Origin of the sequence: Amycolatopsis sp. NPDC005961 (assembly GCF_040629235.1) — a bacterium.
Taxonomy (GTDB): Bacteria; Actinomycetota; Actinomycetes; order Mycobacteriales; family Pseudonocardiaceae; genus Amycolatopsis; species Amycolatopsis camponoti.
This window is the reverse complement of record NZ_JBEXVF010000032.1, coordinates 1-56176: the sequence shown is the minus strand read 5'-3', so window position 1 is coordinate 56176 and position 56176 is coordinate 1. Positions and strand designations below refer to the sequence as shown.

Annotated in this window: 55 protein-coding genes and 1 rRNA gene (1 of these 56 cut by a window edge); 20 read left to right on the top strand and 36 right to left on the bottom strand. The window is 71.7% G+C overall.

Annotation, left to right across the window (positions count from 1 at the left end; all coding sequences use genetic code 11):
- The 9 genes from ABZ342_RS26585 to ABZ342_RS26545 form a co-directional block, all read right to left on the bottom strand.
- Positions 1–203: the 5' portion of a hypothetical protein gene (locus ABZ342_RS26585; RefSeq protein WP_360478192.1), read on the bottom strand. Its footprint begins 196 nt before the window's first position; the window shows 203 of its 399 coding nt (coding positions 1–203); it begins with the start codon at positions 201–203; its stop codon lies beyond the left edge, outside the window.
- Complete coding sequence (locus ABZ342_RS26580; protein WP_360478189.1) at positions 203–658, bottom strand: hypothetical protein; 456 nt, start codon at positions 656–658, stop codon at positions 203–205. Before ABZ342_RS26580 ends, ABZ342_RS26585 begins: the two co-directional genes overlap by 1 nt.
- Before the next feature lie 13 nt (positions 659–671).
- Positions 672–1130: an SRPBCC family protein gene (locus tag ABZ342_RS26575; RefSeq protein WP_360478186.1), complete on the bottom strand. Its 459-nt coding sequence runs from the start codon at positions 1128–1130 to the stop codon at positions 672–674.
- Between the two features lie 100 nt (positions 1131–1230).
- Positions 1231–2265 carry a 3-deoxy-7-phosphoheptulonate synthase gene (gene aroF / locus ABZ342_RS26570; protein WP_360478183.1) on the bottom strand — a complete coding sequence of 345 codons (1035 nt, stop codon included), beginning with the start codon at positions 2263–2265 and terminating at the stop codon, positions 1231–1233.
- A gap of 128 nt (positions 2266–2393) precedes the next feature.
- On the bottom strand, positions 2394–2945 hold the full coding sequence (locus tag ABZ342_RS26565; RefSeq protein WP_360478180.1) for a peroxidase-related enzyme: 552 nt from the start codon (positions 2943–2945) through the stop codon (positions 2394–2396).
- Positions 2917–3363 carry a DUF6187 family protein gene (locus tag ABZ342_RS26560; RefSeq protein WP_360478177.1) on the bottom strand — a complete coding sequence of 149 codons (447 nt, stop codon included), beginning with the start codon at positions 3361–3363 and terminating at the stop codon, positions 2917–2919. The genes ABZ342_RS26565 and ABZ342_RS26560 overlap by 29 nt, the downstream gene beginning before the upstream one ends.
- Positions 3356–4663, bottom strand: a complete 1308-nt coding sequence (locus ABZ342_RS26555; RefSeq protein WP_360478174.1) for an NAD(P)-binding protein — start codon at positions 4661–4663, stop codon at positions 3356–3358. Before ABZ342_RS26555 ends, ABZ342_RS26560 begins: the two co-directional genes overlap by 8 nt.
- A 15-nt stretch (positions 4664–4678) precedes the next feature.
- Complete coding sequence (locus ABZ342_RS26550; protein WP_360478171.1) at positions 4679–5164, bottom strand: DUF6423 family protein; 486 nt, start codon at positions 5162–5164, stop codon at positions 4679–4681.
- 220 nt (positions 5165–5384) lie between these two features.
- Entirely contained in the window at positions 5385–5807 is a 423-nt protein-coding gene (locus tag ABZ342_RS26545; RefSeq protein WP_360478168.1) for a DUF6235 family protein, read from the bottom strand.
- Between the two features lie 179 nt (positions 5808–5986).
- Between ABZ342_RS26545 and ABZ342_RS26540 the strand changes: the two genes are divergently transcribed.
- The 5 genes from ABZ342_RS26540 (at position 5987) to ABZ342_RS26520 (ending at position 10165) form a co-directional block, all read left to right on the top strand.
- Positions 5987–6238 carry a hypothetical protein gene (locus ABZ342_RS26540; RefSeq protein ID WP_360478165.1) on the top strand — a complete coding sequence of 84 codons (252 nt, stop codon included), beginning with the start codon at positions 5987–5989 and terminating at the stop codon, positions 6236–6238.
- Between the two features lie 150 nt (positions 6239–6388).
- Positions 6389–6529 (top strand): hypothetical protein, encoded by a 141-nt coding sequence (locus ABZ342_RS26535; protein ID WP_360478162.1) that lies wholly within the window; start codon positions 6389–6391, stop codon positions 6527–6529.
- Positions 6526–7905 (top strand): cytochrome P450, encoded by a 1380-nt coding sequence (locus ABZ342_RS26530; protein ID WP_360478159.1) that lies wholly within the window; start codon positions 6526–6528, stop codon positions 7903–7905. The genes ABZ342_RS26535 and ABZ342_RS26530 overlap by 4 nt, the downstream gene beginning before the upstream one ends.
- Before the next feature lie 35 nt (positions 7906–7940).
- Positions 7941–9134, top strand: coding sequence for a class I SAM-dependent methyltransferase (locus tag ABZ342_RS26525; RefSeq protein ID WP_360478156.1), 1194 nt, complete (start codon positions 7941–7943; stop codon positions 9132–9134).
- Positions 9135–9145: 11 nt separating this feature from the next.
- Positions 9146–10165, top strand: coding sequence for a carboxymuconolactone decarboxylase family protein (locus ABZ342_RS26520; RefSeq protein ID WP_360478153.1), 1020 nt, complete (start codon positions 9146–9148; stop codon positions 10163–10165).
- A 265-nt stretch (positions 10166–10430) separates the two neighbouring features.
- Here ABZ342_RS26520 and ABZ342_RS26515 read toward each other — a convergent pair whose 3' ends face one another.
- The 14 genes from ABZ342_RS26515 to ABZ342_RS26450 form a co-directional block, all read right to left on the bottom strand.
- On the bottom strand, positions 10431–10622 hold the full coding sequence (locus ABZ342_RS26515; RefSeq protein ID WP_360478150.1) for an acyl-CoA carboxylase subunit epsilon: 192 nt from the start codon (positions 10620–10622) through the stop codon (positions 10431–10433).
- Positions 10623–10634: 12 nt separating this feature from the next.
- Positions 10635–12344: an acyl-CoA carboxylase subunit beta gene (locus ABZ342_RS26510; RefSeq protein WP_360478146.1), complete on the bottom strand. Its 1710-nt coding sequence runs from the start codon at positions 12342–12344 to the stop codon at positions 10635–10637.
- Positions 12341–12529, bottom strand: a complete 189-nt coding sequence (locus ABZ342_RS26505; RefSeq protein ID WP_360478143.1) for a DUF6222 family protein — start codon at positions 12527–12529, stop codon at positions 12341–12343. Before ABZ342_RS26505 ends, ABZ342_RS26510 begins: the two co-directional genes overlap by 4 nt.
- A gap of 67 nt (positions 12530–12596) precedes the next feature.
- On the bottom strand, positions 12597–13172 hold the full coding sequence (locus ABZ342_RS26500) for a flavin reductase family protein (RefSeq protein ID WP_360478140.1): 576 nt from the start codon (positions 13170–13172) through the stop codon (positions 12597–12599).
- Between the two features lies 1 nt (position 13173).
- Positions 13174–13626: an acyl-CoA thioesterase gene (locus ABZ342_RS26495; RefSeq protein WP_360478137.1), complete on the bottom strand. Its 453-nt coding sequence runs from the start codon at positions 13624–13626 to the stop codon at positions 13174–13176.
- Position 13627: 1 nt separating this feature from the next.
- Positions 13628–19453 (bottom strand): type I polyketide synthase, encoded by a 5826-nt coding sequence (locus ABZ342_RS26490; protein WP_360478134.1) that lies wholly within the window; start codon positions 19451–19453, stop codon positions 13628–13630.
- Positions 19454–19603: 150 nt separating this feature from the next.
- Positions 19604–20398: a TIGR03084 family metal-binding protein gene (locus ABZ342_RS26485; protein WP_360478131.1), complete on the bottom strand. Its 795-nt coding sequence runs from the start codon at positions 20396–20398 to the stop codon at positions 19604–19606.
- Between the two features lie 225 nt (positions 20399–20623).
- Complete coding sequence (locus tag ABZ342_RS26480) at positions 20624–22276, bottom strand: GMC family oxidoreductase (RefSeq protein WP_360478128.1); 1653 nt, start codon at positions 22274–22276, stop codon at positions 20624–20626.
- Positions 22273–22830 carry a DUF5987 family protein gene (locus tag ABZ342_RS26475; protein ID WP_360478125.1) on the bottom strand — a complete coding sequence of 186 codons (558 nt, stop codon included), beginning with the start codon at positions 22828–22830 and terminating at the stop codon, positions 22273–22275. The genes ABZ342_RS26480 and ABZ342_RS26475 overlap by 4 nt, the downstream gene beginning before the upstream one ends.
- 38 nt (positions 22831–22868) lie before the next feature.
- On the bottom strand, positions 22869–23867 hold the full coding sequence (locus tag ABZ342_RS26470) for an enediyne biosynthesis protein (protein ID WP_360478122.1): 999 nt from the start codon (positions 23865–23867) through the stop codon (positions 22869–22871).
- Between the two features lie 4 nt (positions 23868–23871).
- The gene (locus ABZ342_RS26465; protein WP_360478120.1) at positions 23872–25845 is read right to left on the bottom strand and encodes a CRTAC1 family protein; all 1974 of its coding nucleotides are present in this window, start codon (positions 25843–25845) and stop codon (positions 23872–23874) included.
- Positions 25842–26825, bottom strand: coding sequence for a DUF1702 family protein (locus ABZ342_RS26460; protein ID WP_360478117.1), 984 nt, complete (start codon positions 26823–26825; stop codon positions 25842–25844). Before ABZ342_RS26460 ends, ABZ342_RS26465 begins: the two co-directional genes overlap by 4 nt.
- A 111-nt stretch (positions 26826–26936) precedes the next feature.
- A complete protein-coding gene (locus ABZ342_RS26455) occupies positions 26937–27932 on the bottom strand; it encodes a DUF1702 family protein (protein ID WP_360478114.1) in 996 nt (331 codons plus the stop codon).
- A 25-nt stretch (positions 27933–27957) separates the two neighbouring features.
- Positions 27958–28785, bottom strand: a complete 828-nt coding sequence (locus tag ABZ342_RS26450; RefSeq protein WP_360478111.1) for an AraC family transcriptional regulator — start codon at positions 28783–28785, stop codon at positions 27958–27960.
- 564 nt (positions 28786–29349) lie between these two features.
- Between ABZ342_RS26450 and ABZ342_RS26445 the strand changes: the two genes are divergently transcribed.
- Both ABZ342_RS26445 and ABZ342_RS26440 read left to right on the top strand, forming a co-directional pair.
- The gene (locus ABZ342_RS26445; protein WP_360478108.1) at positions 29350–30156 is read left to right on the top strand and encodes an AfsR/SARP family transcriptional regulator; all 807 of its coding nucleotides are present in this window, start codon (positions 29350–29352) and stop codon (positions 30154–30156) included.
- Positions 30157–30234: 78 nt separating this feature from the next.
- Positions 30235–30933, top strand: a complete 699-nt coding sequence (locus tag ABZ342_RS26440; RefSeq protein ID WP_360478105.1) for a helix-turn-helix domain-containing protein — start codon at positions 30235–30237, stop codon at positions 30931–30933.
- 226 nt (positions 30934–31159) lie between these two features.
- Here ABZ342_RS26440 and ABZ342_RS26435 read toward each other — a convergent pair whose 3' ends face one another.
- Positions 31160–32401: a DUF6596 domain-containing protein gene (locus ABZ342_RS26435; RefSeq protein WP_360478102.1), complete on the bottom strand. Its 1242-nt coding sequence runs from the start codon at positions 32399–32401 to the stop codon at positions 31160–31162.
- A complete protein-coding gene (locus tag ABZ342_RS26430; protein WP_360478099.1) occupies positions 32398–32781 on the bottom strand; it encodes a YciI family protein in 384 nt (127 codons plus the stop codon). The genes ABZ342_RS26435 and ABZ342_RS26430 overlap by 4 nt, the downstream gene beginning before the upstream one ends.
- A 140-nt stretch (positions 32782–32921) precedes the next feature.
- On the opposite strand from ABZ342_RS26430, the gene ABZ342_RS26425 reads away from it, so the two are divergent.
- Entirely contained in the window at positions 32922–33584 is a 663-nt protein-coding gene (locus ABZ342_RS26425; RefSeq protein WP_360478096.1) for a maleylpyruvate isomerase family mycothiol-dependent enzyme, read from the top strand.
- 4 nt (positions 33585–33588) lie between these two features.
- Here the strand turns inward: ABZ342_RS26425 and ABZ342_RS26420 are convergent, their stop codons facing one another.
- A complete protein-coding gene (locus ABZ342_RS26420) occupies positions 33589–34209 on the bottom strand; it encodes an L-threonylcarbamoyladenylate synthase (protein ID WP_360478093.1) in 621 nt (206 codons plus the stop codon).
- Positions 34210–34353: 144 nt separating this feature from the next.
- Between ABZ342_RS26420 and ABZ342_RS26415 the strand changes: the two genes are divergently transcribed.
- Together ABZ342_RS26415 and ABZ342_RS26410 are read left to right on the top strand one after the other, a co-directional pair.
- Entirely contained in the window at positions 34354–34866 is a 513-nt protein-coding gene (locus ABZ342_RS26415; RefSeq protein WP_360478090.1) for a DUF899 family protein, read from the top strand.
- A 171-nt stretch (positions 34867–35037) separates the two neighbouring features.
- Positions 35038–37404 carry a histidine kinase gene (locus ABZ342_RS26410; protein ID WP_360478087.1) on the top strand — a complete coding sequence of 789 codons (2367 nt, stop codon included), beginning with the start codon at positions 35038–35040 and terminating at the stop codon, positions 37402–37404.
- Between the two features lie 42 nt (positions 37405–37446).
- Here ABZ342_RS26410 and ABZ342_RS26405 read toward each other — a convergent pair whose 3' ends face one another.
- Positions 37447–38052: a response regulator transcription factor gene (locus ABZ342_RS26405; protein ID WP_360478084.1), complete on the bottom strand. Its 606-nt coding sequence runs from the start codon at positions 38050–38052 to the stop codon at positions 37447–37449.
- Positions 38053–38355: 303 nt separating this feature from the next.
- On the bottom strand, positions 38356–38547 hold the full coding sequence (locus tag ABZ342_RS26400) for a hypothetical protein (protein WP_360478081.1): 192 nt from the start codon (positions 38545–38547) through the stop codon (positions 38356–38358).
- A 418-nt stretch (positions 38548–38965) separates the two neighbouring features.
- On the opposite strand from ABZ342_RS26400, the gene ABZ342_RS26395 reads away from it, so the two are divergent.
- The gene (locus tag ABZ342_RS26395) at positions 38966–39712 is read left to right on the top strand and encodes an AraC family transcriptional regulator (RefSeq protein WP_360478077.1); all 747 of its coding nucleotides are present in this window, start codon (positions 38966–38968) and stop codon (positions 39710–39712) included.
- A 252-nt stretch (positions 39713–39964) separates the two neighbouring features.
- A complete protein-coding gene (locus tag ABZ342_RS26390; protein WP_360478074.1) occupies positions 39965–40570 on the top strand; it encodes a response regulator transcription factor in 606 nt (201 codons plus the stop codon).
- A gap of 64 nt (positions 40571–40634) precedes the next feature.
- Here the strand turns inward: ABZ342_RS26390 and ABZ342_RS26385 are convergent, their stop codons facing one another.
- From ABZ342_RS26385 to ABZ342_RS26375, 3 genes are all read right to left on the bottom strand, one after another.
- Positions 40635–41801, bottom strand: a complete 1167-nt coding sequence (locus ABZ342_RS26385; RefSeq protein ID WP_360478071.1) for a histidine kinase — start codon at positions 41799–41801, stop codon at positions 40635–40637.
- A 257-nt stretch (positions 41802–42058) separates the two neighbouring features.
- A complete protein-coding gene (locus tag ABZ342_RS26380; protein ID WP_360478068.1) occupies positions 42059–43504 on the bottom strand; it encodes a SagB/ThcOx family dehydrogenase in 1446 nt (481 codons plus the stop codon).
- 46 nt (positions 43505–43550) lie between these two features.
- The gene (locus ABZ342_RS26375; protein ID WP_360478065.1) at positions 43551–45863 is read right to left on the bottom strand and encodes a TOMM precursor leader peptide-binding protein; all 2313 of its coding nucleotides are present in this window, start codon (positions 45861–45863) and stop codon (positions 43551–43553) included.
- Between the two features lie 286 nt (positions 45864–46149).
- On the opposite strand from ABZ342_RS26375, the gene ABZ342_RS26370 reads away from it, so the two are divergent.
- From ABZ342_RS26370 to ABZ342_RS26355, 4 genes are all read left to right on the top strand, one after another.
- Positions 46150–46845, top strand: a complete 696-nt coding sequence (locus tag ABZ342_RS26370; protein WP_360478062.1) for a winged helix-turn-helix transcriptional regulator — start codon at positions 46150–46152, stop codon at positions 46843–46845.
- A 163-nt stretch (positions 46846–47008) separates the two neighbouring features.
- The gene (locus ABZ342_RS26365; protein WP_360478059.1) at positions 47009–47584 is read left to right on the top strand and encodes a hypothetical protein; all 576 of its coding nucleotides are present in this window, start codon (positions 47009–47011) and stop codon (positions 47582–47584) included.
- Positions 47581–48912, top strand: a complete 1332-nt coding sequence (locus ABZ342_RS26360) for a copper resistance protein CopC (RefSeq protein WP_360478056.1) — start codon at positions 47581–47583, stop codon at positions 48910–48912. The genes ABZ342_RS26365 and ABZ342_RS26360 overlap by 4 nt, the downstream gene beginning before the upstream one ends.
- A gap of 69 nt (positions 48913–48981) precedes the next feature.
- On the top strand, positions 48982–49290 hold the full coding sequence (locus tag ABZ342_RS26355; protein ID WP_360478053.1) for a hypothetical protein: 309 nt from the start codon (positions 48982–48984) through the stop codon (positions 49288–49290).
- Here the strand turns inward: ABZ342_RS26355 and ABZ342_RS26350 are convergent.
- Positions 49287–49607: a maleylpyruvate isomerase N-terminal domain-containing protein gene (locus ABZ342_RS26350; RefSeq protein WP_360478050.1), complete on the bottom strand. Its 321-nt coding sequence runs from the start codon at positions 49605–49607 to the stop codon at positions 49287–49289. The genes ABZ342_RS26355 and ABZ342_RS26350 overlap by 4 nt on opposite strands.
- 110 nt (positions 49608–49717) lie before the next feature.
- On the opposite strand from ABZ342_RS26350, the gene ABZ342_RS26345 reads away from it, so the two are divergent.
- The 3 genes from ABZ342_RS26345 to ABZ342_RS26335 all read left to right on the top strand — a co-directional run bounded on the left by ABZ342_RS26345 (position 49718) and on the right by ABZ342_RS26335 (position 52475).
- Complete coding sequence (locus tag ABZ342_RS26345) at positions 49718–50437, top strand: MgtC/SapB family protein (RefSeq protein WP_360478047.1); 720 nt, start codon at positions 49718–49720, stop codon at positions 50435–50437.
- Positions 50438–50557: 120 nt separating this feature from the next.
- Positions 50558–51655 (top strand): M protein, encoded by a 1098-nt coding sequence (locus ABZ342_RS26340; RefSeq protein ID WP_360478044.1) that lies wholly within the window; start codon positions 50558–50560, stop codon positions 51653–51655.
- Positions 51656–51791: 136 nt separating this feature from the next.
- Positions 51792–52475 carry a CPBP family intramembrane glutamic endopeptidase gene (locus ABZ342_RS26335; protein ID WP_360478041.1) on the top strand — a complete coding sequence of 228 codons (684 nt, stop codon included), beginning with the start codon at positions 51792–51794 and terminating at the stop codon, positions 52473–52475.
- Here the strand turns inward: ABZ342_RS26335 and ABZ342_RS26330 are convergent.
- The 3 genes from ABZ342_RS26330 to ABZ342_RS26320 are packed head-to-tail and all read right to left on the bottom strand — an operon-like array spanning position 52472 to position 55107.
- Complete coding sequence (locus ABZ342_RS26330; protein ID WP_086678475.1) at positions 52472–52753, bottom strand: metal-sensitive transcriptional regulator; 282 nt, start codon at positions 52751–52753, stop codon at positions 52472–52474. The genes ABZ342_RS26335 and ABZ342_RS26330 overlap by 4 nt on opposite strands.
- A 57-nt stretch (positions 52754–52810) precedes the next feature.
- Positions 52811–54895, bottom strand: coding sequence for a heavy metal translocating P-type ATPase (locus ABZ342_RS26325; RefSeq protein ID WP_360478037.1), 2085 nt, complete (start codon positions 54893–54895; stop codon positions 52811–52813).
- 5 nt (positions 54896–54900) lie between these two features.
- The gene (locus ABZ342_RS26320) at positions 54901–55107 is read right to left on the bottom strand and encodes a heavy-metal-associated domain-containing protein (RefSeq protein ID WP_360478034.1); all 207 of its coding nucleotides are present in this window, start codon (positions 55105–55107) and stop codon (positions 54901–54903) included.
- A 78-nt stretch (positions 55108–55185) separates the two neighbouring features.
- Here ABZ342_RS26320 and cobF point away from each other — a divergent pair, with 78 nt between their 5' ends.
- Positions 55186–55947 carry a precorrin-6A synthase (deacetylating) gene (gene cobF, locus ABZ342_RS26315; RefSeq protein ID WP_360478031.1) on the top strand — a complete coding sequence of 254 codons (762 nt, stop codon included), beginning with the start codon at positions 55186–55188 and terminating at the stop codon, positions 55945–55947.
- Between the two features lie 73 nt (positions 55948–56020).
- Here the strand turns inward: cobF and rrf are convergent.
- Positions 56021–56137: ribosomal RNA gene (gene rrf / locus ABZ342_RS26310) — 5S ribosomal RNA — on the bottom strand.
- Between the last annotated feature and the right edge of the window lie 39 nt (positions 56138–56176).

The following is a 56176-nucleotide window of genomic DNA, read 5'->3' as shown; positions in this document are numbered from 1 at the left end:
AGCGCGGACAGCAGATCGCCCTCCGGCGCGGTCCGGCGCCGGACCATCAGCGAGTCGATGTACCCGTTCAGCCCGACCAGCGCGGACTCGACGCGCGCCACGACGTCGCCGCCGTGCGCGAGGCTGAACACCAGGCCGATGTCCGAAGTCCAGGTGTGGAACACACCGTGGTCCTCCGGCGGTACACCGAGCATCTCGCTCATCACCCGAGCGGCAGCGGGTTGGCGAAGTCCTCGATGAACTCGCACTCCCCCCTCGAAGCCAGGCGCTCGGCGAGCTGCCGCGCACCGGTCCGGATGAACGGCCGCAGCCCGGCGATCACCTTCGGCGTGAACGCCTTGCTCACCCGGCCGCGCAGGCGGCGGTGGTGCGCCCCGTCGCGGTTCATGATCATCGGGACGAACCAGTCGTGGATCGGCCCGCCGGTGATGCCGTTCATCTCCATGAAACGCATGCCGTTGTGGTCGAGCCGCTGATCGCGCAGCAACGCGTGCGCCTCGGCGTAGCGCAGGACGAGCAGGCCGACCGGGCTCTCCGCGTACCAGTTCCTTGCCTGGGCCTCGGCCACCTCCGGTGCGCCGAAGCCGAACCCGGGTGCGGCGACGTCCAGGAAGGGAAAGCCGCCGGACGGCGAACCGCGGTCCACTGTGGTCGGCATGCTCGTGCCCCGCTCAGGCGAAGTAGTCCCGCACGACGCTGATCTGGTTCTCCATCATGGTCATCAGCGCCCCCACGATCTCCGGCGCGGCGTCGTCGGTGACCATGAACTCCCGGCGGTACTCCAGGAAGCTGCGGCCGGGGTCGTTGGTCACCGGGAAGACGCGGTAGGTGGCGACGTAGTCGTAGAGGCACAGCACCGGCGCCACCGTGCGGTAGGTGAGGGACCGGTCCACCTCGTTGCGGCCGACGACCTCCTGCTGCACGAGACCCTGGTTCTGCAGCATCGTGAACTCGTAGCGCGCCGGCACCCGGTCCGGTGTCCCGCCCTCGACCCACTGCAGGTTTCCCACTGTGTCCCCGAACAGGATCTTCACCACTTTCAGGACGTCGCGGACCTCGGTCCACACCGCGTCCGGCTCGGCGTCGAGCAGGGTGGTCTGGTACATCGTGTGCTTCGGCTTGATCGGCACGGCATCTCCGCGGGGATCGAGGGAAACTGTCATCACAAGTTGGCCGGTTTTCCTTCCGGCGCGGAACATTCGAGCGTGCGGACCTGAGGACGGCGGTTTCTCAACCGGCCAGCAGCCGCCGGTTCCACCACGTCGGCGGCTTCCGGCCGAGGACCGCGGCGAGGTCCTCCAGGGAGCGCTGCAGGACGCTCAGGTCGTCGGCGACCAGCGCTTGGGGGCCGTCGCACCGGGCCTCTTCGGGGTGCGGGTGGACGTCGACGAGCACGCCGTCGGCGCCCACCGCGACCGCCGCGCGCGAGAGCGGCAGCACGAGGTCGCGCCGCCCGCCGGAATGGGACGGGTCGATCATCACCGGCAGGTGAGAAAGCTGCTGAACCACGGGCACGGCGGAAATGTCGAGCGTGTTGCGGGTGGCGGTTTCGAACGTACGGATCCCCCGTTCGCACAGCACGATGTCGAGGTTGCCGCGCTGGGCGATGTACTCGGCCGCCATCAGCCACTCCTCGATGGTGGCGCTCATGCCCCGCTTGAGCAGTACCGGTTTGCCCGCCTCGCCCACGGCCTGCAGCAACCCGAAGTTCTGCATGTTCCGCGTGCCGATCTGGAGCATGTCCGCGTAGTGGGCGACCATTTCGACGTCGTGCGCCGCGACCACCTCGGTGACCACCGGCAGACCGGTCTCGGCCCGGACGTCGGCCAGGATCTTCAGGCCGAGTTCGCCGAGCCCCTGGAAGGCGTAGGGAGACGAGCGCGGCTTGAACGCGCCGCCGCGCAGCAGCGTCGCGCCCGCGGCCTGCGCCATCCGCGCCGCCTCCAGGGTCTGCTCCGGCGTCTCCACCGCGCACGGGCCGGCGATCAGGGTGACGGTGTCCGGGCCGATCGGGACGCCGCGGACGTGCACCGTGGACCGTTCGCGGTGGTGTTCCAGGCTGACCAGCTTGTACTTGGCGGAGATCCGGGTGACGCTGCGCACCCCCCGCATCCCGCCGAGGTTGAGGGCTTCGAACCGGTCGACCTCGCCGACCAGCCCGATGACCATCCGGCTCACCCCGCGGCTGACGAAGGCTTGGCCGCCCGCCGCCGCGACCCGGTCGACGACCGCTTCGACGTCTCCGGCCGTGGCATCGACAGCCATGACGATGACCATGATTTCTGCACCCTCCAGCGCTACGGCCGCCGCCGGCGGGCGCCGGCGGCGGGTCTGCTGCTGGATCGAGCATCCAACCGGGCGGGGGATGCCAGCGTCTCCACGGGTGCGGCGGTTCAGTGCTCCGTGGGGAGGAGCTTCGCCAAGCCCGCGTACCCGATCTCGCGCAGCCGCAGGCCGGACGTCATCGCGTAGGCGTCGTCGGCACGCAGGCCGATGCCCTCCACCACGCGGTTCATGAAGTTGAACAGCGCGCACACCTGGATCGCGTCGTGGAGGGCCCGGTCGTCCCAGCCCGCGGCGAACACGGCGTCGGCGTCCGCGTCGGTCATCCGGGACGGCGTCCGGGTCAGCTTGCCGACGTAGGCCAGCACCGGCCGGAACTTCTCGTCGACCGGCGCGGCCTCGAGGTCGCGCACCGCGGCGGCGAGCAGCCCTTCGGGAACGCCGAACGCCTCCGCGGTGATCGTGTGGATCCCGTGGCAGTAGCCGCAGCTGTTCACCCCCGACACGTACGCCGCGATCAGCTCGCGCTCGCCGGGGGTGAACGGCGACTCGGCCCGCATCACCTGCTCGTGCAGGTCCAGCAGCGGCCGCGCCGGGCCGGGGTAGGCCTCGAAGACGTGCAGCAGGCGCGTTTCAGCGGGCAGGGACTTCAGGTACGACATCGGGCTCCCCGTCTCCGCCCGCCAGCCGGTCGACTTCCCCGCGACGCAGCGAACAGGCGGTCAAGTAGGCGACCGAGGCCGGGCCGGCCTCGGGAACGGCAGTGGCGACGCGTCCGGCGGCCTCGACCCACGCTCCCCGCAGCGCGGCGGGGGACGACGTCCCCGGCAGGGGGCCGATGGCGTCCCGGACCGCGCGCCAGCGCGCGCACCCGGCCGCGACCAAGCCTGGCAACCCGAACCCGGCCACGCCGTGGCGGACCTGGTCGACCGCCTGCGTCACCAGGCCCGGGTCGTCGGCGAGCCGGGCGAACCCGACCCCGGCCAGCAGGCGCTCCGCGTCGAGGCCGAGCAGGATGACGCCCACCTCGGTCGACCCGGGGTCGTCGATCCCGGGGAGGGCGAACCGGGTGTCAGACACCGGCCACCACCGGGACGCGTTCGTGGCGCAGACCGTGCGCGACGGCCGCGGCCACCCGCGCGGTCGCCACGCGGTGACCGTCGATGTTGCGCGCGGCCGGGCCGAGCATCAGCGCGGCCGCCGCGCCGACCACCGAGACCCGGGGGGCGTGGGTGTAGCGGAGCGTCCGCTCGTCCAGGTCCGGCCAGCCGTCCTGCTCCCCCACCAGGTCCGGGGGCAGCAACCCGGCGCCGCTCGACGGGGTCGTCCCGAGGGCCAGCACGGCGGTGTCCGCCTCGACCAGGCGGCCGCTTTCCAGCCGGCAGACCACGCCCTCGCCGATCTCCTTCACAGACTCGCCGCGGTGCACGACCAGCCGCCCGTCGGCCTCGGCCCGCTCCAGCAGCGGCCGGAACTCGAACATGATGGACGCGCGTCGGTGGCGGCGCATCAGCTCCAGCCGGCCGGCCCGGTCGACGCCGTCGAAGCGGGCCCGGCCCTCCGGGCGGAAGAAGGACGCGTTGACGTCGGCGCACTGGTAGCGCTCGCCGGGCTCCCGGACCACCCAGTGCACCTGACGGCCCGCCTCGAGCGCGCCGGTGATCAGGTGTGCCGCGGTGAGCCCGGCTCCGACCACGATCTGGCGCCCGGCGCCGCCGGCCACCGGTTCGTCCCAATAGGACACTCCGGGGGGCGGAGTTCCGCCGCCCCACCAGGCTTCCGGCGCGCCGCGGCGCTCTTCGCCGAGGCAGAGCACGGCGTGCTGCGCGGTCACGGTGAACCGGTTCGCGCGCACCGTCACCGCGTCGGCGGTCGGCAGCACTTCGCGCACCGACGCCTGCCACGTGTTCTCCGCGACGTGGTGGCTGGTCACCAGGTGGTCGCAGTAGGCCTCGAAGACGTCGACCGGGACGACCGAGCGGTGCCCGGCCTGCGCCATCCGGATCTCGCGCCGCTCGGTGCGCGTCAGCCGCGACCAGTGCAGCCGGGCGAAGTCCAGCAGCTCGCAGTCGCGGTACCCCTCGACCCCGGGGTGGTGCTCGTACGGCGAGCGCAGCACCCGCTGCCCGAGGCGGTCGATCCGGTCGAAGAACCGCCCGCAGGGGCGGCCGGTCCGGTCGAGCACCACGACGTCGCGGACGCCGTGGTGCCACAGGGCGGAAGCCACCGCGAGCCCGGCCGGGCCGGCCCCGACGATGACGACGTCGGCGGAGTTCCCCGGGGCCGCGCCGGGGCCCGCGGAGGCCGGTGCGGCCAGGCGCGGCCAGTCACGGCCGCGGGGCGACTCGAGCAGGTGCGGCTCGGGCACGAACTTGATCACGACGCCCCGCCGGGCTCAGTCGACGACGGAGATCGGCACGATCAGCTCGATCACCGGCCGCTGCTGCATCCCGTCGCTGACCAGCTGCTCCAGCGTCGCCTGCGACTGCTCGGCGCTGTCGGTGGCGATCGGGCTGTAGCGCGAGTAGAAGTACCCCGGCTTGCGGCCGCTCGTCTCCATCGAATACATCTTGAGCACGGACTCGCCCGGGCGCACCTCACCGTCGTAGAAGGTGAGCCGCCGCTGGTCCGGCGTCATGAAGCTCTTGGCGAACTGCGGGGACATCACCGCGCTGCCGGGGTCGTCGACGAACGTCGAATCCTCGTCCAGCACCGCCTGCATGGCCACCCAGGTCCGGTCGGTGAGGTTCGTTTCGGCCTTGATGACCTGCCAGCGGCCGGCGTCCGGCAGGGTGACGTTGACCGCGACGTCGTGATCGGTCGTGTCGATCGCACCGGTGATCATCAACACGCGGCGGCCGAGATCGGCCACGCCGGTCATCTGAATGTCGCGGGCTCGTACGCGGCCGGATACGTCCAACCCCGGCAATTCCGGTGACGACATGGTGCAGCCTCCTATGTTGAAGACCCCAGTTATGCGGGCTGACCAGCGAATGCAAAAAGGCTTTCACATGCCGCGAGAGACGTCAAGGTGAGGAATACACGGTCGACGGTCCGTGCCCGGCACGACCTCGTCGGACGCCCGCGCTAACCCGTTCGGACTAAGCACCTTCGGAGCTGCTCGGCTCCTCGCGGCCCGGCGTGGTGGTCCCGGCCGAGTCGCCGCAGTCGTCGTCGGGTGCGCCGAGGTAGCGGATCTCGAACGACGAATCGGCGCGCCGCAGCAGTACTTTCAGAACCAGGTTCGGTTTTACCGCGACAATGAAATTGCTCCGGTCCCGCGGATCGCCGAAAATGTCGTAGATCAGGAAAGCGGAACCGTCTCCGACCGCGAACAATGCTTCGTACATGACGTTCCGCTCGGCCTGTGACGCCGAATCGGCCCACGCTTCGAGCAACTCGGATCCGTCGGTGAGCTGGAGGCGCATCGCCATCAGCCGGGCCTCCCCATCAGACTTGGCGTCGGGCACCCGGGACGGGTCGCGGGCCTGGTCCGCGCCGCGCTCGGTGACACCCCGGCCCACACAGCCTCCAGTCTGACCGGACGCGGCCGCGGCGGCATCTCCGACCGTGCGGCCCGCCGAACCGCAAAGGTTGCGCAGTGCACAAGACGTCCCACCGAAGCCGTGCGGTGTGCACTGACCGGACCGGAGTTCCGCACACCGCCCACTGCCGGCAGCAGCGTCCGCGCTGGAGGTGCCCCATGCCCGAGAAGCCCGCCCCGCACCCGCAGTCCGCGGCCGGCGCGGCCGCCCGCCAGCGCACCTGCGCGGCGTGCGGCGCCCGGTTCGCCCCCGACGAGCGGACCGGGCTCGAAGTGCTGATCGACGGCGAAATCCGCTACGTCGCCGTGCATTCCGGCCACACCACCCACGCCTCGGCCCGGGACCGGTTGGCCCTCTCGCGGCTGCCCGGCCCGGTCGCGGCGGCGCCGACGCGCGGAACGGCCGCCTGAACCGCGACGGCACTGCGCACTGCGGGAGACGTGGGTGGCGGGCGTCGGTGCGAACGTGGAAGGGCCGGCCGGGAGACGAGTGCCCGCCATTCGAGCCGGTTTTCCGTCCGCCGCCCGCGGTTTCCGTCGCTCGCGCCGAAAGGAAGCACCATGACCACGACCGAGGTGTCGGCTGCCGACCACACGGCCGTCACAGCGCTCACCCAGCGGCTCGTCGCGGCCCGGGTGCACCAGGTCGCCGGGACGCCGATCGGCCTGCCGGTCCCCGCCGCGATCACCTCCGCCGCATGACCGGCGCCATCCGCCGCGTCCCCCCGGGACCCCCGCGCCGGGCGGCACCGGGGATCCTGCGCAAGCTGCGGGCGGACCGGCTGGGCCTGATGAGCGAAGCGGTCCGCGAGTACGGCGACGCGGTCCGGGTGGCGATCGGCCCGAAGACGCTCTACATCTTCAACCACCCGGACCACGCCAAGCACGTGCTCGCGGACAACGCGGCCAACTACCACAAGGGCATCGGCTACACCGAGGCCAAACGCGCGCTGGGCGACGGGCTGCTGACGTCGGAGGGCGCGCTGTGGAAGGAACAGCGGCGCACCATCCAGCCGGTGTTCCAGCACAAGCGGATCGCCGCGCAGGCCGACGTCATCGTCGACGAGGCGCTCGAGCTCGTCGAGCGGCTCCGGGTGCACCGGGACACCGGCCGGCCGGTGGACGTGCTGACCGAGGTCACCGCCCTCACGCTGGGGGTGCTGGGCAGCACGCTGCTGGACACCGACCTCGGCGAGTTCGACGGTGTCGAGCACTCCTTCGAGGCCGTCCAGGACCAGGCCATGTTCGAGATGGAGACCCTGGGCCTGGTGCCGCGGTGGCTGCCGCTGAAGGGGCAGCGGGCGTTCCGCTCGGCACGCGACCACCTCCAGGAGGTCGTCGGCGTCCTCGTCGAGCAGCGCAAGGCCCAGCCGTCCGCGGCCGGCGACGACGTGCTGACCCGGCTCATCGCCTCCACCGCCCAGGAGAGCGACAAGCGGGTCGCCGACCGCCGCATGCGCGACGAGCTGGTGACGCTCCTGCTGGCCGGGCACGAGACCACGGCGAGCACCGTCGGCTGGACGCTGGACCACGTGAGCAGGCACCCGGAGGTCCGGGAGCGCCTGCACGCGGAGGCGGTGGCGGTCTACGGCGACCGCCGCCCGGAGTACGCGGACCTGACCCGGTTGCGGTACACGCACATGGTGCTGCAGGAGGCCATGCGGCTGAACCCGCCGGTGTGGATCCTGCCGCGCCGGGCGCTGGCCGACGACGAAGTCGGCGGCTACCACGTGCCGGCCGGCGCCGAGGTGCTGATCTGCCCGTACACCCTGCACCGGCACCCGCGGTACTGGCCGGAGCCGGAGCGGTTCGACCCGGACCGGTTCGACCCGGACAAGCCGGCGGACCGCCCGCGGTACGCCCACATCCCGTTCGGCGCCGGGCCCCGGTTCTGCGTCGGCAACCACCTGGGGCTGATGGAGGCCACCTTCATCATCTCGACGCTGCTGCGCGAGCTGCACTTCGACTCCGTGCCCGGCCGGGCGCCGGTACCGGAGCCGATGATGTCGCTGCGCCTCGGCGGCGGCCTCCCGCTGACCGTCCGCTCGTTCCCGGAGGCCGGCCGTTCCGCGGCCTGACCCCCCGTCCGACGTCGCGAAAGTGAGTGAAGTACATGAGTGACCAGGCGGAGCACCCCTACGGCCGTCCCGAAGAGCACCCGAAGGTCGCGGACTTCGCGAAGCTGCGCGCCGCGATCGCCGACGAACGCGTCCGCGAGCACTTCCCGTACCGGTTCCTGGCGGCCAACGAAACGTTCGGCCGCCTGGTCGACGCGACGGCGTACCGCATCCTCGCGTCGATCGGCGCCTTGCCGTCCGCCGACGGGATTTCGGTCCAGCTGGCCAAGCAGGAGCTGTCGATCCCGTGGCGCCGGACGATCCCGCTGCACTTCCTCTACGAGAAGCTGTCGGACTCGGGCATCCTCGCCCGCGCCGGCGGCCGGTTCGTCCCCGGCCCGGTGGCCGTCCCGGTGTGGGACGACGTCGCGGCCGAGCTCGCCGCGCGCGAGCCGGGGGCCGCCGTCGCCACCGAGATCCTGCAGACCCTGATCGACGAGGCGAAGAAGTTCTTCGCCGGCGAGGCGACCGGCGACGAGATCCTCTTCGCGCCGCAGCAGCTTCCGTTGTGGCTGAAGTACTTCTCGAACGACAACCTGCTGTACTCGATCAACAACAAGGTGGGCGCGGAAGCGCTGTCCCGCCTGGTGCCCGCGGGCGGGATCGAGATCCTGGAGATCGGCGGCGGCTGCGGCAGCGGCGCCGCGGAGGTGCTGCGCACGCTCGGGACCGACGTCAAGCGCTACCGGTTCACCGAGGTCGCCGAGACGTTCGCCCGGCACGGCGAGAAGGCGGCGGCCGCGGCCGCTTCCCCGACGACCACGGTCGAATCGGCCCGCATCGACATGACCCTGCCCTGGGAAGCGCAGGGCGTCGAGCCCGGCACGTTCGACGCGGTGTACGCGGTCAACTGCTTCCACGTGGCGCCCGACCTCGACTTCGTCGTCGCCGAGGCGGCGAAGGCGCTGAAGCCGGGCGGGGCGGTCGTCGTGTCCGAGTGCGTGCGTCCGACGAAGCTCGCCCGGCCCATCCACGCCGAGATCATCTTCGACTTCCTGGACAGCTTCACCGACGTCATCACCGACCCGGTGAAGCGGCCGACGCACGGCTTCCTGACGCCGGCGGCCTGGCGCGCCACGTTCGAGGCGGCCGGGCTCGCCGACGTGGCGGTGCTCCCGGACGTGGACGCCATCGCCGAGGACTACCCCGACTTCGTCGTGGGCGCCGTCGTCGCCCGCGCGGCGCGATAAGGAGCCCCGCGATGGTCGCCGCACTGGTCCGCTTCGCCGTACGCCGCTCGCTGCGGGACACCCGGTACGTCCGCGTCGTGCCAAGGCGCCGGGCCGCGGGCCTGGTCGCCGAGGTGTACCGGCAGGTGGAGCGCGACTTCGGCATGCTCGCCCCGCCGGTCGCGCTGCACTCGGCGGCGCCGGAGGCGATGGCCGCCGCGTGGTCGGTCCTGCGGGAAACCCTGCTGGCGCAGGGCGTGGCCGACCGCGCCGCCAAGGAGGCGGTGGCCACCGGCGTTTCGGTGGCGAACAGCTGTCCCTACTGCGTGGACGTGCACGGCATGACGCTCGCCGCGATCCCGGCGGCCGAGGACACTGCAATACTGGAGAACTGGGCGCGTGCGTCCGCGACGGGAGCGGCGGACGCCCCGCCGTTCCCTCCGGAGCAGGCGCCCGAGCTGGTCGGCGTGGCCGTGGCTTTCCAGTACTACAACCGCATGGTGAACGTGTTCCTGCAAGAGTCGCCGTTCCCCTCACACGTGCCGGAATCGGCCAAACCGCAGGCCCGCCGAGTGCTCGGCGGCGTCCTGCGGCCGCCGTCCGGTCCGGGCCCCCGGGCGGGCGACTCGCTGGAGCTGCTGCCGGACGCACCCCTGCCGGCGGACCTGGGCTGGGCGCGTCCGAGCGCGGTCGTGGCCGGCGCGTTCGCCCGGGCGTACGCCGCGACGGAGGCCGCCGGCGCCCGGTCGGTACCGGCGGCCGTCCGCGCGTTGCTGCACGACCGTCTGTCCACATGGGACGGCCAGGCACCGGGCCTCAGCCGGGCGTGGCTCGAGGAGGCGGTGGCCGGGCTGGCCGAGGCGGACCGCCCGGCCGGCCGCCTGGCGTTGGCGATCGCGCTGGCGTCCTACCAGGTGGACGAGGGCTTGGTCGAAGCTTTCCGCACCACCGCCCCGGGCGACGACGCGCTGATCGAGCTGGCGGCCTGGGCGAGCATGGCCGCAGCCCGCCGGGTGAGCACCTGGCTGACCGTCAGCCTCGACCCCGCCTGACCAGCACAAGCGAACCCCCAAGCAAACCCGACCGGACGAGTATCGAGAACCACAGCGGCGCGGATGACCAGCCGCCGCCCGGAAGCGCACAGCAGGAACACGAGACCCCAGTCCCCCCGCATCCCCGATCCGAAGCCGGAACACGGCCGGCGGCAGGTTGTCAGGGCACGCTTCCCGCCTTGACAACCTGCCGCCGGCCGTAGTCACAGTCAGGCTTCGGGGTGGCGGGAACCCCGCCGACCTTTCAGCTACCCGAAAGGGCGATTCACCGCGGCAGAGCCGAGCGCCGCCAGGCGCCGGGCCCGTTCCCCCAGGACTCACCGGCCCACCCCGAACGCCCGACCGGCGGCGGACTTTCCGCGGGGGCCACCGCGAGCCGGGCGAGCACCGCCACCAGCGCCGCCAGGCTCGCCTCGTCCGCGTTGCCACGCACAACGAGAACCAGCTCGTCAGCCACCGCGGACCCCCATCAGATAGGCAGGTTGCCGTGTTTGCGGGCGGGTCCGGGCTTGCGCTTGTCCTGCAGCATCGCCAGCCCCCGCGCGATCGCCGCGCGGGTGTCGGCCGGATCGATGATGTCGTCGACCAGGCCACGCTCGGCGGCGTACTGCGGGTTGAGGTATTCCTCGGTGTACTCGGCGACGAGCCGGGCGCGCAGGGCGACCGGGTCCGCCGCGGCCGCGAGGTCCCGCCGGTGCAGCACGTTCACCGCGCCCTCGGCCCCCATCACCGCGATCTCGTTCGTCGGCCAGGCCAGGGAAAGGTCGCACCCGATGGACCGCGAGTCCATCACGATGTACGCGCCGCCGTACGCCTTCCGCAGGATCACCTGGATCCGCGGCACCGTCGCTTCGCAGTAGGCGTGGAGCAGCTGCGCGCCCTGCCGGATGATGCCCCCGCGCTCCTGCTCGACACCCGGCAGGAACCCCGGAACGTCGACCAGGCTGACGAGCGGGATGCCGAAAGCGTCGCAGAACCGCACGAACCGGGCGGCCTTCTGCGACGCCGGCCCGTCGAGCACCCCGGCGAACACCACCGGCTGGTTGCCGACGAGCCCGACCACCCGGCCGTCGACGCGCGCGAGCGCGCAGAGCACGTTGCGGGCCCAGCCCGCGTGCAGCTCGAAGAACTCCTCGTCGTCAGCGACCTCGGCGAACACGTCCCGCATGTCGTACGGCTGGTTCGGCTCGGCCGGGACGATGCCCGCCAGCTTCGGCCGGTAGTCCTCCACCGCACCGGTGGGGGCGGTCGCCGGCGGCGGCTCGAGGTAGTTCGACGGCAGCAGGGAAACCAGGTGCCGCACGTCGGCGAGGCACTCCTGCTCGTCGTCGTGCACGACGGTGGCGACGCCGGAATGCGACCCGTGGACGTCGGCCCCGCCGAGTTCCTCGTGGCTGACGCGCCGCCCGGTCACGGCTTCGACGACGTCGGGACCGGTCAGGTACATCCGCGCCGTGTCGCGCACCATGAACGTGAAGTCCGCCAGCGCCGGCGAGTAGGCGGCGCCCCCGGCGCACGGCCCGAGGATCACGCTGATCTGCGGGACGACGCCGGAGGCGTCGACCTGGCGGCGGAAGATCCCGCCGTACCCGTCGAGCGCGAGCACGCCCTCCTGGATGCGCGCGCCCCCGCTGTCGTTCAGGCCGATCACCGGTGCGCCGGTCGCGACCGCGAGGTCGAGCACCTTCTGGATCTTCGCCGCGTGCGCCTCCCCCAAGGACCCGCCGAAGAGCGTGAAGTCCTGGGCGTAGACGAACACGCGGCGGCCGTCGATGGTGCCGGAGCCGGTGACGACCCCGTCGGTGTGCGGCCGGTTCCCGGCGGCCCCCGGCCCGGTGGCCCGGTGCCGCCGGTACGGCTCGAGCTCCAGGAACGAGTCTTCGTCCAGCAGCAACTCGAGCCGTTCCCGGGCGGTGAGCTTGCCCAGCGAATGCTGGCGCCGCACCGCGTCGAGCTTCCCGTCGGCGATGTGCCTGCGCAGCTCACGCCGCCGCTGCCGCAGCAACGGCATGCCGGGCGGCGGCGCGGGCACGGCGTCGGCGGCCGTGGCGAGCGCGATCACCTGGGCGTCACCGGTTTCGCTCCGGCCCAGGCGGCGCCCGGCGCGGAGCTCGGCCGGCACGGGCACGACGTCCGTCTCGTCCGCGCGCTGGGCACCGCTGCTGGAGGGACCGCTCACGCGGCATCCCTCATCCGCTCTTCCCGGTCGCGCTCGATCTCGGCGACGACGTCCGACCACACGATGCCCCGGCCGAGCCGCGGCATCGGGTGGGTGACGACGACCTCGTCCGGAGTGTTCGCCACGGGGACGAACCGCACGGGTGCCGCATCGGGCTCCGGACGCCTTGCTTCACTGGCGGTCACGGGCAGACCTCCTCCGTCAACCCGGCCCCGGCTCGTTCCGGGACCGGCATCCTCCTGTGCGACGTCTTCACGCCGCCCGGGCCCGGGCGTCCACGTCGTGGTAGCCCCCGCCGTAGAAGACGAGCGCCTGCTCACCGGTCCCGGAGTTGGCCGCGACCACCCGGCCGAGGAAGATCGAGTGGTCACCGCCCTGGATCACCTGGGCCACTTCGCACTCGAGCCAGGCCAGCGCCCCGGTGAGCAGCGGCGCGCCGGTCCGCGCGCCGAGGGTGCAGTTCACCGCGTCGAACTGGGCCATCCCGTCCGGCCGGCGCCAGTCGGCGAAGTACTTCGACAGGCCCTGCTGATCGGACGCGAGGATGTTCACCGCGAACGAGCCCGCAGCGACGATCGAGGCGTGCATCCGGGCCGCCTTCGACACGCAGCAGAGCACGAGCGGCGGGTCCAGCGACACCGACGTGAACGCGTTCGCCGTCATGGCGTGGGCGCCTTCCCCGCCGACGGTGAGGATCGTGACGCCGGTCGCGAACCGCGCCATCACCTGCCGCAGGGCCGGCTGCGGCGACAGTTCCCGCCGGGCCGCCGACTTCGGCAGCCGCTTCAGCGGCCGTCGCTCGACGGAGTTTCCTCCTGCCTGGGCCACTTCACGCTCCCTTGCCGTTGAGCGCCGAAACCACGGTGTACGGCTTCAGCGCCTCCAGCAGCGCCTCCGGCACCCGGGACGGCACGGTCGCGTTGTTCGGCCCGCGCATGCACGCGATCCGCTGCCGCCCGCGGGCCACCAGCCGCTCGCCGTCCGGGTGCAGGTGCACGTAGTCGAACGTGAACTGCAGCTGGGTCTGGGTCAGCTCCTCCAGGCGCATCCGGATGGACAGCTGGTCGAACCCGGTGATCTCGGCGAAGAACTCGCACTCCACCCGGAGGGTGTAGAGCTTGAGGTCTTCGCGGATCTCCGCCAGGACCGCCGGAGCCTTCTCCAGCAGGAACATCTCGCGGCAGCGGCCCTGCCACCGGACGTAGTTGACGTAGTAGACGTTGCCCACCATGTTGGTCTCTTCGAAGCCGACCGTGTGGCGGATCTCGTAGTAGTCGGTCATCTCAGTTCCCCTCTGCCTGGAGCACGGCGAAGACCACGGGGTCCGGCCGGTCGTTGACCGTGGTCGACCAGGTCGCGATCAGGGCCCCGCCGCAGGCGAGCAGCGCCCACCCGTCGGACTCGACCCGGCGGACGGTGAGCGCCTGGGTCATCAGGCCGGTCTTGCGCACGCATTCCAGCGCGCTCCACACCCGGGTGTTGGCCACCGCGAGCGGCTCCCCGGTGTCCGCGGCCAGCAACCGGCCGACAGCGACGAGCTCGTCGCCGAGCAGCCCGGCCCAGTCCTCGTCGGTGCGCTCGATCGCGCTCTCGATGTCGCAGGTGAGCTGCCCGCTGCCGGTGACGGCCAGGGTCAGCTGCGCCGTGTGCGACGCGCTCACCTCGACGCCGTCCGATTCCGGCTTGCCGTCCGGGCGGTAGCGGATCTCGAGCCGGCGGTCGATGCTCCGGCTCGCGGCCAGCGCCGTCTGCGCCCGCCGCTCGGCGATGCCTTCGGCCGGGCTGCCCACCGGGTCCGGTTCGACGACCACGGACCGCGTCCCGCCGAGCAGCCGCTCGCACGCCCGCTCCACGTGGGACCCGAGCATCGACGGGACCCACGGGCCCGCGCCGTCGCGCTTGCGCACCGCGCGCAGCATCAGCCCTTCCCAGCGTTCGACCAGGGTGCCGTCCGGGTTGCGGACGTCGAGGTCGTAGACGTAGCTGTCGTCGTCCTGGTACCGCTCGCGGGCGTCGAGCAGGACGTACTCGTCGTGCTGCCCGCCCGGTTCGGCCAGGAACAGCTTCTCGATGCTCTGCGGCAGCAGGGTCGCGTCGGGGATGCAGCACTGGATCGCGTGCATCATCGCGTCCCGGGTACCCGGGTCCGCGAGCAGCTGCTCCTGCGGCAGGAACGGCGCGAACCAGTTGACGTTCGCGGTGGTCGCGATTTCGGCCACCGCGTGCCGGGCACTGGCCCGCCGGTAGCCGACGACGCGCTGGAACCGCTTGCCCTGGAACAGGACCGTGCCGTAGAGCTCGCTGATCGGCTCCACCGGAACCGGCGGCAGCGGGACGTCCCGCCGCACCGCTTCCCCGAGCTCCGCCGGGCGGGCGAAGTTCAACCGGGCACGGAAGTGGTCGGCGCTGAAGCCGGTTTCGTCGCTGCGGAGGACGACGTCCACGGTGTCGGCGTCCCGGGCCAGCGCGGCCAGCCGGATCGTCGTCGACCGGCCGGGCGAGACGATGATCGGCCGGAGGAACTCGACGTTCTCCAGCACCGGGGTGCCACCACGGCCGAGCGTCGCCGTCGCGGCCTGCGTCATCGCCTCCATGCCCAGCACGGCCGGGAAGAGCAGCTGGCCGTCGAGCAGGTGGTCGACCAGGTACGGGTCGCTGCCCGCGGACAGCTCCGCCTCGGTGATCAGCTCGACGCCGGGGTAGTGCACGACCGCGCGGTCGATGAACCGGGTCAACGGCAGCTCGCGCCGCTGGATCGGCAGCGTGGGCAGGCCGTTCATCCGGCCGCAGATCACCAGCACCGGCGGGGTGGCCGGGTCCGACAGCAGCCGGCGCAGGATGGCGATGCCGTCGTCGAGCGGGATCGGCGTGATGCCGTCGCGCTGCAGGGCGGTGACCACGCCGAGCTTCTCGCCCATGCCGGCCCCGGACCAGACCGACCACTCCAGCGCGATCGCCCGCGCCTGCGGGTACTCGCGGCCGAAGCGCAGCGTCGCCTCGGTCAGCCAGTCGTTCGCCGTGGAGTAGTGCGCTTCACCGCGCAGGCCCGCGCGGCCGATGATGCTGCCGAACGTGACCAGCAGCTTGATCCGGCTCTTGTCGACCGCGTCGAGCACGGCGTTGAGACCGCCGATCTTCGGTGCGAGCGTCTTGCGGAAGGTGTCCTCGGTCAAGCTGAACAACGCGGCCGGCTCGTTGCGGCCCGCGCCGTGCATCACCGCGGTGATCGGGCCCAGGTCGGCCTCCATCCGGGCGACGGCCTCGGCGACCTGCGCGGCGTTGGTGACGTCGGCCCGCTCGTAGCGGTGCCGGACGCCGGCCGCCTCCATGCGGTCGAGGTTCTCGGCCAGTTCGGCGTCCTGCTCGGGATCGCTGCGGCCGAGGAGGGCGAGCTTCGCGCCGGAGTCCTTCGCCAGCGCCAGCGCGCTCTCCGCGGTGATGCCCTTGCCGCCGCCGGTGACCAGCAGCACGTCGCCGCGGTCGAGGGTCTCCGGGATCGGCCCGGTCGGTGCGGCCGGGAGGCTGACCAGCCGCGGCACCGTGCGGCCGCCTTCGCTGTCGTAGCGGGCTTCGGTGAAGTCCGTCGTCGCGGCGACTTCGGCGACCACCGCCGCCACCGCCGTCTCGATCGCCGCGGGGTCGGTGGGCGTCGGGTCGGCCAGGTCGACGATCGTGGTCTTCGCCGAAGGGTCCTCCAGCCGCAGCGTCTTCGCCAGGCCGGAGGCGCCGTACCCGTGGTGCACCACGACGAACCGCGTGCCGTTGGGCGCGGACAGCAGGGTCCGGGCCGCGTCGAGGAACAACCCGACGTGGCTGGAATCGCAGTCGGCGGGCAGGCACAGCAGGACGCCGTCGCCGGCGCCGCTGCGGGCGAGCGCCGCGCGCAACGGCTCGGCGAGCTGGTTGCGCCGCGTGGAGAACACCTGCCACTCCGCCGAACCGGCGCCCGCGGTGAGGTCCGCGGCCGGGCGGGCCGCGGGCAGGTACTCGACCGCGAACGGGCGGACCCACGGCCCGATCCCGGGCGCCTCGCCCTTGCCGGCACCGTCGTCGGGCTTCGCCGTCTGCGCAAGTTCGTCGATCATCTCGGCGAGCTCGCCGAGGCAGACCGTGGCGAAGTTCGGCATGCCCTCCAGCGCCGGGCGGCCCAGCGCGCGGGTGACGTCGTTGACCAGCTGGCCCACGGTGATCGACGACAGGTGCAGGTCGTCGAGCGGGTGGGTGTCGGCGGTGACCGACTCCAGCGGCAGCTCGACGCGTTCGGCGGCGAGCTTGCGGAGCAGATCGAGGGTGCTGCCGCTGTCGGCGGTGTCCACGGCCTCGGCCTCGGTGGCCTGGGCCCGCTCGGCGGCCAGCTCGGCAGCGAGGTCGGCGTCGATCGCGGGCGCGGCCTCGCAGGGGCTGGCCAGGAAGCGGAAGACCCCGTCGGCGGGCAGTTCCCGGACCACGCGGCCGGCGAACAGCCGCTCCGCGGTGACCGGCGCGCCCAGCGCGAACGCCGCGCCCAGCACCCGCAGCACCCCGGCGAGGGAGGCGTTGTCCGTGTCCAGCGCCAGCACCGGCGTGCCCGGTGCGATCTCCTCGAACAGCCCGGTGAGCACCCGGCCGGGGCCGACTTCGATCACCAGGTCGCTGCGTTCGGCGACCTTCGCCGCCGCTTCGCGGAACCGGACCGGCTGCACGATCTGGTCGCGCAACAGCTCGGGCAGGTTCTCCGCGGCGTGCAGAACGTCACCGGTCACCGTGGAGACCACCGGGCGTTCGAGCCGGGCGAAGGAGAACTCGGCGAGCCGTTCGATCATCGCGGTCGCCGCGGGCTCGACCTCCGGCGAGTGGAACGCGTGCGACACCTTGATCCGCCCCGCGCCGACGCCCTGAGCCTTCGCCCGGTCGACCACGCGGTCGACCGACGCCGCCGGGCCGGAGATCACCGTCTGCTGGGGGCCGTTGTAACCGGCGATGACGACGTCCGAACCCAGCCCGAGCTCTTCGGTCCGGCCGGGTGAGGCCGCGATGCTGGCCATCGCCCCGGTACCCGGGCCGACCTCGGTCGCCATCACCTTGCCGCGGATCTTCGCCAGCTGCAGCACATCCCGCTCGCCGACCGCGCCGGCCCAGTGCAGGGCGGTCAGCTCACCGAGGCTGTGCCCGGTGGCCGCGTCGGCCTCGATGCCGAACGCGCGCAGCACGCGCAGCCCGGCGAGCGAGCCGGTGACAATCCGCGGCTGCGCCACCTCTGTGGCGACCTGGTCGCCGGTCACCGGCAGGGCCGCCGCGTCGTGGATCTCGGCAGCCGTGGCGAACCTCCGGCGCAGCGCACTGTCGCCACCCCGGCCCGAACCCTGACCGGGGAACAGGAACCCGATCTTCGGCGCCGACGGGCGCGAGCTCGCGAAGATGCCGTCGGCCGCGTCGAAGACCGACGGGCCCTCCTCGAGCAGTTCGAGCAGCCGGGTCAGCTTCCGCTCGGCCTGCTCGGGGTTGGCCGCGACGACGGCGGCCCGGACCGGCTTGCCCGACAGTTCCCCGGCCAGCGAGCCGGCCAGGTCGGTCAGCTCGGCGAAGGACAGCTTGGGCACCAGTTCCAGCAGCGCGGCGATCCGGCCGCGCAGGGTGGCGACGTCGTCGGCGTCGAACAGCAGCAGTTCGGCGTCCTGGCGGCCGGCGACCAGCTTGCGGGAACGCTCGTCCAGGTCGGCGCGGCGCGCCGCGTTCGGCGCCTCGGCCACCGTGACGTGCGAGTTGATCCCGCCGAAGCCCATCGCGGACACCCCGGCGCGCACCGGCTGGTCCGACGGCCAGAGCGTGGCTTCACGCGGGACGTACATGCGGGCGGAATCACCGGTCAGCGACTCGTGCGGCACGTAGTGCCCGGTCGCCGGCGGGATCACCTGGTGGTAGACCGACAGCGTGGCCTTGATCAGCCCGGCGACGCCGGCGGCGGCCTTGGTGTGCCCGATGTTGCCCTTGATCGTGGACAGCGCGGCCGGCTTGGCCAGCGGGTCCGCCTCCCGGCGGGCGCCGGAGAGCGCCTCGATCTCCGTGGCGTCACCCAGCGCGGTGCCGGTGCCGTGCCCCTCGAAGTACGACACGGTCTCGACGCCGTAGCCCGCACGGGCGTAAGCGCGCTTCAGGGCCAGCTGGTGGCCGGCAGCCTCGGGCCGCGTGATGCCGCCCTTGCCGTCGGAGGAGATGCCCCAGCCGGCGACGGTGGCGTAGATCCGCTTGCCCTGCTCGATCGCGTCGGCTTCGCGCATCAGCACGAGCATGCCCGAGCCTTCGCCCGGCCAGAAGCCGTTCGAGTCGGCGTCGTAGACCTTCATCTCGCGCTTGGCGAGCGCCCCGGTCTTGGCGAAGCCGATCACCTCGAACGGGTCGATCGAGAGGTCGACGCCACCGGCGATGGCCACGTCGAGGTCGCCTTGGGCCAGCGCGTTCGCGGAGCTGACCACCGACAGCAGCGAAGACGAGCAGGCGCCGTCCACGGTGTAACCGCCGCCGGCGAAGTCGAAGTAGTTGCAGACGCGGCCGGCGATGGTGTTGGCCAGGCCGCCGGCCAGGGTGTCCTCGTTGATCTCCGGGAACGGCTCCTTGTACTGGACTTCCAGCTCCCGCAGGAAGTCGGCCGTCTCGTCGTCGGCCCAGCCGCGCTCGGCCAGCGCCGCGGCGACCGTGCGCCGGACGAAGGGCCAGCGCAGCCGCAGCACGTTGGCGCGGGAGAACTCACCGGTGAGGCTGTTGCCGATGACCACGCCCGTGGCCGTCTTCGGCGCTCCTTCACCCTCGGGGAACCCGGCGTCGGCGAGGGCCTGCTCGGCGACCTCGAGCGCGAGCCAGTGCGTCGTGTCGGTGGCCCGGAAGGTGCTGCCCGCGACCTTGTGCGCGACGCGGTCGAACTCGTAGTCCCGCAGGACCGCCGCGTTCTGGGCGTAGAACCGGTCCGGCGCCTTCGGGTCGGGCGAGTAGTAGTCCGCCCGGTTCATCCGCTCGTCGGGCAGCCGGCGGAACGCCCGCCGGCCGGCCAGCACGTTCTCCCAGAGCTCGTCCGGGGAACTCGCGTCCGGGTACCGGAGGCCGATACCCACGATCGAAATCCGCTCACCGCTCATGCCCACGCACTCCCACTGGCTCTTGTGCCCCGGTAACCGATCCGGTCCCAGCATGGCTCCGCCTGCCGGTCACGTCTTCTTTCTCCATGCCCGCGGCCATCTTGTCCGCACGCAGCGACAAACTTGATTCCACTGTGGACAGACTCCCGCTCAGTCGGCGAACTGCCCCGGCGCCCGGCCCTCGCCGGCCGGACCGCGATAGGCCTGCGCGATGTCGAGCCACGCGTCGGCCAGCGCGCCCTCGGCGCGGAGGTCGAGGTCGGCGCGGTGCCGGCGGCGGGTGACCAGCAGGCAGAAGTCCTCGGCGCTGCCGGTGATCCGCTCCTGCGAGTCCGCCGGCCCGAACGCCCAGACCGCCCCCGAAGGGCCGGTGATCTCGAACCGGAACTCGGCCTCCGGCGGCGTCAGCCCGTGCGCTTCGTAGCCGAAGTCCCGGACGCGCACGGCGAAGCCGACGAGGTGGCGCAGCCGGTCGGTGCGCTCCGGGCGCACGCCGAGCGCGTCGGCGACGTCCTGGCCGTGCCCGAACAGCTCCATCATGCCGGCGCACGCGAGGACGTACGGCGGCAACGGCCGCACCAGCCACGGCACGAGCTGGTCGCCCGGCACCGCGGCGAGCGCCTTGATCGCCTGGTCGCGATCGGCCCGCCACTTCGTCAGCAGCACCTCCGCCGGGTCGTGCTCGAACTCCTTCAGCGCCGCGTTGACGGCCACGTCGAGCCCGCCGGTGAGGGACTTCGTCATCGCGACGAAGGTTTCCGGCTGCGCCGCGGCCAGCCCGGCGATGCGGAGGATGAACGTGAGGTGGGCGATCTGCTCCCGGACGCGCCAGCCCGGCGCCGGGGTCGGCGTCTCCCACTGCGCTTCGGCGAGGCCGGCCACGAGCTCGTCGACCACGGCGGCCTCAGCGGTCAAGTCGGCGATCACGCCCGTCGTGTCAGTCACCTGTGCCGTCCTCTCGAACCTCGGATACGTCCTTGGGTGGGCCCGCAGTGGCCGCGGGGCGGGGGAACCGCCACCGCGGCCACCGGGGGACGGCGGATCGGTGCACCGGGGCGACGGCCTGACCCGGACTCGGGGTCGGTTGTCCCGGGGCTGCGAGGTCCCGGTGCCCGATCTGCCTCCCGGTCGTCACGTCGCGACGACCGGAGTCTTCACTTGACCAGCGGTTCAGCTGCCGGCCACCAGGTCCAGTTTGGACACCGCGCGACGGCCGGTGATGGAGCCGTCCGGCGCCGGGGCGCCGTACTTGACGTCGACGCCGCGCTCCTGCAGCGCCCGGACGATGCCGGGCACGGCCCGCTCGGCCAGCGCGGCGATCGTCATGGCCGGGTTCACCGTCAGCGCACCGGGCACCGACGCGCTGTCGGTGACGAAGATGCCCGCGTGGTCGCGCAGCTCGTGGCTGGGGTGCAGGGCCGACGTCGCCGGGTCGTCACCGATGCGGCAGGAGGCCAGCGGGTGCACGGTGTACGCGCCGACGACGTCGTTGGTCCACGGTGCGACCTTCGCCAGACCGTCCTTCTCGATGATCGCCTTGCAGTCCGCGTCCGCCAGCGCCCAGCCGCGCAGGGTGTTCGCCGTCGGTTCGTAGCGCAGCGACCCGCGGCCGAGCATCTGCTGCGAGATGCGGTAGGCGTTGCCCGTGGGCGGCGGAGTGCCGAACACGCCTTCGTTGTCGTCCTCGGTCATGAGGAAGATCGTCAGCCAGTTGGCCCACTTCTCGAGGATCTGCTTCTTCTCCGCGCCGAACCACCGCGGCTCCTCGCCGCCCGGTGCCTGCGCGAGGATCGTGCCGAGGCCGGGCGGGAAGTACAGCTGCTCCAGCGAATACCGCTCGTACTCCGGTAGCGAGCCGTCGAGCTTGTCCCAGTTCGCCACGGTCGGGCCCTTGCCGATGTGGTTGGCCGCGTAGACGGCACCATCCTCACGGGACAGTCCGAGCACCTCGCGCACCCGGTCCTCGTCGATGATCGCGGTGTTCAGCCGCTCCCCGTTGCCGGAGAAGTACCGGCCGACGCCGTGCGGCATCTTGCCCAGGTCCGCCTCGGAGCGTTGGAGGATCACCGGCGTGGCCCCGGCACCGGCGGCGATGATGACGATCTTCGCCTCGAGCACGCCGGAACCGGTGTGGATCCGGTAGTCCTCTTCGTCGATCAGGTCGAAGTGGACCCGGTAACCGCCGTCCTCGGTGCGCTCCAGCCGCTCCACCTCGTGCAGCGGCCGGATCTGCGCGCCGTGCGCCAGCGCGGCCGGCAGGTAGTTGGTGAGCATCGACCGCTTCGCGTCGAACCGGCAGCCCGCCATCTGGAAGTTGCAGTTGGTGCAGCGGTCGTTGTCCACCGCCACCGGGGCCGGGTTCGCCGTGCGGCCCGAGTGGTTGCAGGCCGCGGCCCACAGCCCACCCGCGTACGAGACGTCGTTCCAGTCCTGTTTGGACACGGGGATCGACTCGTCCACCCGGTCGTACCACGGTTCGAGGGAATCGCGGCTGATCTCCACCGGCCACATCCGGCGGCCGATGCTGCCGTGGCGGTCGAACACGAACTTCGGCGCCCGCGGCATCGCCGCGAAGTACACGACGCTGCCGCCCCCGACGCAGTTGCCGCCGAGCACGCTCATGCCGTCGCCGGCGACGAAGTCGAAGACCCGCGTGTAGGACGAGCCCAGCAGGTAGTCGTGCTCGAAGTCCTCCGCGGCCAGCCACGGCCCGCGTTCGAGCACGACCACCTTCGCACCGCCCGCCGCCAGATGGTAGGCCGGGATCGAACCGCCGAAGCCGCTGCCGACGATGACGACGTCGGTCTTTTCGATGGCGCTCATGCCGGGCTCCCCGAAGGTGTGGTGTCGGGATGGAGATCGGCCAGCTTGCGGCCGTAGGAGAACTTCGGGAACCGCCACAGCCCGTCGGCGTCCGGGAGCCGGTAGCCGAGGGCGAGCAGCCCGGGGTGACCGTTCTCGAGCGCCTCCTTGGTGTGCCGGTGCGGGGCGGTGTCGAAGGCCATGTTGCAGAACAGAGCCAGGCTCACCCACCCCTCCTTCTCCGGGTGCCCCGGTTTGGTCAGCCGGGTCACCAGGGCCCGCCGGTGCCCGTACGGCAGCGCGACGAACGGCGGGACGTCGGTGTCGAGCTCCAGCTCGACCTCGCCCGCGTACGACTTCGCGTGGTCGTTCAGCGACTGCACCAGGTAGGGCAGGCCGGCGGTGATGCCGGTGGCGTCGTGGTCGAGCAGTTCGAGCGCACCCGCCGCCACCGCGCCGGGCCCCGGTGCGGCCCCCGCCACCGCGCGGTCCTCCGGGTATCGCTTCTCCCCCGGCACGATCGTGTCGGCGTACGCCTCCAGGGTCAGCACCTGGACCTCTTCTTCGCTTGCCACCGGCCTACCTCCTCACCAGAATGTCCACATCGGAGCGATCACGCCGCCAAGGGCTTTTCGTCGCCGGACGGCGCGGGCGGCGCCGCGGCGAGCTGCACCTTCTGCGCCGCCTGCTCGGCCTCGAACTTGATCCGCGCCTTGTTCGAGAAGTGCAGGCCCCACAGGAACAACCCGCGGATCAGGCACACCGAAGCGGTGGCGAAGAACAGCCCGTAGGCGATGTGCGCGGCGGTGAAGAACCCGTACATCATCGCGATCCCGGCCCCGAAGGCGAACTGCGAGACCGGCTTCGACGGCGACGTACCCGGGTCGGTCACCATGTAGTTCGTGTAGAGCACGAACGCGATCCCGGTGCCCATCGCGAGCGCGCCCGGGATGGACGTGTCGAACAGCGCGCCGCGCAGGAAGGCCTGGACGACGAAGAACGACAGCCAGCCGAAGATCAGCCACATCCGGCCGGTCAGCAGCGAGTTGAGCACCGTGCCCGAGATCAGGATGACCGCCACGATCAGCCAGCCGACCCAGGTGTCGACCTTCTCCGAGAAGTGGTACGGCGGCGTCATGTTGACCCACGGGAACACCAGCAGCATCACGGTGATGCCGAAGTTCGACGGGTTCATGTAGTGGCGCAGCCGGCCGTACACCGGCGCCTGCAGCACCCACTTCGCGCCGACCGCGACGACGACCCCGAAGATCATCGCCCAGACGTGGTCGTTGACGTAGGTCAGCATGTTCAGCGCCAGGCCGCTGATGTGCGCGGGGAACAGGAACTCCACCAGCCCCCGGAACCCGTTGCCGCGGAAGCGGACGTCCCGCTTGGTGACCTTCGCGTTGATGATCTCCAGCAGGATCTCCGTGGTGTACGCGGTCCCCACGGCGATGAAGGGAAACAGCCACGGCTGCTCGAAGCCGAGCACGGTGTAGCCGAGGATGTTGAAGATCGTGATCGAGATGGCGAAGCGGCGCAGGGCCGTGATGACCTTGTTGGTCCGCTTCGGCGGTGCAGTGTCCACTTTGGTCGTTATGGGCGTCGCCATGACGTCACATCTCTTCCTTCGCCTGGGTACCGAGCTGGTACATGTGGCAGCCCGGTGCGAGCTTCAGGTCCTGCGAGCGCAGCTGCCCGGTGCGGTCCCGCCACTGCAGGTGCACCGCCAGCGGGCCGGAGACGTTCTCGCCCAGCCCGATCTGGACGTCGAAGCTGCGGCGGCCGGAGTGCCCGCTGCTGCCGTCGACGCGGCCCACGTACTTCTTGCCGTCCGCGGTGGTCACCGTGACCTGGGCGCCGATCGCCGGCGAGCCGGCCGAGGGCAGCGGGCCCGGCGCCACGGGGGCATCGGTGCTCAGCTTCAGCTGCAGGAACTTGCCGGTCTTCGGGCTGTCGTTGTGGTAGAAGACCGGCTGCTCCCACTGTCGCGCGACGGCGAACTCGGGCAGGCCGTCCCCGTCCGCGTCACCGACGCCGATGCCGCGGGTGGGCACCGGAACGGCCAGGCCGAGCTTCGGGCCGAGGTCGATGTAGGTGCCGTCCGAGCGCTTCACGAAGAAGTGCAGGGTCTGGTCGCCGGCGAGGTCGTCGCCGGGCCGGGCGTTCGGCCACCAGAACGGGTTCGACGTCAGGCCGTCGTTGGCCACCGCCAGTTCCTGCAGCTGCGGCCAGCGGTTGACCTGGCCCTTGATGAACCCGGTCGCCTGGGCGATCTGGACGTCACCGCTGTTGTTGAAGTCCTCGATCTTGGGGTCCCAGCCCCAGCCGGACCACGCCGTCCGCGTGTCGCCGCTTTCGTCGTGGAACGGGGCCACGCCGTCCTGCAGCTGCTTGCGCAGGTCCGTGAGGTCCTTGGCGGTGTTGACGAACTGGAGGTTCGACTCCTCGACACCCCACGAGGTGGTGATGTTGCTGACGAAGATGTCGTAGAGCCCGTCGTGGTTGAAGTCGCCGAAGTCGACGCCCATGCCCTTGAAGGAGTCGTTGCCGAGCACCTTCGACTTCGGTTCGGTGACTCCGCGGACCCCGGTGACCTCGCCGAACTCCACGTTCCCCGGCCGCGACTTGTTGTAGAGCAGGTGATCGTGGCCGAAGTCATTGGCGATGTAGAGCTCGGGCAGGCCGTCGGCGTCGATGTCGGTGGCGCTCGCGCCCAGCGTCCAGCCACTGCGGGCGGCCCCGGGGATGCCGGTCGAGGCGTCCACGAAGTTCGCCGTCGGGCGGGTGCCCGCGGTCGCGCCGGTCCAGCGGAAGAGGTACTTCCCGCCGCCGTTCTTCGCGTGCGACATCGACTGGTTCATCGTGATGCCGCCGTCGGCGTTCGGGTCGAGAACCTTGCTGTCCGGGAAGTAGTTGCCGATGAAGACATCCACGTGCCCGTCACCGTCGAAGTCGCCGATGGTGGCCGCGTTGCTGTTCCACAGCGGGCCGTTGTACTGGCCGTCCGGGCCGCGCTTGCTGCCCGGCACCAGCTCGACCGGCTCGTAGGCCGCGGGCGAAAGCTTGGTGGCGCCGGCCTTCTGCAGGAACACCACCGGGGTGCGGCCCCAGTAGTAGACCAGGACGTCCATCCGGCCGTCTTCGTTGAAGTCACCGGGGATGCAGCCCATCGGCGCCATGTACTGCCAGGTCGGCAGCGGCGCGGGATCGAGCGCGAACGGGGCGTAGCGCCCCTCGCCCTTGCCCGGCGCCGACGTGACGACGACCTGGTCACTGCGCGGGTCGACCAGGCACAGGTCGTTGGCCAGGCCGTCGCCGTCGAGGTCGTTCATCGCGATGGCGGCACCGGTCGAGGACATCCAGGCCGAGATGTGCTCGTACTGCTTGTTCAGCGTCCGGACGTACTGCGACTTCGCCGCCGTCGGCAGCGCGATGGTCATCGGGGTGAACTGGAACTTGCCTGCCAGCTGGTCCTGCTCGGCGGCCGAGACGCTCGGCAGGCGCGCGACGAAGAACAACGTCAGCACCAGCGCGATCGCCACGATGCCCGCGAGCTGCCGACGCAGCCAGCGTGTGGTCGCGGTCATGGGTTCACTCCTCCAAGGGTCAGCACTTCGCCGGCGATCCGCTGCCGCCAGGCTTCGAATGCCGGGACCTCGCCGTCGACGACGTCCGCCGGGCGCACTTCCTGGGTGATCGCCGCCGCGCGTTCGGCGGGCAGCCCGCAGATCGCCCGCGTCGCGATCTCGGTCTGGGGGATCAGTACGCCACCGCGCACTCGAGCGTCGGCCGCGAAGGCGCTGCCCTGGGCGAGCTGCCCGCGGTGTTCGCCCGCCCGCTCGGCGAGTTCGACCAGCTCGGCCTCGTCGACCCCGCACGCGTACGTCGACGCGAGCCCGACCCCGGCGTACAGGTCACCGTGGCGGGACGGGGCGAACCCGGCGATCGTCTTCGTCACCAGGTCGACGTCGGTGCCGCAGATGAACCACAGTGCCCGGCCGATGCCCTGGTCCATGGCCCGCAGCGAATAGCCGCTGTACTCCTTGGCCGGCCACGGGAAGCCCGGCTCCTGGTACTGCTGCCGCACGTACTTCTCGGTCTTGAAGTACGCCTGGTGGAAGCCGTAGCCGTCGAGCACCAGCCAGCGCAGCAGCGGGTCGAACCGGTCGGCCTTCGGCCAGGCGAACCGCGGCAGGCGCGCCATCGCCCAGCCGACGCCGACCAGGATGATGTAGTGCTGGTTCGTCCCGCCCGGGCCGGCCACGAAGTCGTCGATGTGCCGGCGGCCGCCGAACGGCAGGCCGTCGAGCATCGCGTAACCCATTCCGGCGCCCTCGTAGGCGAATCCGCGGAACTGTTCCGGAATACGACCCAGCCATTCTTCACACTGGGCGGGAGTCCGCGCTTCCACGGCGTGCGCGTAGCCGAGCAGGAACTTCTCCCCCACCGTTTCCAGCAATTCCTGAGCCTGCGGGCTCTTCTTGTGGAAACCACGCTTGTCCAGCGACGTCTCGGAGACGTCCGGTGTCAGGATGCGGCGCCTCAACGCGCGCCAACCGTCGCCCACGCACTTCCCCCTTACGGGTCGCATGAATCTTTTGCCTAATACGTCCACGGTCACAGATTCCGCACCGGCAGCTCTACTCCACGTTTGCCGCCGGCCCGCGGACGCAGGCGTTCAGCTCGCCAGCCGGCGGGCGTCGGGCCGGAATTCCGCCCGGATCCGGCCGCGCCAGACTTCGTACAGCGGCAGCGATCCGTCGTCGCCGCCGGCGGCTTCGGTCCGGTCGGAGATGTCCCGCAGCGCTTGCACGGAACAGCCGGTGAGCACCTCCGCGGCGAGGTGGGTGTGCGTGGGCACGTAGGCGGCGTAGGTCCGCGCCTTGACGGCGAAGACCACACCCAGTGCGAGCTCGTCGTGGTACTCGCCCGCCGCGCGGCGCAGGTCCGCCAGCCCGCGCTGGTCGGACCCGCCGGCGAAGGTCGAGGCGAGCCCGATCCCGCTCCACAGGTCCGCCCGGCGGTGTTCGGCGAACCGCCCCACCGCGGCGGCGGCCGCGGCCGGGTTCCCGCCGTGGATGAACCACAGGGCCCGGCCGACCCCCTGGTCGAAGGCGCGGGCGAAGTACTCCGGCCGCCCGGCCCACGGGTAGGGCTCCGGCTCGGCCTGCTCGTCCACCCACTTGCCGGTGTCGAAGTAGGCCCGGTCGAACCCGTAGCCGTCGACGGCGAGCCAGCTCATCGTCGGGTGGTAGGCCACCCCGGTCAGCTCCGGCAGGACGTTCTTCCACAGCGGCCGCGGCAGCCGGGCCATCGCGAAGCCGATCCCGATGTAGGTCAGGAAGATGTACGGGCGCGCCGGCCCCTCCAGCAGGGCGCGCGTGCGGTCGCGGCCGCCGCCGGGCATCGCGTCGAGGATGGTGTACCCCATCGTCGCACCCTCGTAGGCGAACCCGCGCTGCTCCGGTTCGATCAGCGCGAGCCGCCGCTCCACCTCCCACAGCGACGCACCTTCGATGGCCCACTCGAACCCGCAGATGACCGCTTGCGGCACCGCCTCCAGCCGGGCCGTCGCGTCGGTGTGGGTGACCGGGAAGCCGCGTTCGGCGAAGCCGACCGAGGCGAGGGAAGGTGCGAGAAAGCGCTTGCGCAGAACTCCGATTACGGTGGACATCTGTTTGGTCCCTTGGTCGGCGGGCTCAGGCGACGGCGCGCAGGTGCGGCCGGGCCGCAGCGAGCATGCGCTGGGTAAAGGGAGACTGCTTCGAGGCGAGAGTGATCGCGATCGGCGCGTCGATCGGTGCCGGTGGCCGCAACTCGATCCTCGCGGCGGACCGGCCGTGCGCAGCCACCCGCACGGTCGAGTAGGCGATCGAGAACCGCGGCCCGCGGGCACCCGGCTGGTGCTGCGCGACCGCGATCGCGGTCCACTGACCGGCCGGCGCGCCGTGGATGACCAGCTCGCCCGAGTTCATGTTCGCCATGCCGGTGAAGGCCACCGGGCCGCACTGGGGCACCGGGTCGGCGAACAGCCCGACCAGCGTGTCGGCGGGCGCCGCGCCGGCGGGCAGGTCAAGCTGGACCGCCAGCTCGCCGGTCCCCGCCTGCAGCGACGCGCAGTTGCGGCCGGCCGCGCGCAGGGTCTGCAGCGGCGGCAGCCGCTGCAGCGTCGGGGAGATCGCCACGAGCAGCTCGGCGACCTGCGGTTCCCGGTACTGCGTCGGCGTCATGCCGACCGCGCGCGAGAACCGGCTGGTGAAGGTGCCGACGCTGCTGTAGCCGACGCTGCACACGATGTCGGAGACGTTCAGCGACGTGGTCAGCAACAGGCGCTTGGCCTCGAAGAGGCGCACCGCGGTGATGAACCGGCCGGGTGTCACGCCGGTGGCGTCGGCGAACATCCGGGAGAAGTGGAACCTGCTGACGAACACTTCGGAGGCCAGTTCGGCGAGGGTGATCGGTTCGAAGTACCGATCCCGGATCGTCGAGATAGCCTGCAGTACGGCGGGCCGGGCCGATCTGTCCACTCGCTCGAGGGCCGGCTCGCGAGCCTGAGCCCGGAACTCGCTGTCGTCTCCGACAGCCGCAATTGAACGCAACATCATAAGTCCAACCTCGAACTTCCTTATGGCGGTTCTCCTGCTGCCAGGGAAGACTCCGGTTCTCGGAGATCGATTGACGCGCGATGGAGAAGTCCCGCAGTCCGGTTCACCCGTCCGCGGGACACCCGGTAGTGGCAGGGTGGTTCACCCGGCCGGCTCGTGCGGAACGCCCGGGTACGGCGTGCCGGACGCCTGCGGCCAAGATCGTCGGCGGTCCCGCGGGACGCGCGTCTGGTCCGATCCGGGGACGCCCCTGCCGGGCGCGCGACGGGCTCCACCAGATGGCGGCGGGTGCGATCCGCACCCGCGGAACCTGCGAAACGCACGCCGGGACGGGACCGATGCACGCCGTGTCCGGTGGGCGGCTCACTGGCCGCCGGGACGCCCCTCTGTCACATTCGGATAGGAGCCCGGAGTTCGGCCGTCCACCGACCCGCGCGGCATGACCTGGGGAGCGCGAGGACGCTTTGACGATGCTGGAGGCCAGCCATGAACTCCGAACCGCAGCGAACCGACGAGCCGGCCGACGGCGACGTCCGCTTCAGCGTGCTGGGTCCACTGGAAGTGCTGCGCGACGGCGTCGATTACGCGCCGAGCGCACCGAAAGTACTTTCCCTGCTCGCCGTGCTCGTCATGCGCCCGGGCAAGATGGTCCACATCGACACGCTGATCCGGGAGCTGTGGTCGGACAACCCACCCCGCACGGTGCGGACCACACTGCACACCTACGTTTACCACCTCCGCCGTTGCATCGTCGAGCACGGGCTCGCGGACGACGCCGAGAAGCTGCTGGTGACCAAGCAGTCCGGCTACACGTTCAACATCGATCCGTCCCAGGTGGACATCCACCGGTTCGTGCAGCTGCAGCAGACCGGGTACGAGCGCCAGGGCACCGGCGACTACGCCGGTGCCGCCGAAGCCTGCCGCACCGCGCTCGACCTCTGGACCGGGCCGCCGCTGGCGAACCTCCACTGTGGACCGGTGCTGTCCGCGTACCGGACCGAGCTGCTCGAACTGCGCCGCAGCGTCCTGCACCTGCGGATCGAAGCGGAGATCGTCAGCGGGCGGCACCGGGAGCTGATCGGCGAGCTGCGCTCGCTGGCCACCGGCAGTCCCCTCGACGAAACCCTGCACGGGCAGCTGATGCGCGCGCTCGGCCGCAGCGGCCGGCGGTCCGACGCGATGGCCGTCTACCGCATGCTCCGCACGCGGCTGGCCGGTGAGCTCGGCGTCGAACCGTGTGACGACCTGCAGTTGCTGCACCGAGACCTGATCTCCGAGGGCGACCACCGCTGAGCCGCCCGCTGCTTTCCCGGCGTTCCGCCGGGCCACCGCACCGCACCGCACCGCCCGAAGAAGAAGTGAGGAAGTTCGATGCCCACTCCGCACACCCGCTCCTACGGCCAGTTCTGCGGCGTCGCCCGCGCGCTCGAGATCATCGGCGAGCGCTGGTCGCTGCTGATCATCCGGGACCTGGTGCTCGGCGCGAAGCGCTACGACGAACTGCAGGCCGGCCTGCCGAAGATCCCGCCGTCCATCCTGTCCGCCCGGCTCAACGAGCTGGAAGCCACGGGTGTGCTCCGCCGCCGCGTCCGCGCCGAGTTCGACGCGGGCCTGGTGTACGAGCTGACCCAGTACGGCAGCGAACTCGACCACATCCTGCTGGACCTCGGCCTCTGGGGCGCCCGCTCGCTGAGCAAGCCGGCGGCCGACGACGTGGTCACCCTGGACGCGGCGATCCTGTCCCTCTACACGACCTTCCGCCCCGAGCGGGCCGAAGGCGTGCAGATCAACTTCGAGATCCGCTACGACGACCGCATGACGGTGCACGCCCTCGTCGAGGACGGCGCGCTCAAGGTGGGCGAAGGCCGCTTCCCCGGCGCCGAGCTGGTGATCCGGACCGGCCACAACGCCGCGCTGCTGGACCTGATGAGCGGCCAGCTGACCGCCGCCGAGGCGATCCGCTCGGGCAGGCTCGGCGTCGAGGGGGAAGCCGCGGACCTGGAGCTGTTCGCGCAGCTGTTCCACGTGCCGGCGGCGCCGGAGCCGGCGACGGGCATCGTGGTCCACTGACGCACGAGGCGGCCCGGCGCGCTCGGGATCAGCCAGTCCGACACCGCGAGCTGAACGTTGCCGCCCTGCACCCACCCCAAGCGGGTGGGTGCAGGATTCGCGAGTCCGGATCGGTCACCTCGCGCCGGAACTTGCCGTCCGTGCCACGACCGGCGCTGCTGACCGCTTACCACCGCCGGGGTCGGGTGACCAGCCGGCAGCCGCTCCGGAGTGCGGGTGGTGCCTTTCAGCGCACGCGCGGCCGCTGCGCGCCGACCCGCTCCGCGCGCTCCTCCAGATAGCGCCGTTCCGGGCCGCTCTCGGTCCGCTTCGCCGCCTTCAGGTAATACTCCTGGGCTTCCGCCGTTCGGCCCGCGCGCTCCAGCAGGTGCGCCCGGACCGCGTCCACCCGGCGGCCGACGTCCAGCTCGGCGTCGATGCCGTCCAGGACCGCCAGCCCGGCATCGGGGCCCGCCACCTGCGCGATCGCCACCGCCAGGTTCACCGTCACCACCGGCCCCGGCATGAGCTCGCCCAGCACGCCGTAGAGTTCGGCGATCTGCGGCCAGTCGGTCTCCTCGGTGCCGGGCGCCTCGTCGTGCAGCGCGGCGATCGCCGCCTGGACCTGGTACGGCCCCACCGGGCCGCGACCCAGCGCCGACCGCACCAGCGCGACCCCTTCGGCGATCATCGCCGCGTCCCAGCGGCCGCGGTCCTGTTCCGGGAGCGGCACCAGTTCGCCGGCCGGGCCGGTGCGCGCCGCTCGTCTCGCGTGGGTGAGGAGCAGCAGCGCGAGCAGGCCCGTCACCTCGCCCTCGCCCGGGATCAGCGCGTGCACCGCGCGGGCCAGCCGGATCGCCTCCGCGGCCAGCTCTTCGCGCAGCAGGTTCTCCCCCGACGTCGCCGTGTACCCCTCGTTGAAGATCAGGTACAGCACCTGGAGCACCACCCGCAGCCGAGCCGGGAAGTCTTCCGGCGACGGCTCGCTGAACGTCGACCCCGCCGCGGCGATGCTCTCCTTCGCGCGCGTGATGCGCCGGGTCATCGTCGCCTCGGGCACCAGGAAGGCGCGCGCGATCTCGGCCGTGGTGAGGCCGCCGACCGCGCGCAGCGTCAGCGCGACCTGCGAAGGCGGGGAGACCCCGGGATGGCAGCACAGGAACAGCAGCGACAGCGTGTCGTCGGAGTCCGGCGGCCGCTCCTCGCCGGGACCGGCGACGACCGCCTCCGGCTCGCGCACGGCGACCATCTCCTCACGCCGCCGTCGCGCGCTCTCGCTGCGCCACTGGTCGGTGAGCCGCCGGGTCGCGACCGTGATCAGCCAGCTGCGCGGGCTGTCCGGGACACCCTCGGCCGGCCACTGTTCGCTCGCCGCGAGCGACGCCTCCTGCACGGCGTCCTCGCACGCGTCGAACTGGCCGTACCGGCGGACCAGCACCCCCAGCACCTGCGGCACGAGCGGCCGCAGCACCTCGGCGACCCCGGTCACGCCATGGGTACTTCGGATTCGGCGTCGGCGAAGAAGACCACCTCGCGGACCTCGATGCCGAGGCCTTCGACAGCGGCGTCCGGGATCATCGCCGCGAGCTCGACGGCGCGCTCCTTGCTCGCGCACTCGACGAGGTAGTAGCCGGCCAGGAACTCCTTGGTCTCCAGGAACGGGCCGTCGGTGACGGCCGGCAGGCCGCCGCGCACGCGGACGACGCTGGTGTCGCCGACCGCGCCGAGTGCCTGGGTGCTGATCATCTCGCCGGACTCCCGGATCGCGCGGATGAACTCCTGGTGCCCGGTCATGATGCCGTTCATGTCCTCCTCGGACAGGTTCGCCATCACGTCGGGGTTCAGGTACATCGCCAGCAGGTACTTCACGTCCGGGCTCCCTTCAGCCACCCTCGGCACGTCCGTGGCGAACATAGCCGACCACGCCGCAAGCGCGGAGTGGAGCCGCGACGCGGCCGCCTGCCAGCCTGGATGCGGGCAGTCCGGGCTGCCCGGACCAGGAGGCTCCGATGGCCGACGTGTTCACGGATCTGACGACCGAAACCGAGGCGCTGGCCGAGCTGGCCGAGCGGCACGGGTACGGCCCCGGCCCGGATCTCACCGGGTACTTCGCCCGGCTGACCTCGACCGCGCGGCTGGTCCGGCTCAGCGTCGAGAACCCGGCCGCGTTCGGGGTCACCCCGCAGATCTCCTACGACTCGCTCGACGAGGCCGTCCTGGGCTGGCTGATCGAGCAGCGGAAGGCCACCGCGCTGCTCGCCGGGGCCCCGGCGGAACCGGAGCTGCCGTGGAGCGACGGCCCGCTGCGCCCGTCGGTGCTCGCCGCGGCCGTGCTGACCGAGCTGTTCGCCTGCGGCCAGGACATCGCCGACGCGGTCAGGATCCGCCTGCGGCGCGACGACGCCATCGGGCACGTCGCCTACTACGGCGTCCGGACGCGCGACCGCGTCTACCACCGGCACCAGGAGATCGCACCCGGGCCGTTCCGGTTCGAGCTGCACGCCCCGTCGGGCGAGCTCTGGCACTTCGGGCCGGCGGACGCCCGCGATCGCGTCACCGGGCCGGCCGAGGACTTCTGCCTGCTGGTGACGGGCCGCCGCTTCGCCGAAGACCTCTCGCTGGTGTTCGCCGGCGGGCACACCGCCGAATGGCTGGAACTGCTGGAACGCTGAGCGCCTACTCGAACGGCGCGGGATCGCCCGCGCCGACACGCAGGATCTCCGCTTCCCCGGAGGAGAAGTCGACGACTGTCGTCGGCTCGACACCGCAGTCTCCGGAGTCGAGCACCGCTTCCAGCTGGTTGTCCAGCTCTTCCTTGATTTCCCAGCCCTGCGTCATCGGCTCGCCCTCGCCGGGCAGCAGCAGCGTGCTCGACAGCAGCGGCTCGCCGAGTTCGGCCAGCAGCGCCTGGGTGACGCGGTGGTCGGGGATGCGCACGCCGACGGTCTTCTTCTTCTCGTGCATCAGCCGCCGCGGCACCTCCTTGGTGGCCGGCAGGATGAACGTGTAGCTGCCGGGCGTCGCCGCCTTGATCGCGCGGAACACCGCGTTGTCGATGATCACGAACTGGCCCAGCTGGGCGAAGTCCTGGCACACCAGCGTGAAGTGGTGGCGGTGGTCCAGCTTGCGGATGGACCGGATGCGGTCGAGCCCGTCGCGGTTGCCCGGCCGGCACCCGAGTGCGAAGCACGAGTCGGTCGGGTAGGCGATCAGCCCGTCGCCCCGCAGGATCTCGACGACCTGGCGGAGCGCCCGCTTCTGGGGATTGTCCGGGTGCAGGTCGAAATAGCGTGCCATGGGCAGAGCCTAGGGTCGGCGGCGCGACCCGGCACGGCGGCCCCGCGCGTCTCCCAGCTTGCGGTACCCGGGCCGGATGCTGGGCCCGCCCCCCGGATGCGGCCCACAATCCGCAGGGGAACCACAGCCAGGGAGGCCCGTCTGATGGAGCTGACCGTGCCGGAACTCGGACACCCCCGTGTCGTCGCCGGGTGCACGTACTCGTTCGAAGGCCCGCGAGGGCGGGTTTCGCTGAGCGACCTCTTCGACGGCAAGCCGCGGCTGGCGGTGCACCACGCCATGCCCGACCACAGCGGCCCCGACGACGTCGCGCCGGTCGCCGACGTCGCCGCCGCGTTGCACGACCCGGACCTGCGCCTGGTGCTCGTCTCCCGTGCGCCGTACGCCAAACTCGAGCGGTATCGCAGGCACTTCGGCCGCGGCCTGCCGACGTATTCGGCCGGCGGCAGCGCGTTCGCCGAAGACTTCCCGGCGTCCCGGCGGCTGCCCGGCACGGCGGGCGAGGATGCCTGGGAGCTCACCGAGACGGGACTCAGCTTCTTCCGGCAACAGCCCGGCTTCGTGGTGCACACCGGATCGGTCGCGTTGACCCGGCTGGACTTCCTGCTCCTGCTCGGCGTCCCCGACCGCCTCCGAACGGACACCGGCCACTGCTGATTCCGCGTTCTTCGCCGTCCCCGGCGCCGGTTCTGCCCGGTCATGCGCCGGTGTGGCCTCTTTTCGGCCCACGGCGCCGTACCCGTTGTGAGTTAGGATCGCCACGCACGCACGTCGGCCGGGCCACCTGGGGCGCCCGGTTACCGTCGAGACGCCAGGGGGTCGACACTGATGTCTCCGGTCGCCACGCTAGAGCCTGCCGCGGAGCTGTCCGCCACCGCGGAACCCCGCGGTACCACCGGGATCGACCGACGCCCGCGGCTGGCTTCCCGGCTGGCCGGCGCCGTCATCACCGTGGTCATCGCGGGTTTCTGCGTGACCGGCGCGTACAGCGCGATCCTGGCGACGCCGGTCGGCCTGGTCACCGGCGCCTACGGCATCGCGGCGGCGACCGCCATCCTGGCGATCCAGCTGCTCCACTTCAGCCGGGCCACCACCCGGCTGCACTCGACGACGAGCCGGGTGCTGCTGGTCGTCCTGGCGCTGCTGGCCTACGTCCCCGTCCTGACCTTCGGTGCGCCGTGGCTGGCGATGCCGACCTTCGTCGCCGCCAGTGGGCTGCTGACGCTGCGCCCCTTGCTGGCCTGGCCGTTGTTCGCGCTCGTCACCGTCACCGCCACCTGGCTCTACAGCCTGTACGACACCTTTCTGACCACCGTCTACACGGCCCTCGCGACGGTCTTGTACGGCCTGGTCTTCTATCTCCTCGCCCGTCTGGTCCGGATGGTCAGCGAACTGCACCGGGCCCGCACCGAGCTCGCCCGGCACGCGGTCGCCGAGCAACGGCTGGCCTTCGCCCGGGATCTGCACGACCTGCTCGGCATCAGCCTGTCCGAGATCGCGCTCAAGGGCGAGCTCGCGTCCCGGCTCCTGCGGAGGTCGGACGAAGGCACCAAGGCCGAACTCGCCGAGATCACCGCGACGGCGCAGCGCACGCTCACCGACGTCCGTGCGGTGTCTCACGGGTACCGCGAGCTTTCCCTGGCCCGGGAGTCGCGAACCGCCGAGTCCCTGCTCGCGGCCTCGGACATCGCCGTCAAGGTCCACCTGGACCAGTCCGACCTGCCGGTCCAGGCCCGGACGCTGCTGGCCAAGGTGCTGCGCGAAGGCGTCACGAACGTCCTCCGGTACAGCGACGTCGAACACTGCGAGATCGACGTCCGCCAGCACGATGGCACGGTGTCCCTCGACATCGTCAACGACGGCGTGACGGCCGGCGACCTGCTACCGGAATCCGGGAAGCTGCTGACCCGGCTGCCCGACGAGGTGGAGGCACTCGGTGGCCGGGTGAACATCGGCACTGCCGCGGACGGCCGGTTCCGGCTGCACGTCGAATTGCCGGTGGTCACCACACCGGAGACCGCGGTCGACGACGTCGGCCGCCAGTCACAGGCCGAGTCCAAGTGGGCCGCCAGGCTGCTGCCCGCGGTGTTCGGCCTGATGGGCCTCGTCGCGGTCGTCCACGCGATGCTGATCACCACGGTGGCCTGGGAAATCGCCCTGAACGCCGGGGCGGTCGTGGGTCTGCTGGTCCTGCAGTTCTCCTACTTCGACCGGCCCACCACCCGGCTGCGCTCGGCGCAGAGCTACGGCATGCTGTTCGTCCAGGCGTGCCTGATCTACCTGCCGCTGCTGGCGTTGCAAGACCACTGGGTCTCCATGCCCGCCCTCCTGATCGGCAGCGCGCTGCTGGTCATGCCACCGGCGGCGGGCTGGCCGTTCTTCGCGTTGAACGTCGCCTTCTACGCCTGGATGCAGCACGTGGGTGAGCTCGGCCTCGAGAGCGCGATCTTCTACACCACCGGCACGGTGATAGCCAGCCTGATCGTGTTCAGCCTGCTCTGGCTGGTCCGGCTGGTCGCGGAGCTGGACAGCGCCCGGCGGCGGCTGGCCGAGATGGCGGTCGCCGAGGAGCGCCTGCGCTTCGCCCGCGACCTGCACGACCTGCTCGGGATGAGCCTGTCGGCGATCGCCCTCAAGAGCGAGCTGACCGCCCGGATGCTGCCGGTCGACCGGAACCGCGCGGCGGAAGAGCTGCGTGAAGTGCTGGGGCTGACGCACCAGGCGCTGTCGGACGTCCGCTCCGTGGCCAGCGGCTACCGCGAACTGTCGCTGGACAGCGAGTACCGGACGGCCCGGTCCGTGCTGACGGCGGCCGACGTCCGCGTACGGATGGAAATGCTCGACGACGAGCTGCCGTCGCCGGTGCGGACGGTTTTGGCCGTCGTGCTGCGCGAGGGGGTCACGAACGTGCTCAGGCACAGCAACGTCGAAAGCTGCGAGATCGCTCTGCGCCGCACGGACGGGGGCGTCAGCCTCGACATCGTGAACGACGGCGTGGAGCGTGAGGGCCCGGGGGCACCGGTGGCGGAGCCGCCCGGCCGGCAACCGGCAGTCCACCGTGCGGTACCCCGCGACACTTCGCCCGGCACCGGCATCGGGAACCTCTCGCACCGGGTCGCCGACCTCGGCGGCGAGCTCACCGCGGGGGTGGAGCCGGACGGCCGGTTCCGGCTGCGCGCGGCCGTACCGGTCTGACGGCGAAGTCCGGACCGACACCGTGGTCCGGACCTTTCGCCGTCACAGCCAGCCGGCCTCCTCCGCGATGCGGATGGCGTCCACCCGGTTGCGTGCGTTGAGCTTCGCGACGACGGTCGTGAGGTAGTTCCGGACCGTTCCCGCGGACAAGTAGAGCTGCGCGGCGACCTCCACCGTCCCGTACCCCTGTGCCGTGGTGCGCAGCACGTCGAGTTCCCGGCAGGTCAGCGGGCAGTCGGCCGAGTCCCAGGCGGCCAGCGCCAGGTCTCCGTCGACCATCCGGCGGCCGGCGTGCACGCCCCGCACGGCGTTCGCGAGCTTGTCGGGTGGGGCGTCCTTGAGGAGGAACCCGCCGACCCGGGCGTCCAGGGCGCGCCGCAGCGTCCCCGGGCGACCCAGGCTGGTGAGAATCACGGTCCGGCACTCCGGCAGCTGTTCGTGCAGCTCACCGGCCGCGGTCAGGCCGTCCTTGCCGGGCAGGTCGATGTCGATGATGGCCACCTGGGCCTGCTCGGCGCGAGCGACCGGCAGGATCTCGAGGCCGGAGGCGACCTCCCCGACGACCTCGATGTCGGGTTCCAGCCGGAGCAGTGCCACCAGTGCGCCGCGCACAATGTGCATGTCCTCGGCAACGAGCACTCTGATCACAGGTGCCTCCGTGCTCACGATTCCCCAGAAGACGATTCTTACATTCTGTGCGACGAATCGCTTGCACCATCCGGGCAGCATTCGGCGCTGTCACGTCGAATGCGCAGACCAGAAAGTGGGAGCGGCAGTTAAAAACCATCAACCGGCGACCGTGTGACTACCTGCCGTGATCGGTCGCTCCGTCTGCCGACGGCAGCCGGCCGATCACCGCGACCGCCCGTTCGCCGCGGTCACCGAGCCGGTCACGACCGGACCGACCGCATCGGCGGTGACCAGTCACCGAGGTCAATGACCTGGTGAGCGTCAGGCCGCGTCGAGCCAGGCCTCGTCGATGCGCGTGATGGTGGTGGCACACGGACGAGCCGGGCGGCCGGCCGGATTGCTCCAGTGCTCGAACCGGTCGATGACGAGAACCCCGGCAGACTCGGCACCTGTGCACGAGACACCCAGTTCGGAAAAAAGAGCGCGTACGTTCGCGGAAACCTGCTCGAACATTGGTACTCCCCAGTGGCGAAGATGAAAGCTGCATGTGCCACAAATCGTCGCCCGGAGACCCGTTTACAACCAGTGCCCGCATCACCGCGAAGCTGTGGTTTACAAATGGTCCGTACGGTTTGAAGACCGGCTCCGAACGGGCTAGTAAGCCGGCGAAACGCGGAAAATCACGGGTTTTTCGTCACCGCGAGCGATCACTTGACTGCGGTACGCTGCCACAGAAGATCACCATGTGCATTCATCACATGCCCGAATACCCCGTTCGACACCCGGCGAATCCCGCATGTGCAAAACGCATGTCGACCATCGGTGAAATCCATCCACACCGGTGCGCAGAGCACTTAAGAAGTAGACGCCCGCGGACCTACAGTCTTAGCCGGAATCAATTCTGCACCGTCGACCGGAGGGGACGGCCACCATGGATGAGATCGTCCGGCAAGCCGTGGCACGCGCCATCGTGACCATGCGAGACAACCTGGGCGAGCGGCTCACGATCGACGACCTCGCCCGTGCGGCCATGTTCAGCAAGTTCCACTTCACCCGGGTGTTCCTGCGGGTCACCGGGCTGTCACCGGGGCGGTTCCTGTCGGCCCTGCGGCTGGCGGAGGCCAAGCGACTGCTGGCCACGACCGTGATCTCGGTGGCCGACATCAGCCACCAGGTCGGCTACAACAGCGTCGGCACGTTCAGCGCGCGGTTCAGCGGCAGTGTCGGCGTCTCGCCTTCCGGGTACCGCCACCTGCACGGCGCGGCGCCGCGGATCGCCGACCGGCAGGCACCGGGTTCCGGCGCCACCGTGCGGGGGCAGCTGCGGGTCTCCTGCCCCGCCGACGTCGGCCCGGTGTTCGTCGGGCTCTTCGCCGCCCGGATCGCCGAGGGTGCGCCGGCCCGGTACGCGATCCTGCCCGCACCGGGGCCGTACGCGCTGGCCGACGTCCCGCAGGGCTCCTGGTACGTGCTGACGCACGCCTACGGGACCACCCCGCTCGACAACCACGGGCTGCGGCCGTTCACCGGGCTCACCGGGCCGGTGACCGTCCAGCACGGCGTCACGGCGAGCCTGGCCGACGTCCGGCTGCGCCCGCGGCACGGCTTCGACCCGCCCGTCCTGCTGGCCCTGCCGGACCTGCGCCAGGCCGCCGTCGCCCGCCCGCTGGCGAGCTGAACGCGCAATTGGGGCCTGCCGAATCCGCCGTCCGTTAATCCGCGGGCGGCGGACTCGCCGGTTCGGGTGACGGCAGCCATTCGGCGTACCGACCGGCATTGCCGGGCGGCATTGCCCGTCCGGCAGAACTCGGGTGGTGACCGGGGAAATTCGGTATTCCGGCGGTCGTGATGATGCGGAAACACCGGCACCGGCACGTCATGGCGTACAATTGCCGTTCGGGGTCGCCGAACTGGGGTGCGAGGTACGGTCGTGATCAAGGTATTGCTGGCGGAGGACATGCACATGGTCCGCGGCGCCTTGGTTGCCCTCCTGAACCTCGAATCCGACATCGAAGTGGTGGCCGAGGTGTCTTCGGGCGACCAAATCCTCCCGGCCGCGAAGGCGGCCCAGCCCGATGTCGCGATCATCGACATCGACCTGCCGGGCAAGGACGGGCTGTCCGCGGCGATCGAGATCCACGAAAGCCTGCCCGCCTGCCACACGCTGATCCTCACGAGCCTCGGCCGCCCGGGCACGGTGCGCCGGGCGCTGGACGCGAAGGTGAACGGCTTCCTGCTGAAGGACTCGCCGTCGGACAAGCTCGCGAACGCCGTGCGGTCGGTCGCCATCGGCCGCCGGGTCATCGACAGCGAGCTGGCCCTGGCCGCCTGGGAGACCGACGACTGCCCCCTCACCCCGCGCGAGGTCGAGATCCTGGGCCTGGCCGCGAAGGGGCGCACGGTCTCCGACATCGCCTCCGAGCTGTTCCTCTCGGCCGGCACGGTCCGCAACTACCTGGCCTCCGTCGTGACGAAGCTGAACGCCCGCAACCGGGTCCACGCCATCCGCATCGCCACCGAGGCCGAGTGGCTCTGATCCGCGGCCCCGCCCGGAACATCCGCCACCGCCGCTGAGAAAGCGCTTCCGGATCACCGGGTGGCTACGACGCGCGGTGTCCCAGCGGGATCGCCACCAGCAGCCGGTGAGTACCGTCAGGCCCCGCTTCGGTCGTCAGCGTGCCGTTCAGGCCGTCGACGCGGTCACGCAGGTTGCGCAGTCCCGAGCCGGAGTCCACGCCGCCGTCGGGCGCGCCGGCCGCCCCGTCGTTGACGATCTCCAGCCACGCCGTCCCGTCCTCGGCGCTCACCGAAAACGCGCACCAGCTCGCGGTGCTGTGGCGGACCACGTTCGTGACGCCTTCGCGCAGCGCCGTCCCCAGCGTGGTGGCAACCCGCGGGGGCAGGTCGTCGACACCGGAGCGGGCCACGGTCACGCGGGTCCCGGCCGCGCTCAGCACGTCGGCCGCGGCCCGGCACTCCTCCTCGAGCGACAGCTGGCGGTACCCTGCGGCGATCGTGCGGACATCGGCCAGCGCGCGCCGCGACATCACGAGCAGCTCAGCCAGCTCTTCCCTCGCCTGCGCGGGCCGGTCGGCCAGCAGCCGGTCGACGAGTTCACCCTTGAGGGTGATCGCCGAAAGGCTGAGTCCCAGCAGATCGTGAAGGTCGCGGGAGAACCGCTTGCGTTCTTCGGTGACGGACTGCCGCTTCAGCTCCCGCACTTCGTCGTCCCGTTCGTCCACCAGCCTCGCGGCCGTGCCGAGCCCGAACAGGGTGAGCGCGGCGACCCCGGCGGTCACCGCGGCCGCCACGCCCGTCTCCACCGCGGGACCGGGCCAAGCCGTCACGACCCCGGCGACGACGCACGCCGGCAGCGCGCCGGCCACCGCCTTCGCCGGCGGGTACACCAGCAGCAGCCCGCCGGCGAAGAACCCGATCGCCGTGCTCCACGAGCCGCCGAACGGCAGCATCGGCCCGAAACCCAGCGCGGCTTGGACGACGAGCACCAGCGCGGGACGGACAACGCTGCCGTAGGCGAACCAGATCAGGTGCCCGCCCGACAGGGCCACCGCGCAGGCCAGCGCGGCCAGCCGCGCGAGCCAGGACCCGCCGGCGGCCAGCACGGGCAGGAACGCCAGCAGCGCCACCCCGACCGCGCCCGCCGCCTGGGCGCCGAGTACGAGGGCGCGGATACCGGGCCGCTCCCGCTTGAACGGAGAGGCCTGCCCGTCGTCCCGTCCCCGGAACCCTGCACCGCGAATACGCACCGGCCGAACCACGGCCCCCTCCCGGCAAGCCCCCAACCCCCAGGGTTACAAAGGTAACAGGGGCAGGAGGTTCCGGGCGGGGCAGTCGGCCGGGGCCGGTACCGAAATCACCCGGTGGCCGCGACGGGATGGGCCGGAGGAGCCATCCTCGCGTCTGATGAGACGAAGGGCCCGCACCGCACCGGCTCGGCTCCGACAAGGGCCCAGTGTCGCGCGTCCGAGGTTCGTTGACGGGCGGCGCGGGCGAACGTCCTGAACTAGGGGGCGACCGGGAAGTCCAGCACGCACTCGCCGACGCTGACCTCCGCCGGCCACTCCAGTTTTAGGGAGCGGTCCACCCGGTCGCCGGCGTCGACCGGGACGGCGTGCGCGGTCAGCCCCATCGCCTTGGCCGCGAGGTAGAGGACCTGCTGGAGGGCCCCCACGTGCACGAGGGTCGTCGCGTACGCGGCATTGCCGAGCACCCAGGCAACCCGGGACATCCGGGCGGTCATCGTCAAAAGCACCGAGGGCTGCCGGCGGCTGCCGGCGCCGACCATCGCCAGGTCGAGCATGCCGTCCAGGACGCCCATGTCGTCGTTGATCAGCGTCAGCGCGTGCCACAGCGGGTCGTAGTGGTAAATCCCCCGAGCCAGCCCTGCGCAACGATTGATCCCGACATAGATCTCGAGCTCGTACAGGCAGGCGACGCTGAAGTACGGCCGCTGTGACGCCTCGTGGCCCGGGCCGCCAGGCAGGTAGGCCGGCCCGACCGACTTCACCCGCGCCGCGCGGTAGAGCAGTTCCCCGACCTGTTCGACCGACAGCGCACGCTCGGTGACGTCCGGGCACGTGTGGTCGTGTTCGAGGAGCGTGCTCAAAGGCGGATCGGTCGCCTCGATCGCCGCCCGATCGGGTCGGCGGAGCGGGAAGGTGGGACCGGCGGTGATCTGCTTGACCACCGGCGGTTCCGTGCCCGCCCGGCGCGCCTCCCGGTCCGGCGGCGGGCCCTTCTGCCACGTCCGGCTGCGGGTGTGGAACAGCAGGTCCTCCGGCGACCAGACAGCCAGTTCCGCGTCGGTGTCCTCGGCGAACGACGCCCAGTCGTCGGCCACCAGCACCACGCCCGCGGCCACCAGGAACACCACGACGTCCGCGACGAGCGGCTCGGACAGCCCGGTGGCCGCCGCGACCTGCGCCACCGTCACCGGACCGGCCAGTGACGACGCCACGGTCATGGCGGGCGGCCGCAGCAGCGCGACCCGGTACCGGGCGCGGGGCGACTCGAGCAGCAGGCCGCCGTCGTCCGGGCGCATCGCCGAGAACCGGGAGAGCTTGATCAGCCGTCCGGCGGGCACCGGTTCGGCCGGGAAAACCGGGAACTGGGTCACCGGGATCGCCGAAAGCACCGGCCCGCGACCGTCGTTGAGCGCCAGTGAATGCACGACCGAGCCGGACAGCCGGTTGAGCACCTTGCGCAGCGGGCCCGCCCACGCTTCCGCGCCGCCGCTGACCGACGACGCGAGGTTGCCCATCGACACCGGCCCGAGCACCATCCGGCTCAGCGACTCGCGGACCGGGCCGGGGATCCCCGCCAGCTCGTACTCGCCCCACCACGTGATCGCGACGACCGTGTCGTCGTCGCCCGCCTCCAGCAAGGTGTCTTCGGTGAGGGACCAGAGCCGAACGGTCTCCGGGCTCCCTTCCGGGCGGTCAGCAGGCAAAGCCAACTCCTCTGGCGAACAGCGAACACCGGCGCCCGTGGGCGCCTCACAGGAACATCGGGAACGGGTTGAGCTGCTCGTACGGGGTCGGTGCGGCGAGCCGGCCCAAGCGGACCGGGACGTCGAAGAGCCGGCCCGGTGCGAACCGGGCCCAGAACGGCCGGAGCCCGGGCACGAGCACCTTGACCACCGGGATCCCGACGTCCGGCCGGGTCTGGTCGAGCACCAGCAGTTCCAGCCCGTCGCGGCCGAACACCCGGCCCAGTGCCTCGACATCGTCGCGGACGTCGGCCCGGCTGACGAACGGGAAGTCCGCGGCGGTCCGCATCCGCTGCCCCGCCGCCGGCCGCAGGTACGGCTGGTTCGCGACGGTGGCGTGGGCGAGCCAGCGGCGTGCGTCCGGGTCTTCGAGGCCGTGGCCGGCGACCTGCACGATGGGCAGCATCTGGTTGAGCTCGGTCACCGCGCGGCGCACCGCGATCCGCGGGTCGAGGTGCGCGCCGAAGCCGAACATGATGTCCTCGTGCGGGCTGTCGATCCGCCGGGACAGCGCAGCGGCCACCGGGATCCCCAGGTCCGAGGTCACGTCGAGGACCCACAGCTCGCGGCCGATCGCCTGGTAGTTCCGGGTCATTTCCGCCAGCCACGGATCGGCGAAGGACGCGAGGTCGACGCCGGGCACGGGCGTGCGGTTGTACCACCACAGCGCGACGGCGTCGCGCTCGACGAGCTCGAGCGCACCCTGCAGGATCGCGTCCTCCAGGCTGCTGCCGGCCGCGGCGCCGTTGGAGTCGGCGAGGGCGCCGCGTGCCGCCCCTTCCCGTGGGGTGCCGTAGTACAGGTAGGAAGTCGGCAGCAGGCGGCGGCCGGACTGCGACCACACCGGCGTCCAGTCGATCCGGGCGGTGCAGTCGAACGGTTCGCCGACGTGCTGGAAGTCCGCGTGCTCGCGGTTCCAGACCGCGCGCTCGGCGTACTGCCGGTCCGCGAAGAGCATGCATTCGTTGGGGTGGACGGCTTCCTCGCCCAGTTCGTCGTAGGACCCGCGGATCCGCAGTTCGTCACCCTGGAAGTTGCCGGAGAACCGTTCCGCGGCCTCGCAGAGCGCGCCGACCTCGGCGTCGAGCGGGCTGACGCCCTTGCCGCCGTTCTCGCAGCGCAGCCCGGCGCGCAACCCGGCCATCCCCGTGACGCCCCGGGCGATGTTGGGGCCGGAGCGGTAGACGTTGGCGAACGAGGGTGCGTCCGGGTCCGGCCGGATGTCCTTGATGATCCCGGTGACCGGGCTGACCAGGTGCCGGTGCCGTTCGAGCATCTGCGCAGGTGTCGCCGTGCGGTGCCCGCCGCCCCCGGTGGTCGCCTTCTTGGCCGGCTGCAGCACGACCGGGCGCATCGAACGCCACGCCACCAGCCACGGGTCGCCGCAGCGGGGGCACTGCGGGCGGCGGCGCAGCTCGTGCAGCGTGCCCTGCAGGTCGAGCGTGTCGAGCGTCCACACGCACTGCTGGCCGCGGTGGCGGTACCCGGCCACCCACTTGGCCGCCTCCAGCGCGATGAGGTGTGCCGCGGCCGCGGTGAGCGGCGGCAGTGTCGAGATCGGGCGGCGCGCCGGGCCCGCGTGGCCGAGCTCCTCCTGGACGCACGCCTCCGCGTGCCGGTGGCCCCACAGCCGGTGCGTCAGGCAGTGCCAGCAAGCGCCCTCGGGCTGCAGCACCGGCCCGATCCAGACCTGGGCCCCGAACGGGCGCGCCAGCAGCCACGGCCGCCCCGCCCGCCGGTGCTCCGCGTCGATCCGGGCCAGCCGCGGGTCGAGGTAGTCGGCGCACAGCACCACCGTCAGGTCGGCCGGGCCGGCGTCCGGGTGCACCACCTCGAGTCCGGCGCCGGCGAGTGCCCGTTCGACCGCTCCGCGGTCGACGCCGTCGGCGGTGTCGCCCACCGCGATCAGCTGCACGGTGCCCTGCCGCGCGGCGACGATGTCGGCGTCGACGCCGCAGGCGTCCCAGTAGGCCAGCGCGCGCTCGTCACCGGCCCGGGGCTCGGCGGGCCGGCTGCGCAACGTCACCAGCCCGGCGTCGACCAGCTGCGCCAGCAGCGCGGCGACCTCCTCCGGCGCCATCCCACCGGGACGGCCGCGCAGCAGCCGCTCGAGGTCGTGCGTGCCGTCCAGCAGCGCCGCCAGCGACTCGATCTTGGCGCCGCGCATCGCGATGACGCCCTGCTCGGAGAACAAGTACGCGCCCTTGCCCGCGCGGACCTCCGCCCGCAGGTGCCGCCGGAAGGCGGGAGCCGGGCCCACGGCCGGCGCGGAATCGCCTTCGTTGTCCGGAACCCTCGCGTCCACCGCTGAATTGCGCATGCGCTCTCCTGTCGGTAACAGAGTGGGCAGAACGGAAATTCGAATCCTGCTCCCCCCCGGTGACCTCGGGCCAGTGCCGTGAGCACGACGAAAACGTGCGATACGCACGGCCGGACATGGAAAACGCATGGGGTGGGAGTGCACGGCTCACTGGCCGGGCGCGGTGGGGAACCGTCACCGTAGACAGCGACGCCCGTGCGGCACGGCGCACCGTAACCGAACTCGCGGCCCTGCGCGAATCGGGCCGGTCCGCGGCCGGCACTCCGAGACAAGTGAGGACCCGAGTATGCCTACTTCTGCTCGCACCTACGGACAGTTCTGCGGCCTCGCCCGGGCGCTCGAGATCGTGGGTGAGCGGTGGTCGCTGCTCGTCGTGCGCGACCTCATGCTCAGCCCGAAGCGGTTCACCGACCTGCAGCGCACCCTCCCGCGGATCCCGGTCAGCATCCTGACCTCGCGTCTCAACGAGCTCGAGGAGGCGGGTGTCATCCGGCGCCGGGTCCTGTCGCAGCTGGACGCCGGCGTCGTCTACGAACTCACCGAGTACGGCGGCGAACTCGACCGGATCGTGCTCGACCTCGGCCTCTGGGGTGCGCGCTCGCTGAGCTACCCGAAGGCGGACGACGCGTTCACGCTGGACACGGCCATCATCTCGCTGTACGCGACCTTCCAGGAGGAGGCCGCCGCGGGCGTGCGCCTCAACTACGAGCTGCACCACCTCGGCGGCGAGATGATCGTGCACGCGATGGTCGACGACGGCGCGCTCAAGGCGTCCGCCGGCGCGCTGCCCGACGCCGACCTGGTGATCGAACCGCAGGGTCCGGCGTTGTTCGACCTCCTCACCGGCAGCCTTTCGGCCCGGGAAGCCATCGACGGCGGCAAAGTCCGGCTGGAGGGCGACCCCGCCCACCTCGACGTGTTCACCCGGCTGTTCCACATCCCGCCGGCGCCGGAACGCTCGACCGGCCTCGCGCTCCACTGACCCGGCGTCTCGGGGCGGGAGCGGCCGCGCCCGGCGGCGCAATCCGCCGGGTGCCGCAATTCCCGTTCCGAAATCAGCATTCTGGAGTAATCGACGGCGGACCACGGACCGATATCGTCGACGGGCCACCGAAATGCCGCATTCGCGAAACTCTGGGGTCAGCATGTCGACATCCGAAATCGCCCGGTCGGGCGGGTTCCTCGGCGGGCTCAACAGCCGCCACCACCACCGCGCCCTCGCCGTGTTCATGATCATCGTGCTGGCGCACTGGGCCGAGCACATCGTGCAAGCCGTCCAGATCTACGGGTTCGGCTGGCCCACGTCGCGCGCCCGCGGCGTGCTCGGCATGCCGTTCCCGTGGCTGATTTCGCAGGAATGGCTGCACTACGGCTACGCGCTGGTGATGCTGGTCTTCCTCTTCGCGCTCCGACGCGGGTTCGCCGGCCGGTCGCGACAGTGGTGGAACCTCGCGCTGGGCATCCAGTTCTGGCACCACATCGAGCACCTGCTGCTGTTCATCCAGGCGCAGAGCGGCTGGCGGCTGGCCGGGCAGAAGGTGCCGACCAGCATCATCCAGCTGCTGGTGCCCCGCGTGGAGCTGCACCTGTTCTACAACACGATCGTCACCATCCCGATGATCGTCGCGGTCGTCCTGCACCGGCGCGCCTCGGCCGCCGAGCGCGAACTGACCGGGTGCTTCTGCGGCGCGCCGAGCCGGCCCGCGCTCGCCGCGTCGTGAGACGGGCGCTGGCACTGCTGGCGCTCGTCGCCGGCTGGCTCGTGTTCAGCGCCGGCCCCGCGTCGGCGCACGTCGAGGTCATCTCCTCCACCCCGGGCGACGGCGCCCGCCTGAGCGCGGCGCCGTCGCAGGTGTCGGTCACCCTGTCGGAGAACATCGGCGTCCAGCCCGGGTCGATCAAGGTCGTCGACCTCGAAGGCCACCAGGTGGACTCCGGCCCGGTGTTCCAGCCGGGTGACGTCGCCGAGCAGGTCGGCGTGCGGCTGCGGCCGGACCTGCCGGACGGCAGCTACCTCGTCGAGTACGCCTTCGTCTCGGCCGACTCCCACCCGGTGCGCGGCACCTTCGCGTTCGTGGTCGGCACCGGGCCGCTGGTGACTTCGGCGGGCGCGGTCTCGGCGGCGACCGGCACCGACCCGGTGGTGGACGCGACGGCGACAGTGGCCCGCTGGCTGGCCTACCTCGGCGTCGTGCTGTTCGGCGGGCTGGCGTTCGTGGTGCTCTGCCGCCCGGCGGCCCGCATCGATCCCCGGGCTCGGCGCCTGCTGACCGCCGGCGCCGGGCTGGTGGCGGTGACGGCGATCGCCGCGTTCGTCCTCCAGGGGCCGTACGCGGCCGGCCGGAACCTCGAGGCGGTGTTCGACACCGGCCTGCTGGCGGACACCTTGCGCGTGGCGTACGGCAAGCTGCTCCTCCTGCGGCTCGTCGCGGTGGCGGCGTTCGCGGTGCTGGTGCCGCGGCTGCTGCGACCGGACCTGTCGGACCGGCTGCGGGCCCGTCACGAGAACCTCGCCATCGTGACCGGGTTCGTCCTGCTCCTGACGTTCTCCGCGACCGGCCACCCGGTGACGGACCCGGTGATGTTCTTCTCGGTGGGCGCGGACCTGGTGCACTTCGGCGCGATCGCCGTCTGGGTAGGCGGCCTGTTCCAGCTGGCCCTGTGCCTGCACCGCCCGACCCCGGACGAGGACCTGGCGCCGGTGGCGACCCGCTTTTCCCGCCTCGCGGCGAGCGCGGTGACGGCGATCGCGATCAGTGGCGCGGTGCTGACGATCCGCATAATGCCGTCGCTGACGACGCTGTGGACGACGAAGTTCGGCTTCCTGCTGCTGTTGAAGGTGGCCGGGTTCGCGTTGCTGCTGGCGGTGGCGAGCCGTTCGCGCCAGGTGGTGAAGCGGAGCCTGACGACCTCGGCGTCGACGTCGGCCGGGACGGTGGTGACGGCCGACCTGCGGAAACTCCGCCAGGCGGTCGCGGTCGAGGTGCTGTTGAGCGTCGTGGTCCTGGCCTTGGCGGCACTGCTGACGGTCACCCCACCGGGAGGCTGAGGTCCGGGTGGGCGCCCCCTCCACGGCCGGGTCACCCCGGGCCGGGGTGGGGGCGCGAACGGGCCCCAGGTGAACGCCGCCAGCCACGGTTCCGGCGCCGCGTTCCACTCCAGTGCCACCAGCTGGGCCGTCGAACGGCGGCCCGCCAACGCCCGGTACAGCTCGTGCGCCGGAGCCGTCAGCGTCGCCGTCGGACGGCCCACGCCGACCGTCCACCGCGAGCCGCCCGTCGTGCGCAGGCGCAACGCCGGCAGGCCGCGGCCCGCGACCGACCCCGAAAACCCGCGGACCAGCACCTCGAAGCTCGGCGCCCAGGCCGCGTGCTCGACCGGCGGGGGCACCCCCAGCGCCGCGCGCAGGTCCAGCTCGTGGGTTTAGGCGTCCATCACCATGATCTCGCCGCTGCGGCCGCCCGCCTCCGCGAGGCGCCGGTCGAGATCCTCGCCGATGTCGTCCCAGTGGTCGAGCAGCTCCGGGACCGTCGACGCCGTCGAAGCCGGCACCACGCCGCCGTGGCGCGCGAGCACCCGCTCGGCGATCCCGGTGAGGTGGCCCAGCAGGTCGGCGACGGTCCACTCCGGACACGCCGGCACCCGCCGCCGGTGGCCGTCGGCGTGCGCGCCGAGCAGGGCGCGGACCCCGCGCCGCACCTCCGGGTAGCCCACGAAGTCCGGGGCCGGCCGACTCGCTGTCACGCGTCCCACCTCACCTGGCACGATCGGGGCTTCCGGCCCAGTATGCCCAGGTGACGGCCGCGGCGGTTCTCCCCGCGTGCCGACACCGACGACTCCGGGAGGTAGTGATCTTGACCACCTTGTGGACCACGTCGGCGCAGTGGCAGCTGCTGCCGCCGGTCCTGCTCGCGCTCGTGCTGAGCGTCGCCATCGGGCTCGAACGCGAAGCCGGCATGAAGGCCGCCGGGCTGCGGACGCACGGCCTGGTCGGCGTCGGCTCGGCCGTGTTCATGCTGGTGTCGAAGTACGGCTTCGCCGACCTGCTGAACAGCGACCACGTCTCGCTCGACCCCTCGCGGATCGCCGCGCAGATCGTGTCCGGCATCGGCTTCATCGGCGGCGGCCTGATCTTCGTCCGCCGCGACGCGGTCCGCGGCCTGACGACGGCGGCGACGATCTGGCTCACCGCCGCGGTCGGCACGGCGTGCGGCGCCGGGCTGCCGGTGCTCGCCGTGGGCACCACGATCGCGCACTTCGTGGTGACCCGCGGCTTCCCGCCGCTGCAGCGGTTCGTCGCGCGCCACCGCCGTCAGCCGCCGATCGTGCAGCTGAGCTACCTCGACGGCCACGGCGTGCTGCGCGCGGCGCTCGCCGTCTGCACCGGGCGGGGCTGGAGCGTGCACAAGGTCGACGTCGACCACGAGTCGCTTTCCGAGGAAGGGCAACGGATCGCGGTCGTGACGCTGCGCCTCGACGGCCGCGGTGACCTCTACGACCTGGCCGCCGAACTCGCCGAGCTGCCCGGCGTCCGGAGCACGTCCACCGGGCCGGGAGAACCGCTCGACGAATGATCAGCCGCCCGGGCAGCGCGCGGGGCCGGGTTTGCGGCACACTGGGGTGGACGCGGAATTCCCCGGCACCGCAAGGAAAACGTGCGGCCGAGGAGAAACCATCCAATTCGGAGGTGAGGCATGGCCCCCGGCGGTGGCGAGGACGTGGAGCGCACGCAGCCCGGATTCGACCTGGCGTGGCGCGGTTTTCACCGCGCGCAGGTCGCGGAGTACGTCGCGTGGGCCGAAGCCGAGTTCAGCAGACTCGCCGCCGAACGCGACTCCGCGAGGCAGCGCGTGGCCGCGCTCGCCGAGGACAACCGTGAGCTCCGGGTGAAGATCGACCGGATCTGCCGCACCCCGATCGAGCCGGACGCGCTGCAGGAGCGGTCCCGCCGGATGATCGAGCTCACCCGCGAGGAAGCGGGCGAAATCACCGCGCGGGCAACGGAAACCGCCGAACGCCTGGTCCGCGAAGCCGAGCGGGAGGCGGTCCGGCTCACCGAGAAGGAACGCCGCCTGGTCGCCGAAGCCGAGGCCGAGGCGGAACGCCGGCGCGTCGAGCACGAGGAATTGCTCCGGGCGGCCGAACAGCGCCGCCGCGAGCTCGACGAAGCCGCCGCGCACCGCCGTGCCCAGCAGGAAGAGGATCACACGCGCGCGATGACGGTCCGCCGCGCCGACGCGATGCGCACGCTGGCCGAGGAGGAAGCGGCCGCCCGCGCGAAGGCGGACCAGCTGGTCACGGCGGGCGAACGCAAGCTGGTGGCCGCCGAAGCCACGGCCGAACGCCTGGTCAGCACCGCACAGGCCGAGGCGAAGGCGCAGGTCGAGGCCGCGGAGGCCAAGGCGGCGAAGCTGATCAAGACGGCCAAGACCAAGTCCGAACGCCTGGTCACCACCGCCGAAGGCAAGGCCGACCGCCTGGTGACGACCGCCGAAAGCAAGGCCGACCGCCTGGTCACGACCGCCGAAGCCCAAGCGAAGAAGCAGCGCGCGACCGCGGAAGCCGAAGCCGCGTCCCTGGTCGAAGCGGCCCAGCGCCAGGTCACCGCCCTCACCGAGGTCCGCGACAAGCTCCGGGCGAGTCTCACCGGCTGCCGGTCCCTGCTGGCCGACGCGACCGTCGCCCTCGACGACCGGCCCGCGCCTTTCGATCCGGAGGCCACCCTGCCGATGTCGAAGAGGGTGCCCGTGCAGCGGCGCCCGCCCGCCAACCTGACCGACGCCGTCGGCTGACCCTTGCCCGCCGGCCAGGCAGCCCCCATGATCGTCGGGTGATGCCCCGAGTACCGCGCTGGGCACGGCCCCGGCCGCTCGCCGCGCCGATCGACACCACCCGCGAGCCCCAGCTGAACTCCCTGGACATCATCCCTTGACGCGGACGTTCGCCCTGGTCACGTCGGTCGTCGTGCTGGCCGCGTCGACGACGCTGGCCAACCGCGTGCTGCCCGGCTGGGCCTACCCGGTGTGCGGGCTGGTCGCGGCGGCGGTCCTGGTGGCGCTGGGCCGGGCCGCCGGGTGCACGTGGCCGGACCTCGGCCTGGGTACGTTCCGCCGTCCCGCGCTGGTCGGCCTGGCCGGGGCCGGGCTGGTCGCGGTGGTGTTCGGGATCGCGCTGGCGGTGCCGGCGCTGCGCACGGTGTACCAGGACGGCCGCGTCGGCGACCCCGACTTCGGGCAGCTGCTGTGGCTGACGTGCGGCCGCATCCTCTTCGGGACGGTGCTGATCGAAGAGGTCGCGTTCCGCGGCGTGCTGCCGGGCCTGCTGGGCGCGACGGACGACCGGTGGCGCTGGCCGCCGATCCTCTGGTCCGCGGCCCTGTTCGGGCTCTGGCACGCGCTCCCGGCGCTCGCGATCGGCCGCAACGCCGCCGTGCACGCCGTGTTCGGCTCGACGCCGGTGGTGGTGCTGCAGGTGCTGGCGATGGCCGCGGCGGGCGTCGCGGGGATCGTCCTGCACTGGTGGCGGCACACGGGCCGCGGCGTGCTGGCGTCGGTGATCGTGCACTTCACGACGAACGCCGGCGGCCTCACCCTGGCGGTGCTGGTGCGCTAGGACCGCACCAGCCGCGCGATCGCGTCCGACGCCTCGCGCACCTTCAGGTCCGCCTCTTCACCGCCGGCCGCGGCCGCCTGGACCACACAGGTGGCCAGGTGCTCGTCGAGCAGCTCGAGCGAGAACGACTGCAGTGCCTTCGTCGCCGCCGACACCTGGGTGAGAATGTCGATGCAGTACTTGTCCTGCTCGACCATCCGCTGCAGCCCGCGGATCTGCCCCTCGATCCGGCGCAGGCGCTTGAGGTAAGCCTCCCGCTCGGTTCCGTAACCCGTCATCGCCCACCTGTGCCCGTCGTCGCCCGTCCCGGACCCCCGACTATACCCTCCGGGGGTTCAGCGAAACCGGCGCAGCCGGAGGCTGTTGCTCACCACGAAGGCCGACGAGCACGCCATCGCCGCGCCCGCGATCATCGGGTTGAGCAGGCCGAGCGCCGCCAGCGGCAGCGCCGCGACGTTGTAGGCGAACGCCCAGAACAGGTTGCCCTTGATCGTGGCGAGGGTGCGGCGGGCCAGGCGGATCGCGTCGGCGGCGACGCGCAGGTCACCGCGCACCAACGTCAGGTCGCTCGCCTCGATGGCCGCGTCGGTGCCGGTCCCCATGGCCAGGCCCAGGTCGGCCTGGGCGAGCGCGGCCGCGTCGTTGACGCCGTCGCCGACCATCGCGATCACGCGGCCCTCGGCCTGCAGCCGCTTGACGACGTCGACCTTGCCCTCGGGCAGCACCTCGGCGACGACCTCGTCGATCCCGGCCTCGGCGGCGATCGCCCGGGCCGCGGAGGCGTTGTCGCCGGTCAGCAGGATCGGTGTCAGGCCGAGTTCCCGCAGCTCGGCGACGGCCTGGGCGGACGTCGGCTTGATCGTGTCGGCGACCACCAGGTGCCCCCGGACCTCGCCGTCCCAGGTCACGCCGATGGCGCCGTCGGCTCGCCCGACGCTGACCGCGCGGCCTTCGACCACGCCGCTCACGCCGACCCCCGGGGTGCTGCGGAACTCCGTGACGGCCGGGAGCGCGCCGAAGCGCTGCCTCGCCGCGTCCGCGATCGCCCGGCCGATCGGGTGCTCGGACCCGGCCTCGACGGCGCCCGCCAGCCGGAGCGGCTCGCCGTCGCCCTCGACCAGCGTCATCCGGCCGGTGGTGACGGTGCCGGTCTTGTCCAGGACGACGGTGTCGACGCGGCGCGTGTTCTCGAGCACCTCGGGACCCTTGATGAGGATGCCCAGCTGGGCACCGCGGCCGGTGCCGACCAGCAGCGCCGTCGGCGTGGCGAGGCCGAGCGCGCACGGGCAGGCGATGATCAGCACGGCGACGGCCGCGGTGAACGCGTCTTCGGGAACTCCGCCGGTCGCGAGCCAGACGACGAGCGTGGCCAGCGCCGCGAAGACGACGGCCGGCACGAACACCGCCGACACCCGGTCGGCGAGCCGCTGGACCTCGGCCTTGCCGTTCTGCGCGGCTTCGACGAGCCGGGCCATCTGCGCCAGCCGGGTGTCCTCCCCGACGCGCGTGGCGCGCACGAACAGCCGCCCGCCGACGTTGACGGTGGCACCGGTGACCGCGTCTCCCGGCCCGACCTCGACCGGCACCGGTTCCCCGGTGAGCATGCTGGTGTCGACCGCGGAGCCGCCTTCGGTGACCACGCCGTCGGTGGCGATCTTCTCGCCGGGCCGGGCGACGAAGACGTCGCCTTCGCGGAGATCTCGGATCGGGATCAGTCGCTCTTCGCCGCCGCGAAGCACCGTGACGTCCTTCGCGCCGAGATCCATAAGCGCGCGGAGGGCGGCGCCGGCGCGGCGCTTGGCGCGGGCCTCGAAGTAGCGGCCGGCCAGGATGAACGTGGTGACCGCGGCGGCGACCTCGAGGTACAGGCTCTCGCCGGTCATCCCGTGGCGCATGCCGACCTCGCCGGCCATGCCGAAGAAGAGCGCGTAGAGCGACCAGGCCGCCGAAGCGACGACGCCGAGCGAGATCAGCGTGTCCATCGTGGCGGTGCCGTGGCGCAGGTTGAGCGCGGCGGCGCGGTGGAACGGCCACGCGCCCCACGTCACGACCGGGGCGGCAAGGACCAGCGAGACCCACTGCCAGTAGTCGAACTGCCAGGCCGGGACCATCGCGAGCACGACCAGCGGGACGGTGAGCACCGCCGACAGGAGCAAACGCTTGCGCAGCGTGGGCGTCTCGTCGGGCTCTTCGGGCTCGGGGAGCCGCGCGGAGTACCCGGCGGCCGCGACGACGGCCGTCAGGTCGCCGATCGTCAGGTTGTCCGGGTAGCTGACCTGGGCTTTTTCGGTGGCGTAGTTGACGGTCGCCGTCACGCCGTCGACCTTGTTGAGCTTGCGCTCGACACGGGCGGCGCAGGACGCGCACGTCATGCCGCCGATGGCGAGCTCGACGCTGGCTGCGGACTGCGCGGTGGTCATGGCGATCAGGCCACCAGGCGGTAGCCGGCCTCGGTGACGGCCGCGGCGACGGCGTCGGCGGCTAGCGGCGTGTCGCTGGTCACGGTGACGCGTCCGCTCTCGACGTCGACGTCCACGCTCTGGACGCCGGCGAGCTCGGAGACCTCTTCGCGGACCGACGTGGCGCAGTGTCCGCAGGTCATGCCCTCGACGGTGTAGCTCGCTTCGGTCATCAGCAGCTCCTCTCGTTCCCCTTCCTTTATACCCATCGGGGGTAGGGGTTCACTCGTGACCCCCGTCAGACTCGCGCCATGCGCAAGCTCTACGCGATCGGGATCGGTGCCGGTGACCCGGAGCACCTGACGGTGCAGGCGATCGACCGCCTCAACCGCGTCGACGTCTTCTTCGTGCTCGACAAGGGTGCGGAGAAGTCGGACCTGGTCCGGTTGCGCCAGGAGATCCTCGACCGGTACGTCACCCGCCCGTACCGCGTGGTGCTCGTCGCGGACCCGCCCCGTGACCGGACGCCCGACGACTACCGGGCGGCGGTCGCGGACTGGCACGCGGCACGGGCGGCGGTCTACGAGCAGTTCCTGCGGTCGGAGCTTTCGCCGGATTCGGCGGGCGCGTTCCTGGTGTGGGGCGACCCGTCGCTGTACGACAGCACGATCGCGTTGATCGAGGCGGTGCTGGCGCGGGGGAACGTGGAGTTCGAGTACGAGGTGATCCCGGGGATCAGCAGTATTTCGGCGCTGGTGGCCCGCCACCGGACGACGATGAACCAGATCGGCCGGGCGGTCCAGCTGACGACGGGCCGCCGGCTGGCAGCGGGCTGGCCGTCCGACGTCGACGACGTGTTCGTGCTGCTGGACGCCCACACGACGTTCGACCGCTTCACAGCCGAGGGGCTGCACATCTACTGGGGCGCGTACGTGGGCACGCCGGACGAGATCCTGCTGTCCGGCCCGCTCACGCCGGCTCTCGCGGCTCAGATCCGCACGGTGCGAGCCGAGGCCCGGGAGCGGCACGGCTGGATCATGGACACGTACCTCTTGCGGCGCCCCGCCGCGTAGCCGCCCGGCTGTTTCCGGGCATGAAGAAAGGCCCCGGGAGACTTACGTCTCGACCGGGGCCTTTCTCAAGTAAGTTCGGCGGTGTCCTACTCTCCCACAACCCTTCGGTTGCAGTACCATCGGCGCTATCAGGCTTAGCTTCCGGGTTCGGAATGGGACCGGGCGTTTCCCTGACGCTAAAACCACCGAAACACTACGAAACAACACACACCCCCCAACCAACAAAGGG

Bases quoted from the DNA above. Each gene is read 5' to 3' on its own strand.
- ABZ342_RS26580 (WP_360478189.1), bottom strand. From the start codon at position 658: ATGCCGACCACAGTGGACCGCGGTTCGCCGTCCGGCGGCTTTCCCTTC.
- aroF (WP_360478183.1), bottom strand. From the start codon at position 2,265: ATGGCTGTCGATGCCACGGCCGGAGACGTCGAAGCGGTCGTCGACCGG.
- ABZ342_RS26565 (WP_360478180.1), bottom strand. From the start codon at position 2,945: ATGTCGTACCTGAAGTCCCTGCCCGCTGAAACGCGCCTGCTGCACGTC.
- ABZ342_RS26550 (WP_360478171.1), bottom strand. From the start codon at position 5,164: ATGACCGGCGTGGCCGATCTCGGCCGCCGCGTGTTGATGATCACCGGT.
- ABZ342_RS26540 (WP_360478165.1), top strand. From the start codon at position 5,987: ATGCCCGAGAAGCCCGCCCCGCACCCGCAGTCCGCGGCCGGCGCGGCC.
- ABZ342_RS26535 (WP_360478162.1), top strand. From the start codon at position 6,389: ATGACCACGACCGAGGTGTCGGCTGCCGACCACACGGCCGTCACAGCG.
- ABZ342_RS26530 (WP_360478159.1), top strand. From the start codon at position 6,526: ATGACCGGCGCCATCCGCCGCGTCCCCCCGGGACCCCCGCGCCGGGCG.
- ABZ342_RS26525 (WP_360478156.1), top strand. From the start codon at position 7,941: ATGAGTGACCAGGCGGAGCACCCCTACGGCCGTCCCGAAGAGCACCCG.
- ABZ342_RS26520 (WP_360478153.1), top strand. From the start codon at position 9,146: ATGGTCGCCGCACTGGTCCGCTTCGCCGTACGCCGCTCGCTGCGGGAC.
- ABZ342_RS26495 (WP_360478137.1), bottom strand. From the start codon at position 13,626: ATGACCGACTACTACGAGATCCGCCACACGGTCGGCTTCGAAGAGACC.
- ABZ342_RS26490 (WP_360478134.1), bottom strand. From the start codon at position 19,453: ATGAGCGGTGAGCGGATTTCGATCGTGGGTATCGGCCTCCGGTACCCG.
- ABZ342_RS26480 (WP_360478128.1), bottom strand. From the start codon at position 22,276: ATGAGCGCCATCGAAAAGACCGACGTCGTCATCGTCGGCAGCGGCTTC.
- ABZ342_RS26470 (WP_360478122.1), bottom strand. From the start codon at position 23,867: ATGGCGACGCCCATAACGACCAAAGTGGACACTGCACCGCCGAAGCGG.
- ABZ342_RS26465 (WP_360478120.1), bottom strand. From the start codon at position 25,845: ATGACCGCGACCACACGCTGGCTGCGTCGGCAGCTCGCGGGCATCGTG.
- ABZ342_RS26455 (WP_360478114.1), bottom strand. From the start codon at position 27,932: ATGTCCACCGTAATCGGAGTTCTGCGCAAGCGCTTTCTCGCACCTTCC.
- ABZ342_RS26445 (WP_360478108.1), top strand. From the start codon at position 29,350: ATGAACTCCGAACCGCAGCGAACCGACGAGCCGGCCGACGGCGACGTC.
- ABZ342_RS26440 (WP_360478105.1), top strand. From the start codon at position 30,235: ATGCCCACTCCGCACACCCGCTCCTACGGCCAGTTCTGCGGCGTCGCC.
- ABZ342_RS26425 (WP_360478096.1), top strand. From the start codon at position 32,922: ATGGCCGACGTGTTCACGGATCTGACGACCGAAACCGAGGCGCTGGCC.
- ABZ342_RS26420 (WP_360478093.1), bottom strand. From the start codon at position 34,209: ATGGCACGCTATTTCGACCTGCACCCGGACAATCCCCAGAAGCGGGCG.
- ABZ342_RS26415 (WP_360478090.1), top strand. From the start codon at position 34,354: ATGGAGCTGACCGTGCCGGAACTCGGACACCCCCGTGTCGTCGCCGGG.
- ABZ342_RS26410 (WP_360478087.1), top strand. From the start codon at position 35,038: ATGTCTCCGGTCGCCACGCTAGAGCCTGCCGCGGAGCTGTCCGCCACC.
- ABZ342_RS26400 (WP_360478081.1), bottom strand. From the start codon at position 38,547: ATGTTCGAGCAGGTTTCCGCGAACGTACGCGCTCTTTTTTCCGAACTG.
- ABZ342_RS26395 (WP_360478077.1), top strand. From the start codon at position 38,966: ATGGATGAGATCGTCCGGCAAGCCGTGGCACGCGCCATCGTGACCATG.
- ABZ342_RS26375 (WP_360478065.1), bottom strand. From the start codon at position 45,863: ATGCGCAATTCAGCGGTGGACGCGAGGGTTCCGGACAACGAAGGCGAT.
- ABZ342_RS26370 (WP_360478062.1), top strand. From the start codon at position 46,150: ATGCCTACTTCTGCTCGCACCTACGGACAGTTCTGCGGCCTCGCCCGG.
- ABZ342_RS26365 (WP_360478059.1), top strand. From the start codon at position 47,009: ATGTCGACATCCGAAATCGCCCGGTCGGGCGGGTTCCTCGGCGGGCTC.
- ABZ342_RS26340 (WP_360478044.1), top strand. From the start codon at position 50,558: ATGGCCCCCGGCGGTGGCGAGGACGTGGAGCGCACGCAGCCCGGATTC.
- ABZ342_RS26330 (WP_086678475.1), bottom strand. From the start codon at position 52,753: ATGACGGGTTACGGAACCGAGCGGGAGGCTTACCTCAAGCGCCTGCGC.
- ABZ342_RS26325 (WP_360478037.1), bottom strand. From the start codon at position 54,895: ATGACCACCGCGCAGTCCGCAGCCAGCGTCGAGCTCGCCATCGGCGGC.
- ABZ342_RS26320 (WP_360478034.1), bottom strand. From the start codon at position 55,107: ATGACCGAAGCGAGCTACACCGTCGAGGGCATGACCTGCGGACACTGC.
- cobF (WP_360478031.1), top strand. From the start codon at position 55,186: ATGCGCAAGCTCTACGCGATCGGGATCGGTGCCGGTGACCCGGAGCAC.